The organism is Prevotella sp. oral taxon 306 str. F0472 (assembly GCF_000257925.1).
Classification (GTDB): Bacteria; Bacteroidota; Bacteroidia; order Bacteroidales; family Bacteroidaceae; genus Prevotella; species Prevotella vespertina.
In genome coordinates, this window is record NZ_AJIN01000067.1 from 173,015 (window position 1) to 230,685 (window position 57,671).

General features: G+C 43.8%; 28 protein-coding genes, 4 tRNA genes and 1 pseudogene (2 of these 33 running past the window's edge). 14 read left to right on the forward strand and 19 right to left on the reverse strand.

Annotation, left to right across the window (positions count from 1 at the left end; all coding sequences use genetic code 11):
• The 3 genes and pseudogenes from HMPREF9969_RS10945 to HMPREF9969_RS10960 form a co-directional block, all read right to left on the reverse strand.
• Positions 1 to 2,573 carry the 5' portion of a SusC/RagA family TonB-linked outer membrane protein gene (locus HMPREF9969_RS10945; protein WP_009435882.1) on the reverse strand. 814 nt of this gene lie to the left of the window's left edge, so the window shows 2,573 of its 3,387 coding nt (coding positions 1-2,573); the start codon lies at positions 2,571 to 2,573; its stop codon lies off the left edge, out of view.
• Between the two features lie 42 nt (positions 2,574 to 2,615).
• Positions 2,616 to 5,004: pseudogene (locus HMPREF9969_RS13325) on the reverse strand (TonB-dependent receptor family protein).
• A gap of 374 nt (positions 5,005 to 5,378) precedes the next feature.
• Positions 5,379 to 6,920, reverse strand: coding sequence for a sulfatase-like hydrolase/transferase (locus HMPREF9969_RS10960; protein ID WP_009435932.1), 1,542 nt, complete (start codon positions 6,918 to 6,920; stop codon positions 5,379 to 5,381).
• Between the two features lie 404 nt (positions 6,921 to 7,324).
• Here HMPREF9969_RS10960 and HMPREF9969_RS10965 point away from each other — a divergent pair, with 404 nt between their 5' ends.
• Complete coding sequence (locus tag HMPREF9969_RS10965) at positions 7,325 to 8,053, forward strand: HAD family hydrolase (RefSeq protein ID WP_036895713.1); 729 nt, start codon at positions 7,325 to 7,327, stop codon at positions 8,051 to 8,053.
• A 509-nt stretch (positions 8,054 to 8,562) separates the two neighbouring features.
• Here HMPREF9969_RS10965 and HMPREF9969_RS10970 read toward each other — a convergent pair.
• The 6 genes from HMPREF9969_RS10970 to HMPREF9969_RS10995 all read right to left on the reverse strand — a co-directional run bounded on the left by HMPREF9969_RS10970 (position 8,563) and on the right by HMPREF9969_RS10995 (position 17,492).
• Positions 8,563 to 10,257 carry a putative transporter gene (locus tag HMPREF9969_RS10970; protein ID WP_009435878.1) on the reverse strand — a complete coding sequence of 565 codons (1,695 nt, stop codon included), beginning with the start codon at positions 10,255 to 10,257 and terminating at the stop codon, positions 8,563 to 8,565.
• Positions 10,258 to 10,902: 645 nt separating this feature from the next.
• Positions 10,903 to 12,459 (reverse strand): DUF438 domain-containing protein, encoded by a 1,557-nt coding sequence (locus HMPREF9969_RS10975; RefSeq protein WP_009435858.1) that lies wholly within the window; start codon positions 12,457 to 12,459, stop codon positions 10,903 to 10,905.
• A gap of 170 nt (positions 12,460 to 12,629) precedes the next feature.
• Complete coding sequence (locus HMPREF9969_RS10980; protein WP_009435788.1) at positions 12,630 to 13,235, reverse strand: 5-formyltetrahydrofolate cyclo-ligase; 606 nt, start codon at positions 13,233 to 13,235, stop codon at positions 12,630 to 12,632.
• Positions 13,235 to 14,917 (reverse strand): S41 family peptidase, encoded by a 1,683-nt coding sequence (locus HMPREF9969_RS10985; RefSeq protein WP_009435876.1) that lies wholly within the window; start codon positions 14,915 to 14,917, stop codon positions 13,235 to 13,237. Before HMPREF9969_RS10985 ends, HMPREF9969_RS10980 begins: the two co-directional genes overlap by 1 nt.
• A 44-nt stretch (positions 14,918 to 14,961) precedes the next feature.
• Positions 14,962 to 15,396, reverse strand: a complete 435-nt coding sequence (locus HMPREF9969_RS10990; protein ID WP_009435982.1) for a deoxycytidylate deaminase — start codon at positions 15,394 to 15,396, stop codon at positions 14,962 to 14,964.
• A 2-nt stretch (positions 15,397 to 15,398) separates the two neighbouring features.
• The gene (locus HMPREF9969_RS10995) at positions 15,399 to 17,492 is read right to left on the reverse strand and encodes a M3 family metallopeptidase (RefSeq protein WP_009435901.1); all 2,094 of its coding nucleotides are present in this window, start codon (positions 17,490 to 17,492) and stop codon (positions 15,399 to 15,401) included.
• Between the two features lie 677 nt (positions 17,493 to 18,169).
• Between HMPREF9969_RS10995 and HMPREF9969_RS11000 the strand changes: the two genes are divergently transcribed.
• From HMPREF9969_RS11000 to HMPREF9969_RS11015, 4 genes are read left to right on the forward strand one after another with little or no spacing between them, the layout of a single operon-like run.
• A complete protein-coding gene (locus tag HMPREF9969_RS11000) occupies positions 18,170 to 19,780 on the forward strand; it encodes a CTP synthase (RefSeq protein ID WP_009435964.1) in 1,611 nt (536 codons plus the stop codon).
• Entirely contained in the window at positions 19,781 to 21,706 is a 1,926-nt protein-coding gene (gene yidC, locus HMPREF9969_RS11005; RefSeq protein WP_009435974.1) for a membrane protein insertase YidC, read from the forward strand. It abuts the gene before it with no gap.
• A 2-nt stretch (positions 21,707 to 21,708) separates the two neighbouring features.
• On the forward strand, positions 21,709 to 23,871 hold the full coding sequence (locus tag HMPREF9969_RS11010; protein WP_198005090.1) for an alpha/beta fold hydrolase: 2,163 nt from the start codon (positions 21,709 to 21,711) through the stop codon (positions 23,869 to 23,871).
• A gap of 42 nt (positions 23,872 to 23,913) precedes the next feature.
• Complete coding sequence (locus HMPREF9969_RS11015; RefSeq protein WP_232212675.1) at positions 23,914 to 25,368, forward strand: MFS transporter; 1,455 nt, start codon at positions 23,914 to 23,916, stop codon at positions 25,366 to 25,368.
• A gap of 445 nt (positions 25,369 to 25,813) precedes the next feature.
• On the opposite strand, the gene tilS is transcribed toward HMPREF9969_RS11015, so the two are convergent.
• From tilS to HMPREF9969_RS11030, 3 genes are all read right to left on the reverse strand, one after another.
• A complete protein-coding gene (tilS, locus tag HMPREF9969_RS11020; RefSeq protein ID WP_009435943.1) occupies positions 25,814 to 27,199 on the reverse strand; it encodes a tRNA lysidine(34) synthetase TilS in 1,386 nt (461 codons plus the stop codon).
• Positions 27,189 to 28,391 carry a class I SAM-dependent rRNA methyltransferase gene (locus tag HMPREF9969_RS11025; RefSeq protein ID WP_009435985.1) on the reverse strand — a complete coding sequence of 401 codons (1,203 nt, stop codon included), beginning with the start codon at positions 28,389 to 28,391 and terminating at the stop codon, positions 27,189 to 27,191. The genes tilS and HMPREF9969_RS11025 overlap by 11 nt, the downstream gene beginning before the upstream one ends.
• Positions 28,392 to 28,453: 62 nt before the next feature.
• Positions 28,454 to 29,116 (reverse strand): 3'-5' exonuclease, encoded by a 663-nt coding sequence (locus HMPREF9969_RS11030; RefSeq protein ID WP_036895680.1) that lies wholly within the window; start codon positions 29,114 to 29,116, stop codon positions 28,454 to 28,456.
• 105 nt (positions 29,117 to 29,221) lie between these two features.
• Here HMPREF9969_RS11030 and HMPREF9969_RS11035 point away from each other — a divergent pair, with 105 nt between their 5' ends.
• The 7 genes from HMPREF9969_RS11035 to HMPREF9969_RS11070 all read left to right on the forward strand — a co-directional run bounded on the left by HMPREF9969_RS11035 (position 29,222) and on the right by HMPREF9969_RS11070 (position 37,246).
• On the forward strand, positions 29,222 to 31,690 hold the full coding sequence (locus tag HMPREF9969_RS11035) for an FtsK/SpoIIIE family DNA translocase (protein WP_009435843.1): 2,469 nt from the start codon (positions 29,222 to 29,224) through the stop codon (positions 31,688 to 31,690).
• Between the two features lie 59 nt (positions 31,691 to 31,749).
• Positions 31,750 to 32,361, forward strand: coding sequence for a LolA-like putative outer membrane lipoprotein chaperone (locus HMPREF9969_RS11040; protein ID WP_009435991.1), 612 nt, complete (start codon positions 31,750 to 31,752; stop codon positions 32,359 to 32,361).
• Between the two features lie 81 nt (positions 32,362 to 32,442).
• Complete coding sequence (locus HMPREF9969_RS11045) at positions 32,443 to 33,945, forward strand: DUF5687 family protein (protein WP_009435875.1); 1,503 nt, start codon at positions 32,443 to 32,445, stop codon at positions 33,943 to 33,945.
• Between the two features lie 1,064 nt (positions 33,946 to 35,009).
• Positions 35,010 to 35,082: transfer RNA gene (locus tag HMPREF9969_RS11055), tRNA-Lys, on the forward strand.
• A 39-nt stretch (positions 35,083 to 35,121) separates the two neighbouring features.
• Positions 35,122 to 35,194: transfer RNA gene (locus HMPREF9969_RS11060), tRNA-Lys, on the forward strand.
• 148 nt (positions 35,195 to 35,342) lie between these two features.
• On the forward strand, positions 35,343 to 36,446 hold the full coding sequence (locus HMPREF9969_RS11065) for an AAA family ATPase (protein ID WP_009435924.1): 1,104 nt from the start codon (positions 35,343 to 35,345) through the stop codon (positions 36,444 to 36,446).
• Positions 36,443 to 37,246 (forward strand): hypothetical protein, encoded by an 804-nt coding sequence (locus HMPREF9969_RS11070; RefSeq protein WP_009435842.1) that lies wholly within the window; start codon positions 36,443 to 36,445, stop codon positions 37,244 to 37,246. The genes HMPREF9969_RS11065 and HMPREF9969_RS11070 overlap by 4 nt, the downstream gene beginning before the upstream one ends.
• A gap of 174 nt (positions 37,247 to 37,420) precedes the next feature.
• On the opposite strand, the gene HMPREF9969_RS11075 is transcribed toward HMPREF9969_RS11070, so the two are convergent.
• The 7 genes from HMPREF9969_RS11075 to HMPREF9969_RS11105 all read right to left on the reverse strand — a co-directional run bounded on the left by HMPREF9969_RS11075 (position 37,421) and on the right by HMPREF9969_RS11105 (position 54,225).
• Positions 37,421 to 37,491 (reverse strand) — tRNA-Gly (locus HMPREF9969_RS11075).
• Between the two features lie 2 nt (positions 37,492 to 37,493).
• Positions 37,494 to 37,569 (reverse strand) — tRNA-Thr (locus HMPREF9969_RS11080).
• 300 nt (positions 37,570 to 37,869) lie between these two features.
• Positions 37,870 to 41,640 (reverse strand): endo-beta-N-acetylglucosaminidase, encoded by a 3,771-nt coding sequence (locus HMPREF9969_RS11085; RefSeq protein WP_009435778.1) that lies wholly within the window; start codon positions 41,638 to 41,640, stop codon positions 37,870 to 37,872.
• A gap of 146 nt (positions 41,641 to 41,786) precedes the next feature.
• Entirely contained in the window at positions 41,787 to 45,527 is a 3,741-nt protein-coding gene (locus HMPREF9969_RS11090) for an endo-beta-N-acetylglucosaminidase (protein ID WP_009435864.1), read from the reverse strand.
• Positions 45,528 to 45,705: 178 nt separating this feature from the next.
• Entirely contained in the window at positions 45,706 to 48,735 is a 3,030-nt protein-coding gene (locus HMPREF9969_RS11095; protein WP_009435929.1) for a GEVED domain-containing protein, read from the reverse strand.
• 99 nt (positions 48,736 to 48,834) lie between these two features.
• The gene (locus HMPREF9969_RS11100; RefSeq protein ID WP_009435828.1) at positions 48,835 to 50,667 is read right to left on the reverse strand and encodes a SusD/RagB family nutrient-binding outer membrane lipoprotein; all 1,833 of its coding nucleotides are present in this window, start codon (positions 50,665 to 50,667) and stop codon (positions 48,835 to 48,837) included.
• 174 nt (positions 50,668 to 50,841) lie between these two features.
• The gene (locus HMPREF9969_RS11105; protein ID WP_009435984.1) at positions 50,842 to 54,225 is read right to left on the reverse strand and encodes a SusC/RagA family TonB-linked outer membrane protein; all 3,384 of its coding nucleotides are present in this window, start codon (positions 54,223 to 54,225) and stop codon (positions 50,842 to 50,844) included.
• Between the two features lie 822 nt (positions 54,226 to 55,047).
• Between HMPREF9969_RS11105 and HMPREF9969_RS11115 the strand changes: the two genes are divergently transcribed.
• Together HMPREF9969_RS11115 and HMPREF9969_RS11120 are read left to right on the forward strand one after the other, a co-directional pair.
• On the forward strand, positions 55,048 to 56,124 hold the full coding sequence (locus HMPREF9969_RS11115; RefSeq protein WP_009435916.1) for an efflux RND transporter periplasmic adaptor subunit: 1,077 nt from the start codon (positions 55,048 to 55,050) through the stop codon (positions 56,122 to 56,124).
• Positions 56,125 to 56,128: 4 nt separating this feature from the next.
• Positions 56,129 to 57,671, forward strand: partial view of an efflux RND transporter permease subunit gene (locus tag HMPREF9969_RS11120; RefSeq protein WP_009435939.1) — the beginning only. The gene runs 1,646 nt beyond the window's last position; 1,543 of the gene's 3,189 nt are visible here — the first part of the coding sequence; the start codon lies at positions 56,129 to 56,131; the stop codon falls past the right edge of the window.

Genomic DNA, 57,671 nt, shown 5'->3' on the forward strand with positions numbered 1-57,671 from the left:
AAGTCTTTACTGATAATATTCTTCGTATGCACTCCGAGTTCCACACCTTGCGTACGCATATCACCAAAGTTAGCGTACTTGTAATATTCACCTCCTACTCCCGATGTACGGATGAGATCGATGAGATCGAAGGTATTTCGTTGATATACATCCAGTGTTGTACTTATTCGGTTGTTGAATAAACCTAGTTCCATACCAATGTTCAACTCGTACATCTTCTCCCATGTGAGGTCTCTGTTCTCTAAGTGGAAGATGTTTAGTTTGTTCTCTCTATCGCCGAACTGGAATCGATTCACTATCCCACTTCGATAGACAGCATTAGCATTGATGGCCTCTTCATTCATCTTCGCGGTCAAGCCGTAACTAGCTCTTAGAGCCAAACGAGAGATAGTTTGATTGTTTTTCAACCATTCCTCCTGGTCTAAGTTCCACTTTCCTCCAATGTTCCAAGTGGGTAACCACAAGGCACGAGCACCCTTTCCCGATGTGTTCGAACCCTCGGTATTAACCACAACATTGAATATGTACTTGCCAGCATATCCATAAGTACCATTGAAAGAGAAGGTTATTCCGCGGTCATTCCGCTTATGGTAACTGAAGTAACTACTCCCTTCTTCAATGAGCTTATTGAATATCAAGGGGTTAGTATATACCTGATTGCCTCGGTCGTATTGGATACCATAACCCTCAAAAGGATTGGTTGTGCGAATAGCCGAACGCAACTCTGTGAAGGCAAAAGCCTTTAGGTCATGTTGTCCCAACCGCTTATCAAAGTCGATGGCTATGCGTCCCAAGAAACTCTTTAAGGATGCTTCTGTCTTGTTGAGAATGCCTCCGTGAGTCAGACCTACCCTCGGTTGCAACTGCGGATTGTCCTTATCATGCACCAAATAGATATTCTCCTTGGCAACAAAAGGATTCTCGTTCGCACGAAAGGCCTGTATGAGATTCGATCCTTCAAGTACCTCATGCGTCGTATTGGTATAGGCATGTCTGACTGCAACTAAGCCTTTCAAAGCCAGCTCAGGATTGATTCTGTAGGTTGCTTCGGATTGTATCTTGAAGTCCAAGACATCGATATCCATCTTGTTATTAGCATACTCATTTAAGATGTTGAAAGGTGCCCAGTTGTTGCGATAATACGACAGATTGCCCTCCTCATCATAAGGACTTAAAGTCCTACTCGTACCTAAAGCGTAAGAAAAAGGATTGATATCGAAGTCGCGTTCAAACACTCCTAAGGCGTTATTCTTGCGTTGCGGCATCGTTCCCGGTGCTTTTTGCGAACGGATATTGCCCTGTGCTGTGAGCGTGGCAGTCAGTTTGTCGTTAATGTAAAAAGTGTTTTTTACATTTGCCGTAAAGCGACTTACCTTATCAGCTATCGTCCATCCAGCATCATGATAGAAACCTAATGAAGCGTAAGTAGCAGTGTTCTTGCCACCACCCGACAGTGTTATCATGTGGTTAGTGGTAGGACTCATCGTGAAAAGGAGCTTAAACCAGTCTGTATTGGCATACTCCCTCTTGCGCAGGAAGTCCATCTTTGCATCAGGAGTATTGGGCAGATAGTAAGTACCCGTTGCTGGATTGACGGTACTAACAGCCTTATATAGCTGGTAATAAATGCCACTTCGCCGTCCATATAACGATTTGGTCACACCGAAATAGCCCTTATCATTCATCTCCTGATAGAGTGACATGGTCTCTTGTGAGTTCAGTAAGTCGAAGTCGGAGTACCTCGGTCTGAGGCGAATGGAGTTCTCTGTGGAATAAGTTACACGTAGAGGAGACTCTCTTCTACCCGCTTTTGTGGTGATGACGATTACTCCGTTCAAGGCACGAGCACCATAGACTGATGTTGCAGAAGCGTCTTTCAACACTTGAATATCCTGTATGTCGGCAGGATTCAAACCTGATATTGCTGAGGAGATGAGCGTCACAGCATCACCAGATGCAAGTTGGTCGAGGCTAAGATGCACCAAGTCTTCATACACCGCACCGTCTATGACATACAGAGGTTGCACGTTTCCGATGATTGAGGCACCACCACGAATATTAATACGAGGGGCTGATCCGAAGGTTCCCGATATGCTCTGAATAGATAAACCAGGCACTCGTCCTTCCAACATACGCGATACGTCGGCAATACCTTCCAGCTTAATATCATCCATCTTAACCGATGTTGCCGCTCCTGTATATACTCTATTACGGATGTTCTGATAGCCTGTTACGACGACTTCATCAATCTGTCGCGCATCAGCCTTTAGTGTGATGGTAAGGTTCTGACCGCTCACTTTTACCTTCCGAGGTGTCATTCCGATGTAACTCACCTGTAAGGTCTGTCCTTGCGAAGCCTTTATAGTGAAGTGACCATCCATGTCGCTCACTGCTTTCTGCTTAGTTTCTACAACCTGCACAAAGGCTCCGATGAGTGTTTCGCCCTGTTCGTTCTTGACCGTTCCACTGATGGTTCCTGTTGTCTGTGCCGTCAGTGTGAGCGTCATAAACAGCAGGATGAGGGTCAGCAGAGCTTTTCGTTTGTTGATAAATCTATTTATCTCTTTTATCATGATTGTTCTTTTTGCTTGTAACTATTGATGGTTTATACACTATCAGAGCTTAAATTGCAATCCTCCATACACTCCCAAAGGGTGACCGGCACGCAATCCTGAAGGATGACGGGACACGAGGTAGCGTTTATTCGTTAGGTTGATAGCATTCAAAGTGAGGGTGAGTCGCTTATTGATACGCCCTTTCAATGAGGCATCTAATATAAGGTGATGTGGAATCTTTTCCCTTTCTGCAATGCGACCTTGCCCTGCCGTTGTGCGCATATCACCATTATATCGTGCTCCAAAGTTGGCTTCCAACCATTTATACTCAAGTCCGATCTGTAGGTTCAAAGCGTGCTTATATATATAAGGTATCTCATCTCCATAGACAACATGTCCCCATGCCGAACTAACGAAATCGTTTTTCATCTTCGTATTGGTATAAGTGTAAGATAGTTGTAAGGGCAGACGGAGGGCGAGATGTTGCGGGATGGGCTGATACTGGAACATGAACTCTAATCCATTGACCAGTGCCTTACCCACATTGAATTGCTCCAGTGTACCTTGCCCACCCTGTGCTGCGAGGTCACTCCCAAGCATATTGGAGTAGTTGTTATTGAATACAATAGCCTCAACTTTCATCTTTGTGGTGGTGTATCGCAAGCCAGCTTCAACGTTAACACTGCTTTCTGCCTTCTGATCTAAGGTAGCACTAGGAGGAGCGAAACCCTTATGAAGACCGCCGAAAGCCGATAGTGTAGGTAGGAGTTTGACGTTTATTCCAATACCAGGCAATAGTGCTCTTGCATGGTTAGAAGTCTCTATGCGCACCATTCCTGTTCGACGAGGATCGGCCTTAGTGTAGTCTCTCTTCAACAGATCAACGTCTTCGTAACGCATGCCGGCAGTAAGAGTGACGATTCCTTTCGACCATTTCGCCAACCAGTAACCAGCCCAAGCATGTGCCGTGGTAATGCGGTTGGCGTTGCTTCCAGGAAGTCCTTTCAGGAAGAGCTGCATACGTCCTCCTTGCATGGAATAGCCGTCGTCTTGCTGAAAACGGTCTTCACTGTCAGCATGATAACGCAATCCAAGCTCGGCAGTGAGGTATCCGTCCCATAGCATTGTGCGGTATTCTCCCTTCGACTGAATACCTCGTGAGTGATAAACACGATGGTTGGCACGCAGCATTAAAGCCTCCCCTACGTAATCGGTCTGCCCCGTCACAATATCAAAGTAGGCTTTATTTGTCTCGGGGTCTGCCAATACTGCATCTATCGAACGGCGTTCATCTTTGGTATTCCCCACCCTTACTTCGTTGAGTTTATACCAGTTACGAAAGAAGTAATTATAGTATAGGTTGGTAGTTATTTTGAGTTTCTTTAGTAATGATAAAAAAATAACTTGGTATTTTTTTCTCTCTCTCCATGAAACCATATAGTTCCATTTCTGGAGTTTTTCATCAATTGAATACACTGCTCAAGACCGATGCCTCGGCTCCGAAAATGTACCAAGTTATTTTTTAATCATTACTTAACGACTCGATGACGTAAGTTGCCACCCATTGGGTATGTCTCGTCTTGAGGTTATCCTTCTGTGCTCCAGCATAACGATAGTACGGGCGGAGGGCAAAATCCTGTTCGGACAATCCGAGATAGGTCTCATCTGAGGTCTCATTGGCAAACCCGAACTTCAGTTCAAACAAATGATTGAGCCCTTCCTCATTATTGGTCTGGGCAGCAAACTTGGCTATGATGTCATTGCGTTTGAATCCTGTTCGTTCGTTCGGGACGTCCTTTCTGAATCCATCCGATTGGTAACGTAGATACTCAATGATGAATCCTGTGTACTTGAAGCGATTACCTACACTGAAGTAAGACTTCAATGTGTTATAGCTACCATAGGATGCGTTCGCCTTCAAACTGAACTTGGAAGGAATGGGGGTAGACACCATATTAATAGCACCACCCGTCGTGAAAGGACCGTACTGCACCTGACTACTACCCTTCAAAACCTCTATGGCGTACATACGACCCGCATTCGGAAAGTAATAAGCGGCTGGAGCTGCATAGGGAGCAGGGGCTGCCAGCACACCATCCTCCATCAAGGTGATGCGCTCACTACGCTCGGCTTTAGTGCCTCGAAGACTGATGTTCGGTCGAAGACCATATCCATCTTCCTCGTAAACATTCACTCCCGGCACACTCTTAAGCATACGGTTAATATCGGTGTAACCGAACTTCACAATCTCAGTGGGAGATATATAATAAGCCGAACCAGTGCGGTTACGAGCTTCAAACTTGCTCCCCAGCATTTGATTGGAGCGTACAATCACTTCGGTCATACGATGAACCGAGTCGGTTAAAGCACTCTTTTGCTCTGTTTGTAGACTGTCTTGTTTCTGTGCACACACGCTCAGTGGAGTCAGAACTAACAGCAGAGACAACATGTATTTTGTATTATAAAGCATAATTTAGATAATCAAACTTATAGCAACCTTGCATTGGGTTGAGAATCCGAAGATTCTTCTTTTATAGCAGCTAATAGTTTAGCATGCCACTGCATGTAGACAAGTTGTTTACTAATTGTTTGTAAATTTTGTGCAAAGGTAGCATGTTGACACGCTTACCACAATACCTATTTGTAAGTATTTTAGATGTTTTTCAAGTTGAATAGATTACTAATTAATAAGTAAACGAGTGTTTATTTCAGGTTGATAAGTAAACGAGTCCACTTGTTAACTCGTTTACTTAATAAATAATTTGCCTACTCTTCAACTCAACCTAACCATAAGTTTGATTTGTAAATTATGATTTTTGAATGTCAACGAGCCCTTTCCTTCCTCAATATCGTCTGCATTTTAAACACTTCTTCGGGCTGTTCGGCAGCGCAGTTGTGCGTTTCGTATTTCTCTGCCTGCATATCATAAAGCTGGGGAAAAGGTGCATTGCCTGTTTCAATCTTTGGCCCCCATTGGATCATCGGAGCACCATCGTTCGGTTCGATATACCGCCATCTGTGGGTGAGAACAGACAGAACATGATTACTGGAAAGCCCAATGACATAATCGCGCCCCTGCTTATTGCGACCGAGCAAGGTTGAGAGATAATCCTTACTATCCGGTGCACTCCCCTTTGGAAGGGTGGCATGAATGAGCGAACCAAGCGATGAAAGGAAATCAATCTGGCTCACCAAGGCACTTGAGACCTCACCTCCTTTCACCTGTTTAGCCCATGACACAATCAGAGGAATAGCCGTTCCTCCCTCGAAAGCACTGTATTTATTCCCACGGAAAGGCCCTGCTGGGCTATGACCATGCAGCAGTTCCTCAGCTCCATCAGCATATCCATCATCCACAACGGGACCGTTGTCGCTCGTAAGAATCACCAAGGTATTCTCGTCAAGGTGCAGTTCTTTGAGCTTGCGGAGCAACTCTCCGACCGTCCAATCAAACTGTTCGATGGCATCGCCACGCACTCCCATGATGTTATGACCCCTGAATCGGGGATGAGGAAAGCGTGGAACGTGTACGTCGTTGGTAGCGAAATACATAAAGAACGGCTCTTTCTGATGTTGTTCTATGAATCGCGTGGCATGCACAAGGATAGAGTCTGCTATGTTCTCATCCTTCCATAACGCCTTACCCCCGCCTTTCATGTAACCGATTCGACCAATTCCATTGACAATAGACATATCATGTCCGTGGCTTGCATGCTGATTGTACAATAGTTCGGGATTGTCTCGTCCTGTTGGTTCTCCGTCGAAGTTCTTTCGATAAGACACCTCTATCGGATGCTCGAGGTCATAGTTTGCCACCTTCCCATTCTCTATGAACACACAAGGAACACGATCCGCAGTGGCTGCCATGATGTAGTGATAATCGAAACCAATGTCGCCTAACGCCTGTGGTAAGGGTGCATTCCAATCCTGCTCACCCGTTTTATCACCCAATCCTAAGTGCCATTTGCCAATAGCGCAGGTAGCATATCCCTGACTCTTAAACATATCTGCCATTGTAAACTGGCTCGGTTTGATAATCATCCCAGCATTACCAGGAGCCACATCCGTACCCTCTCGTCGCCAAGCATACTCCCCCGTAAGGAGCGAGTAACGTGAGGGAGTGCTCGTGGCAGCCACTGCATGACCATTAGTAAAGCGTATGCCCGACTGTGCTAAGCGGTTGACATTCGGCGTGTGAACGTTCTTTGCCCCATAACACTCTAGGTCTCCATAGCCTAAGTCATCGGCTAAGATGATGATAACATTGGGGTTCCCCGCCTGTTTCCCAGTCTTTTGTGCCATCGCAGAAGTGCTTGCCCCTACGGCAGAAGAGAGCAACACCAATGTAAGAAGTTTCTTTTCCATTTGGTTTTTAATTATCTTCTATATGTCATCATGAAGTATCGTGCAAGCAAGACAATCCATGTTCTTCGTTGGATAAAGTTGTACAAAGAAAAGGAAAAAAGTTGAGTTATTCAAATAAAAAGGTGCTTTTTTCTATAATAAAAATAATCTTTTCGAGAGGAGCTGATTATATAAAAAATGTGAAATAACGGCACTTTGTTGGAAAAATACGTGCTTTTATACTTGAATATAGCGATAACCTTGTATCTTTGTATCGAAAGATTGAATAAGAGAGGAGGCTTCTATGAAGGAAAAAAGACAATCAGTCTGAATTCAAACCTTTTATCCATTGTCTCATAGGAAAGTATTTCCTAAATAAGAGACTATTCATGATATACAATTATCAAATTAGTTGGTTTGAGTTTATGAGACAGATTACACTTCTAGCATTCGACGCTGATGACACCTTATGGGGGAGTCAGACGTACTTCGATTCAGTAGAGCAAGTGTACTGTGAGATCCTTGCTTCGTATGCAGAAGCAGATGAGATATCAAGGTCTCTTCGGTCTACTGAGAGAGAGAATAATGTTCTTTATGGTTGTGGAAGTAAGTCTTTCATACTTTCACTAGTAGAGAATGCAGTTTATATAAGCCAAGGAAAGGTTACAGGAGAGGAGATAGAACAGATAATTGGGATAGGGAAAGAGCTGTTGCGATTGCCTGGTAAGCCCTTTGATAGAGTGCGATCGAGCCTAGAACAGCTACGTGCAACGGGGTTATATCGCATGGTTGTGTTCACACGAGGCGAACTTCTCGATCAGGAGAAGAAGATGGAACGATCGGGATTAAGGTCTTTCTTCGATGATGTCATCGTTGTTTCGGACAAGACAGAGGACGCTTATCGCAGATTATGCAAGCGTTTCAACGTCAGAACAGAGCAATTATTGATGGTGGGCAATTCGTTTTCTTCGGATATCGAACCCGTTTTAGACGTTGGAGGATGGGCTGCCTACATCTCTAATTATGGCTCTTGGAAGGATGAAGCAATGGTTCATAATGTTCATCCTAGGCTCATCCGATTGTCAAGGATTACTGATCTTGGACCATGGCTAAGCTCTCCCTCGATGTTTATAGATAAATCGAGACTCTCGTGAATTAGATAATGTATATAATGAGGAAAGGCTCATAAGTTGGATGAATTGTCCTTCTTATGGGCCTTTCTAATTGTGGGGGTGGGAGCCTCCCCAAGCCCCTCCGAAAGGAGGGGATGTGCATAAGAGGCTATAGATGAGAATTGCAAGGATTGAAGCAGACACCTACGTTAATAGGAGAAGAAGCCTCACCCCCAACCATCTACAGCCTCACCCCCAACCCCTCTCCGAATGGAGAGGGGCGTGAATACTACTGTTTGCAAATAAAGAGGGCGTTTCTTTGATGCAAGGAGAGGCTCTTCTCATAGCAACGAAACGCCCTTCTCAAGTGGAGAAGGGCGTTTCCTTTAATTCTAAAATATTATTACCTCTATTCCTGTTTAGCATTACTTTGCAAGCTAATGGCAGTATTCACGCCCCTCTCCATTCGGAGAGGGGACGGGGGTGAGGCTGTAGATGGACGGGGGTGAGGCTTCTTCTTTCCCTACGAATAGGGTTGGGTGGGGTTTTAACTACATCCCGCAGAAGAACAGGACGATGATTTGTGCGGTGAAGATACGCAAGAACATGCTTAAAGGATATACCGTTGAGTAACCAATGGCAGGGGCTTCACCATTACAGATAGAGTTGGCGTAAGCCAGTGCTGGTGGGTCGGTATAGGTTCCAGCAAGCATTCCCATGATAGTAAAATAGTTGAATTTATACTTCATGCGAGCGATAGTTCCAACGATGAGAATAGGAACAATCGTGATGAGGAAACCCGTATATACATACTTCAAACCGTCTCCCTGCACCACAGTATCCCAGAAACCTGCACCCGCCTTAATGCCTACTGAGGCAAGGAACAAGGCTAGTCCGAACTCGCGTAACATCATGTTTGCGGAGGTTGTAGTATATGTTACGAGGTGCATACGATAGCCAAATCGACCAATGAGGATGGCTATAATCAATGGACCACCAGCCAAACCGAGCTTCAAAGGAACGGGCATGTGTGGTATAGTCAATGGTAAGCTACCAAAGAGGATGCCCACGATAATGCCGATAAAGATGGTTGCGATGTTAGGAGTATTTAGACGTTTTTCAGAGTTACCCATTAGTTCGGCAACACGATTAACATTCTCTTCTGGACCCACAACCATAATGCGGTCGCCCACATTAAAGTGGTGGTTACGACTTGCGAAGAGGTCCATTCCCTGACGACTAATGCGCGTTACGTTCACACCATACACCGAGCTGAAGTGCATCTTAGCCAATGTTTTACCATTCATAGCACTGTTGGTGACGATAATACGCTTGCTGACCATCTTCTTGGGTTGGTCTTCTTCGTGCCAATCAACCTCGATCTCTGGACCAATGAAAGCCTGGATAGCCTTTGCATCGCCCTCTGCTGAAACGATAATCACCTCATCGCCCGACTCGAGAATGGTATCTCTATTAGGTACAGATATGTCTCCCTTCTTATTAATACGTGTACAAACTATGTCACGATTGAGGAACCCTGAGATCTCTTGTAGTGTACGTCCTGCAATGTAAGCGTTGGCTACCTTGAGTGACATAATGTGTGGTTTGGCATTCGGGTTCTCACCTTCTTCCTCCATCAACTTGTCGTTCTCCTCTTGAAGATTGACCTTGCAGATGTAGCGAACAGCGATAGTTGCACCGATGATACCCACTACTCCCAATGGATAAGCGCATGCGTAACCATTGGCAATATCGAAGTTCATGTTGTCTTTGAACACACTATGCAAGGCTTCGGTGGCTGCACCAAGACCCGGAGTGTTGGTTACTGCACCATAAAGTGTACCTACCATCATAGGCAGGTTACTGCTGTTTGAGGTGTCAAAGAAGATGTAGTAGCATGCAAACATCATCAAGATGTTCAGCAGAATGGCTACTGAAGAGAGGATATTGAGCTTCAATCCGCCTTTACCGAAGCTCTCAAAGAAACCTGGACCAACCTGTAGACCAATCATAAAGACGAAGAGTATTAGTCCAAAGTCTTGTAGAAAGTTCAATACTGGGCGTGGCCCTGTGAAGTTAATGTGCCCTGCGAGGATGCCAACAAAGAGTACGAAGGTGACGCCGAGGGATATTCCTCCGATCTTAATCTTACCTAAGTAGACACCAAGAGCAATGACGATAGAATACAGTAACACGATGTGTGCTACCGAGTCTTGTGTTTGGAATAAATTTATTAACCAGTCCATAAGTATTAATATATCGCCTACAAAGTTAGACTTAATATTTTACTCCTGCAAATTTAATGCTTAGAAAAGGTAAAAGAGAGGCCTCACCCCCGTCCATCTACAGCCTCACCCCCAACCCCTCTCCGAATGGAACAACCCCTCCCAGCCTCCCCCAAGGGGAGGAGTGCCTAACGGGAGAAAGTTAGAAGAAGCCTCACCCCCAACCCCTCTCCGAATGGAGAGGGGCGTGAATACTATAGTTTGCAAATGAAGGGGGCATCTCTTTGATGTAAGGAGAGGCTCTCTTTGATATGACGAAACGCCCTTCTCCAATCGAGAAGGGCGTTTCTTTAATTCTAGAATATGATAACCTCTATTCCCGTTTAGCATTAACTTGCAAGCTAATAGCAGTCATCACTCCCCTCTCCATTCGGAGAGGGGACGGGGGTGAGGCTTCTTCTCGATTGTAGAAGGGCGTTTCGTCAATTCTAGAATATGATTACCTCTATTCCTGTTTAGCATTACTTTGCAAGCTAATAGCTGTATTCACGCCCCTCTCCATTCGGAGAGGGGACGGGGGTGAGGCTGTTTGTTGAATAAAAGATAGGCTTTTGGGGAAGACATCCCCTCCTTTCGGAGGGGCTTGGGGAGGCTTCTCTTCCTTTCCTATTGCGCAATAATTTCCTTGATCATAGCGATGAGTTTCTCCTCACCTAAGCCCGAACGCTCACCAGCGGAAGCAATCGTTGCCTTCTTAAGGATGAGCTTTCCGAGTGGAGAGTTTAGCATTTTGAAGGGTGTGTAACGTGCTGCAAGTTCCTTTTTCAGTGTTGGATAAGCTGCAAAAAGGTCTTTTAGCTGCGTTTCGGGAGTGATGGCAATAGGTTTCTTTGTCGTCCCTTCTGCAGAATCAGAGTCTTCTTCAGGATTGGTTGGGGTGCTTCCTGTGTTGTTACCAGTGGGAGAGTTTGGTTCCTGATTAGCCCATGTTAATAACGTTTGAGAGCCTGTCAGCGAACGAATATGTGTGCAATCCTGCATCATTTCGAGTACACCTCGGAAATTACCAGCGTCATCATGCACCGCAAAATAGACGATGTAAAGGAACACCTCAGGCTTGTTAATCCAAAATTCAGCCTTCTCCTGCTCCCCATTACGGAACTTCTCAACGATCTCCTTAACGATATGTACGCTCTTACGAGGGTGACAGTTGGATACTTCGCGACCAATGACATTCTTCGAACGAGGGAATATTCGATGGTCAGTGTCCGAATAGAACTTCACCAATTCATGCTCATCTACGAAAGAGATGTCTACTGGTAAGTGCTTATAAATAAGGTTGATTTGTTCCAAGGTGAGCTTTCCTGTGGTTACATCTAACTCCTGATCCTTCCCAACGGAATAGCCATGTTTCTTTAAAAGTGCCTGTAAGTCAGCCGCAAAGGAGCTATCATCAGCGGTGGATGTTGTGGCTGTCTTTGGCGTTTCTTCATGCTTAACATCAAAGAAAGCAAAGCCTATCTCTTGATCACCCGACTTCATATCCTCAAATTCGGCAGGGCTGATTAATGCCAAGGAAGTGGGATAGAGGATACGTTCCTCCTTATCCATAAGGTCGCGTGCAAGCTCTATCATCTCCTTTTGAGCAGCTATGAACTGATCCTCATCACCAGCTTCCAAGAGTTGATAACAGTTCTTGATAGCATCTCGAACGATGTCATCAAAGTTCCACATCGTCGTTGTTGGTCGATCAAAACCTTTCTTTTCCAATAACGGATAGAGCTGGTTTTGCTTGCGATGGTAGTGCTTTGGATATTGACGGAACTGATCGTACAATTCGAGCCATTGGTTTTTAATGACGGGATATTGCACTAGGTCCTCTGCAGCAAGCAATAGTTTGCGCATCTCATCATTCTCTTTATAATAATGTGTAAGCGGATGGTCGGCTGGTAACTCTGGTCGACTCGTGTCCATGAAACCCTCCAGTAGCTCATTCACCTTGCGCATATCCACACGTACACACTCGTCTTCAGCACCATCTTTAAGCGTTTGCTCCATGTAAGCAATGTGATAGGGGCGAATCTTCCCCACCTTTGTTCGCATGATTTCACGTGCTTCCTCGAGTGTTATCTTACCTGTTTCGTAACGCTCCTCAACGTCAAGAAGCGCCTTCATCTTATCCATTTCTATCTCTGGGAGATAGTCTTTCATCTTATTAACCATAGTCTGTTACAGATTAAATATTCGTTTGTTGCAAAGGTACTTACCGATAATGAATATCTTAGATAACATTTGTTACCTGGTGATGTTAAATCCTTTTGGTTTTTAGTTAAATAATCTTTTAAATCCTGGAAGTCGCTACTTCATAATCTGAAAGTAGTGTGTTCGCAAGCTTAAAATACTTCTCCTCTCATGACCTCATCCACTTTTATATCCGTCTTATCGGTTGGGATGTGTGCAAAGAACTGAAAGGAGAAGCAGACAGCGAGCTTATAAGCACGACTTATCAGCGGTAGGAAGCGATCGTAATAGCCTCTTCCACGTCCGAGGCGATTACATTCTGCATCGAAAGCCATGCCTGGAATAAGGGCAAAGTCGATGCTTTCATAATCATCGAAATAGTTACCAGTGGGTTCCATGATTCCATATGAACTGCATTCCATTGCTTCCCACCCCCGAAAGAGACGCAGTTCCATCTCCGTCGGACTCACTACTACGGGTAGCAGTATGCGCTTCCCGTCATCGTAGAGTTGCTGAATAAGCTCGTGTGTGTTGACTTCGTCGGGCATTGAGGTATATAAGAAAATGGTATTAGCAACCCTTAATTGCGGATGAGCCTGCACCTTATTTATAATAAGGTGTGACTGTTCTGTGAGTTCTTCAGCCGTGAACTGCTGTTTGAGCAGTCGTACATAACGGCGCAACTCAGGCTTCGTTTTCCCCTTAAAGTCCTCCTCCCATGTGGGAGAGGAGGGTTTAGGAGACAGGTTGTATGTCATTATCTTCTTAGATTAGGACGGGTTCGTCCGTGTGAAACAGACGTATCCCGTGCATGATTTTGAGGTTTTAGAAGAAGGCTCCGAGGCATCTTGAAGACACTTAAAGCCCGCTTTATAGTTTCGTCCGTGAGGTTAGCATACTCGTAAAGAGCCTGCTCATCAAGGATATTATAGATGATTCTACTGTTGAGGTAATCCTCCAGTAGGGTGTGCGAACGCATGATCATGAGGTTACGACGATGTAGCCCGTTGTGGTCGGCATAGTTAGCAAAGTCGCTGACAAGGTTCTGCTTAGACAGATAAGCAGCCAGTGGGCGCATCTCTGTGTAGGTACTTAACTTCTTACGATACTTATCCGTGTAATTGAAGCAATACTGCATCATCAGTCCACTAAGCACCGCCTCTTTGAAATAAGACGTCACCTTCGATGTGTCCTCAGGCACGAATATATCAGGCGTAATGCCTCCTCCACCATAAACAGTGCGCCCGTTATGGGTGTGATAGGCTGGTCCTTTATGCTTGATACTATCCTGTGAGAAGAATTCCCCATTCTTGTAACGTGTGAGAATGTCGTTCTCATAGTCGATGTTATCGCCTGGCTTGAATGGTTTCTGTATGCATCTGCCCGACGGAGTGTAGTATCTTGCTACTGTAAGACGTATCATGCTACCATCAGGGAACTGTATCTGCTGTTGCACAAGACCCTTTCCAAATGATCTGCGACCCACTATTAAGGCTCTATCATTGTCCTGCATTGCCCCCGCAAAGATCTCTGCTGCAGATGCAGAGTTCTCATTGATGAGTACAACCATTGGTATATGTTGATAGCTTCCACGCCCATCACTACGATAATCTACCCTTGGGCTCTTCCTTCCTTGTGTATATACAATGAGTCTATTCTTCGGTAGGAACTCATTAGCCATTTGTACGGCGGCATCGAGGATACCACCTCCATTGTCTCGAAGGTCGATTACTAACTGTCTAGCTCCTTGTATATTCAAGGATTGCAGAGCGGCAAGCATCTCTGCATAAGTGCGTTCGCCGAAGTTCTTAACACGTATATATCCAGTGGAGTCATTCAACATATAAGCTGCCGAAATACTCTTTACTGAGATGTCACCACGCGTCACTGTGAATATTCTTGGTTGACGATCTCCATAGCGCAAAACGCCTATCTTGACCTTAGAATCTTTAGGTCCTTTGAGCCTGCGCATGGCTTCTTCGTTTGTAGCAGACTTCCCCACGAAAGGCTTACCACCGATACTTACCACCTTATCACCAGCCAGAATGCCAGCCTTATCAGCAGGTCCATCCTTGATAACATTCTGTACTCTCAATGTGTCGTTACGTATGATAAACTCAATACCAACGCCTGAGAAGGAGCCTTTCAAGTCGTCAGTAGCAGCCTGAACATCCTTTGCGCTGATGTAAACAGAGTGTGGATCGAGCTCCGAAAGGATCTCTGGTATAGCCTTCTCAACCAGTTCGTCGATATTGACAGAGTCGACATACTGATCATCAATGATGTGTAGTAAGTTATTCAATCGATTGCTTCCACTATTGATAATATTCAATCGGTTACCAGAGAAGTGATTGGCATAAAAGGTGCCAATGAGGACTCCGATGACTACAGACACAGCCATCAATAGTGGTACGAAACGATTATTTTTATCTTTATTCATAAATGTTCTTACTTATCAGCGGGCATTTCTTACACCTTATTATATTAGTCCTGTCCGCCCTCTAAAGCCTTATATTCAACCTTTACACCAGCCTTTTTCAGCAAGTCAATACCATCTGTTAGACGATACTTCTCGGCATATACAACCCGACGAATCCCCGATTGGATAATCAATTTGGCACATTCTATACAGGGCGAAGCCGTTACGTAGAGCGTTGCCCCATCACTATTATTACTACTTCTAGCCAGTTTCGTGATAGCGTTAGCCTCGGCATGCAAGACGTAAGGAAACGTCGTTCCAGTCTCGTCCTCACAGACATTCTCGAATCCACTTGGCGTACCATTATAACCGTCACTAATAATCATCTTGTCCTTAACTACTAGTGCTCCGACCTGTCGACGACGGCAGTATGAGTTCTCCGCCCATATCCTTGCCATGCGTAGATAACGATAGTCTAGAAGGGATTGTTTGCTGTTCATGCTTAAAGCTCTTTGTTAGTTCTTATTCCATCACGCTCCATCAACGCCTGTATCGTTGGTTCTTTACCACGGAAACGCTTATAGAGTTCCATTGGATGTTCCGTCCCTCCGCGAGAGAGAATATTGTCGCGGAAACGTTGCGCAGTGCTTTGGTTGAAGATACCCTCGTGTTTGAACACACTGAAAGCATCGGCATCCAGTACCTCAGCCCACTTGTAGCTATAGTATCCGGCAGCGTATCCTCCTGCCATGATATGCGAGAATTGCACCGTCATACACGTGTCCTTGCGTTGTTCACCGATAATCGCCTTTGCCCAAGCCTGCTTCTCGAAAGGAATGATATCATCGGTAAACTCATCCTTTTGTGTGTAGTACGCCATATCGAGCAAACCGAATGCAACTTGTCTTAAACAGGCTGTTGCAGCACCGAAGTTACGACTGGCAATAATCTTGTCAATCAGTTCGTCGGGCATTGGTTCACCTGTTTGATAATGGAAGGCAAAGGTTTTTAGGAACTCTTTCTCTACTGCGAAGTTCTCCATGAATTGCGAGGGTAGCTCCACAAAGTCCCACCATACATTGGTACCAGACATGCTTTCGAAGCGCGTGTTAGCGAACATTCCATGTAGAGAATGCCCAAACTCATGCAGGAAAGTCTCGACTTCTCCGAGTCGAAGTAACGCTGGTTTGTCCTCCGTTGGCTTAGATAGATTCATCACTAAAGACGCATGCGGGCGCACGTTCTTGCCGTCTTTATCGATCCACTGACCCTGGAACTCGGTCATCCAAGCACCATCCCTCTTGCCTTTACGAGGGTGGAAATCGACGTAGAGAACCGCTAAGTAGCTGCCGTCCTTGTCGTAGACTTCATAAGGCTTAACGTCAGGATGATAAACAGGAATTGCCTTATTCTCCTTGAAGGTAATACCATAAAGGCGAGTGGCAAGCCCGAATACACCTTTAATGACATTATTTACTTCAAAGTAAGGGCGTAACATCTCAGGGTCAAGATCATACTTCTTCATCTTCAGCTTATGCGTATAATAAGCCGTATCCCATGGCTCCATCTTGAAGTCATCGCCCTCTATTTCCTTTGCTAAAGCCTCTACTTCCGCATGTTCGGATAGTGCAGTAGGCTTGTAAGCAGTTATGAGGTCATTCAGTAGTTTATATACATTCTCCACCGAAGAAGCCATGCGATATTTCATGACATAATCAGCGTATGTATCGTAACCAAGCAACTGTGCCATCTCACGACGTAGGTTCACGAGACGCTTGCAGACCTCAAGATTATTCGTATCATTGTTCTTTATGCACAGAGTATTGCGTGCCATGAATAATTCCTGACGCAAGTCTCTTTGCGTACTGTACATCATGAACGGTCCATAACTGGGTGCATCAAGTGTGAACACCCACCCTTCAAGCTCGCGTTCTTTGGCTGCTTCGCGTGCAGTCTCACGTGCCGTATCAGGTAAACCATCGAGTTGCTGTTCATTAATAATATGTAAGGTGTAAGCCTTATTCTCCTTGAGAAGGTTCTGAGAGAACTGCAATGAGAGCATAGAAGCCTCTTCGGTGAGTTGTCGGAGGCGGTTTTTTCCATCCTCATCGAGCAACGCACCACTACGAACAAAGCCGTCATAGCTATTCTCCAATAGTCTGGCTTCCTCCGGGGTAAGCTCCCGATGGTGTTCATGCACACGTTTAATTCGTTCGAACACCTTAGGATTTAGACTCACATCATTGCTATGCTTCGTGAGAATAGGGCTCATCTTCTGTGCTAAAGCATCCATCTCATCATTCGTTTCCGCACTTAGCATATTAAAGAAAACAGCCTCCACACGATTCAACAAATCGTAGTAATGCTTTCGTCCCTGTACATCATCTTCGGGTATGATAGTATTCTCGAAGGTTGGTTCTTCAGGGTTATTAACGATCTTCTCTATTTGTTCATCCTCACGACGAATGCCCTCCATCATAGCTTCCTCATAGTCTTCTAGGCGGATGCGATCGAATGGCACCGTGTCATGCGGTGTATCGTATGGTAGAAAGAAAGGGTTTTTGTGTGTCCCTTCTGTTGGTGTTTTATCTGTCATATTATATCTCTCAATCTTATCAATGTACAAAGGTAAACAAAAAAAAGGACTTTTCACTTATTTAAGAGAGTTTTTATAGAAAATTAGGCAAGGCTCTTCTTTAATTCAAAATTCAAAGTTCATAATTCAAAATTATGATTAGTTCTGTTTGTAATGAAGGTCTGCTAAGATACTCTGTAGCATATCGTCCAATGTAACGGGGCTGTCCCTGGTTAGCGTGAGTCATGAAGTAGCAAATGAAGAGACGCTCTTCTCGAATTGAGAAGGACGTCTCTTTGCATTAAGGAAGGCGTCTCCTCACATCGAAGAAACGCCCTCTTTGAATTAAAGTAAGCCTCCCCTAATTGGCTCCCGTTAGGCACTCCTCCCCTTGGGGGAGGTTGGGTGGGGTTATTCCATTCGGAGAGGGGTTGGGGGTGAGGCTGGTTGTTGAATCAAAGAAGAGCTTTGGTGGAATACATCCCCTCCTTTCGGAGGGGCTTGGGGAGGCTGTTTGTTTGCACTTTGATTATGCATTTTGAATTCCAGCGAATAGTCTGTATGATGATAAAAGGTACTCGGTTTGCCTAAAAAACCTTATTATAAGCAGTCTAATTCATAGAAAAGTAGTATCTTTGCACATTAGTATGTAATTATAAAACATAGGTAGTTTAGACAACAATTAAACATTCATAATCGTGGCTGAAACAAAGTATATCTTCGTAACGGGCGGCGTTGTTTCCTCTTTAGGGAAAGGTATTATCTCGTCGTCAATCGGTAAGCTCCTGCAAGCAAGGGGTTACAACATCACCATTCAGAAGTTTGATCCGTACATAAACATCGACCCTGGAACGCTAAACCCATACGAGCATGGGGAGTGCTACGTAACTGTTGATGGTATGGAAACCGACCTTGACCTCGGTCACTATGAGCGTTTTACGGGCATACAGACCACTAAGGCCAACTCAAAGACTACTGGTCGTATCTACAAGAGTGTCATTGATAAGGAGCGTCGGGGCGATTATCTCGGTAAGACCATACAAGTTGTTCCACACATAACAGACGAGATTAAGCGTAATATCAAGCTCCTTGGCAAGAAGTATCACTATGACTTTGTGATTACAGAGATTGGTGGTACGATCGGAGATATTGAGTCGGCACCATTCTTGGAGGCTATTCGTCAGATGAAATGGGAACTCGGAAAGCGTGCTATCAACCTCCATTTGACCTATGTGCCATACCTTAAAGCAGCGGGCGAGTTGAAGACTAAGCCAACACAACATAGTGTGAAAGAGTTGCAGAGTGTGGGTATTCAGCCTGATATACTCGTGCTTCGTACAGAGAAACATCTCGATGATGATATTCGCAAGAAGGTGGCTGCTTTCTGTAACGTGGACTTCGACTGCGTTGTACAAAGCGAAGACTTACCTAGCATTTATGATGTTCCTATCAATATGCAAGCACAAGGTTTGGATGCAGCAATATTGCGTAAGTGTGGCGAAGAGGTAGGTCCTGCACCGAGCCTAGGCCCTTGGAAGGAGTTCCTCGATCGTCAACGCAAGGCGAAGAAAGAAGTTCATATCGGTCTTGTGGGCAAGTATGACCTGCAAGATGCATATAAGAGTATTCGTGAAGGATTGCTTCAAGCAGGTGTATATAACGACCATAAGACAGTTATAACATTCATTTCTTCAGAAGAGATAACCGAAGATAACGTTGCAGAAAAGCTAAAAGGACAGGACGGAATAGTGATTTGTCCGGGCTTTGGACAGCGTGGTATCGAAGGGAAAATAGTGGCAGCACATTATACACGAACCCATGACATCCCGACGTTCGGAATCTGTCTTGGTATGCAGATGATGGTTATTGAGTTTGCACGTAACGTCCTCGGATATAAGGATGCGAACTCTCGTGAGATTGACGGAAAGACCCCGCACAACGTTATTGATATCATGGAGGAGCAGAAGAACATAACCAACATGGGTGGAACAATGCGTTTGGGAGCTTACGAGTGTGTACTTCGTCAAGGCTCAAAGACATTTGATATTTATAAACAAGAACATATCCAGGAGCGTCACAGACATCGTTATGAGTTTAATAACGACTATGAGAAGGAATTTGAAAAGCATGGTATGCAGTGCGTCGGACGCAATCCTGAGAGTGAGTTAGTCGAGATTGTAGAGGTATCGGGACTACGTTGGTACATCGGAACTCAGTTCCATCCAGAGTATCAATCGACGGTTCTTCACCCACACCCATTGTTCCTCTCATTCGTAAAAGCATCTATAGACAATCAGAAAAAACAATAAATGGATAAGAAAACTATTACTGGGTTCATCCTTATAGCCCTAGTACTTTTTGGCTTTGCATGGTGGCAACAACCATCTAAAGAGCAGCTTGAACAACAACAAAAAGAGGCTCAACTCGATTCTATCGCAGCGGCTAAGAAGAACGCAAGTCAGAAACTCCTTGCAGCAAAACAAGCACAACAAAAGGCACAGGCTGCCACTGATACGACGGCTCTTTTTCATTCGGCACTGAATGGAAAGGCGCAAGATATCACACTAAAGAATGGTAAGGTGGAGTTGACCTTGTCGACTAAGGGAGGTGTTGTTCGTAAGGCAGTTATCAAGAACTATGTAGGTCATGACATTGATGTAAAGGATGGTTCTAAGGATCAGAAAGACCTTACTTTATTCAGTGGGAACGATCAGAACCTTAACTTCATGCTGTCTGCTAAGACTTCAAACATCGAAACAAAGGATCTTTACTTCACGCCTTCTAACGTCACAGATAGTACTGTTACGCTTACTGCTGAGGCTGGAAAGGGTAAGACCTTGACGCTGAACTATACCCTTGGAAGGGATTATCTCCTTCACATGTCATTGCAGGCTGAGGGCATGAGTGGTATGTTTGCACCTAATTATAACCAAATGGATATCAACTGGGAAGATAGGTGTAGACAGCAAGAACGTGGCTTTATGTTTGAGAACAGATATGCTACTCTGACTTACAAGAAGCACGATGGCAGTACAGACTACCTCAGTGAAACCTCCGAGAAAGAGGAGACTACAGAGGAGCCAATGGACTGGGTGGCATTTAAGAATCAGTTCTTTTCAGCGGTGATGATCGCTAAAGACAACTTTGCAACAGGTGCACAGCTCAAGAGTACACCGCTTGAGAAGGAGACAAAATACCTCAAGCAATATGCTGCCAACATGAAGGCTGGATTCGATCCAACGGGTAAGAAGGCGTCAGAGTTTGAGTTCTACTTCGGTCCGAACGACTTCCGTCTATTGCAATCAGTCGAGAAGGAGAGTCGCTTCGGGAAAGACCTTGATATGCAGAGACTCGTCTATCTCGGGTGGCCACTGTTCCGTATTATCAACCGATGGTTCACTCTTTACGTCTTTGACTGGCTAAGTAAAGTGTTCCCAATGGGCGTTGTTCTCATCCTTATCACCTTATTATTAAAGCTCATAACATTCCCAATGGTGAAGAAGAGTTATATGAGTTCGGCTAAGATGAGGGTGCTGAAACCAAAGCTCGATGAGGCTACTAAGCAGTTTAATAAGCCTGAAGATCAAATGCAGAAGCAGCAAGCTATGATGCAAAAATACGCCGAGTATGGTGTGAGTCCATTATCTGGTTGCTTGCCAATGCTTATCCAAATGCCTATTTGGATTGCGATGTTCAACTTTGTTCCAAACGCCATCCAATTGCGTGGAGAGAGCTTCCTTTGGATGAAGGATCTCAGTACTTACGACCCGATCTGGTCGTGGAATAGCGACTTATGGCTTATCGGTGACCACCTCTCACTGACGTGTATTCTATTCTGTGGAGCCAATCTTCTCTACTCTTGGTTCACAATGCAACAACAGAAAGATCAGATGGTTGGACAGCAAGCAGACCAAATGAAAATGATGCAATACATGATGTTTGCGATGCCACTCTTCTTCTTCTTTATGTTCAATAACTACTCTTCTGGACTCAACTTCTACTACTTTGTGTCCCTCTTCTTCTCGGCTGCTATCATGTGGACATTGCGTAGAACGACCAATGACGAGAAGCTTTTAGCAATCCTCGAAGCGCACCGAAAGGAAAAGAAGAACGATCCGAAGAAGGCGAGCGGACTCTTTGCTCGTATGCAGGCATTGCAAGAGATGCAGCAAAAACAGCAAGAGGAAATGCGTAAGAAACAGGACGAATTAAATAAAAGAAAGAAAGGTCTATAACTATGAACAGGAACTTAACGGTCGCAATGACAGCTGCTTTGATGATGACGGGGACTGTGTCTCAGGCACAGGAAGTCAATATCGGACGTAGCAACATCACGCTAAAAAGCGACCTGATGACGCCTGAAGCTCTTTGGGCTATGGGTAGAATCGGGTCGGCACAAGCCTCTCCTGATGGTAAGAAAATCGTCTATCAAGTAGGCTACTACAGCGTTAAAGAGAACCGAGGACATCAAGTGCTTCGCATTATGGATGCCGATGGTAAGAATGACAAACTACTGACTACCTCTGCTAAAAGTGAGAGTGATGTAGCATGGTTGGACAACCAGACTCTAGCTTTCCTAACCGATGGTCAGCTATGGACAATGTCGACTGATGGCAGTAATAGACATCAACTGACTCACTCTGACATAGCCATCGAAGGCTTCCGATTCTCACCTGACAAGAAGCGCGTGGTATTGGTCAAGAGCATTCCTTATCACGGCACTATCAAGGAGAATCCAGATGATCTTCCAAAGGCAACAGGTATGTTAATCACCGATATGAACTATCGCCATTGGGATCACTACGTAACTTCTAATGCGCACCCATTCGTTGCCAACGTCACAGCTAATGGCGTGGATGCAGGCAAGGACATACTTGAGGGCGAGCCGTATGAGAGTCCGATGGCGCCTTTCGGAGGGATAGAACAGATTGACTGGAGCACTGATTCAAAGTCAGTTGCCTATACTTGTCGTAAGAAGGAGGGCACTCAATATGCCATTTCTACCGATGCCGACATATATATATATAATGTGGAAACGGGTAAGACAACCAACCTCTGCAAGCCAGCCGACTATGTGGAACCAAAGATCGATGCGACAAAGAGTATGCGAGATCAGGCTGTCAACCATCAGTCAGGAGACTTTAATGTAGGCTATGATGTCAACCCTAAGTTCTCACCTGACGGCAAATACATTGCTTGGCAGAGCATGAAACGCAATGGATATGAGAGTGATCGCAATCGACTCTGCGTCTACGAACTGGCAACAGGACGCAAGACTTATGTCACAGAGAGCTTCGACTCGAATGTAGATGACTATACTTGGAGTGCTGACTCTAAGTCTTTATACTTCATCGGAGTATGGCATGCAACCGTTAATGTCTATCAGACCAACCTCAAGGGGGCTGTTCGTCAACTTACAAAGGGTGACCATAACTATGTAAGTATCGCTCTGTTAGGTAATAAACAGCTATTAGGTATCCGTCAGAGCATATCTCAACCGAATGAAATCTACGCTATCACGCCCTCAAAAGGCAATGCGGATAGTCAACAGACACAGCTTACTTTCGAGAATAAACACATCTTCGACCAACTCGCTTTAGGTGAGGTTAAAGATCGTTGGGTTGCTACTTCAGACGGAAAGAAGTTACAGGAATGGGTGATCACACCGCCTCACTTCGATCCTAACAAGCGTTATCCAACTCTCTTGTTCTGCGAGGGTGGACCTCAAAGTCCCGTCTCTCAGTTCTGGAGTTACCGCTGGAATCTACAGATCATGGCGGCTAATGGCTATGTAGTAATAGCCCCGAACCGACGCGGACTACCGGGTTATGGCAGTGAATGGAACGAACAAGTAAGTACCGATTGGACGGGTCAGTGCATGCGTGATTATCTATCGTCTATTGACGACGCAGCGCAGAATTTGCCCTTTGTCGACAAGGATAACTTGGCTGCAGTGGGTGCTTCTTTCGGTGGATTCTCGGTTTACTACCTTGCAGGAATACACAACAAGCGATTCAAGTGTCTGATTGCTCACGATGGAGCATTCAATCTCGAGAGTATGTACACGGACACTGAAGAGGCTTGGTTCAGCAACTGGGAGTATGATGATGCGTATTGGAACAAGGACAAGAGTGCGTCTGCTCAACGCACATATGCCAACTCTCCACATCTAAACGTTGATAAATGGGACACCCCGATACTATGTATCCATGGTGAAAAAGACTATCGTATTAATGCCAACCAAGGCATGGGCGCATTCAATGCCGCTCGATTACGTGGTATCCCAGCAGAGCTCTTGCTCTTCCCAGATGAGAATCACTGGGTGTTGAAACCACAAAATGGTATCCTCTGGCAACGCACCTTCTTTAATTGGCTCGACCGCTGGTTGAAGAACAAGTAAGCACCAGGAGGACTGGTTCTAGGTATCCTAATTGTTTTTAAGATACCTAGAACTTCTAGAAAACCAGCACTCATTAGAAAAACAAAAGACAATAATCAAGAAAAAACAAAACAATCAATTATAATGGTAGAAACAATTCAAAGAAAGCTCAGTGACAGTCCTAAAGCACGTTGGACAGCCCTGATTATAGTTGCATTTACTATGATGATGGGGTACTTCCTCACTGATGTAATGTCGCCATTGGAGGCACTCTTAGAGACTCCAAAGGCTCAGGGCGGTCTCGGATGGACGTCAAGTAACTACGGATTCTTCGCTGGTAGTTATGGACTCATCAATGTCTTCCTACTCATGTTGTTCTTCGGTGGCATCATACTAGACAAGATGGGCATACGATTCACAGGTTTGATGGCATGCTCCTTGATGGTGATTGGTGTTGCAATTAAGTACTTCGGCGTTAGCACCGACTTTGGTGATAGCGTCTTCTCTATCAGTGCTTTCGACTTCAGTTTACCAATGTCTGCAGCCGTAGCATCGCTTGGTTACGCTATATTCGGTGTAGGTTGTGAGATTTGCGGAATCACAGTTTCAAAGGTAATCACTAAGTGGTTCACTGGTCACGAACTTGCTCTTGCGATGGGAATACAGGTAGCTTTGGCTCGTCTTGGTACTGCCGGTGCCATGATGGGTTCGTTACCATTTGCCAAGGCGATGGGTGGTCACGTTAGTGCACCAGTCCTTCTTGGTCTCGTCCTACTCGTTATTGGTTTGCTTGCATTCATTGTTTACACCGTAATGGATAAGAAGCTCGATGCGTCAACAGAGGCAGTTGAGGGACAGAATACGGCAGATAGCGAGGATGAAGGATTCCACTTCTCCGACTTGAAGTTTATCTTCTCCAACCCAGGTTTCTGGTGTATTACAGCTCTATGTCTGCTCTTCTATAGTGGAGTATTCCCATTCTTTAAGTTTGCAACAAAGCTGATGATTACCAATTATAACGTACCCGACACCTTTGCTGGAATGCTTCCTGGGGTGATACCATTCGGTACCATCCTCCTCACCCCATTGTTTGGAACGCTTTACGACCGCATTGGTAAGGGTGCAACCTTAATGCTCATTGGTAGTACAATGCTCACTTGTGTGCACTTCATCTTTATGATTCACATCCTCCCAGTGGGCTGGTTTGCAGTCGTAATCATGCTTGTCTTAGGTGTAGCCTTCTCTTTGGTACCATCTGCCATGTGGCCAAGTGTACCAAAGATTATCCCTATGAAGCTCCTCGGTTCGGCGTATGCAATCATCTTCTACATACAGAATATCGGTTTGAGTCTAGTGCCAATGGCAGTAGGATCATTCAATAAGAACGACCCAAGCTACTTCTCTATGGAAGCGTTCTTCACCTCTTGTGGCGTTGCAGCAATCATTGTTTCGCTTGTACTTATCGTCATTGATAAGAAGAAGAAGTACGGTCTTCAGGAAGCAAATATCAAGAAGTAAGGATGCAGGAGGGAGGTTCTATCCATCAAGGATAGCCTTCTTTAAACTCTATTCTTACACCCAGAAAAGCCTCCCCCAACGCTATTCGTAGGGAAAGAAGAAGCCTCACCCCCGTCCATCTACAGCCTCACCCCCGTCCCCTCTCCGAATGGGAAAGCCTCCCCCAACCCCTCCGAAGGGAGGGGAGTGCCTAACGGGAGCAAGTTAGAAAAAGGCACTCTTAATACAAAGGGGGCGTCTCTTTCATGTAAGGAGAGGCTCTTCTCATAGCAACGAAACGCCCTTCTCCAAGCGAGAAGGGCGTTTCTTTAATTCTAGAATATTATTACCTCTATTCCTGCTAACTATTCTCTTCCATCCTACTAGTAGTAATCACTCCCCTCTCCATTCGGAGAGGGGACGGGGGTGAGGCTGTAGATGGTTGGGAGTGAGGCTTCTTGTTAAATCAAAGAAGAGCCTCCACACGCAAACACTTGGTGGTTTCTTCGGTGAGACGGAAGTGGTGGTTAATACGCTGACCAACAACCCATAAGATTGTCCCCGTGGCATCTTGCAAGACAAGTTGCGTGCGTTTCTCAAAGCGGTTACGCTTCCGATTGGTTAAAAAGTCGCTTACTAATTGCGTACCCTGCATACCCAATGGAGTGAAGCGATCACCTACCTCTGTTCGACGAAGAGTCAAAGGGAAACGGATGGAGGCTGCATCTAAGTCGATGATGTTCGCATCCTTCGAGAAAGAAAGGGGTGTTTGTGGGTTGCGAAAAGACGCCGTTAGTCGGATAGAAATGCGCTCATCATAGACATAACGCCCCGTCTCAGGAATAAGGAGCGGGCGTGGAACATCGTGTTCAAGCGGTAGAACGAGCAGAGAATGACGATCGTGAGTAAGCTCATAAGCCGCAGACTCCCATAGTTGCCCTGTCTTTTCGTTTGCAAGTTCAGCAACTTCTGTAATCTGCGAAGTGGTAAATCCGAGTGGTTTCAACACATAGAAAAGTAGGTAAGAAGGCGCAGGGAATTGCCGAACAACCTGTAAATCAAGAGCAAAAGGAACATTCTCTTCAGAAATGAAAGGACGTTTGAAAGATATTTCCTGACCATTCCTAAGAGGCTTGACAGCCGATTGTAACGCCTGCAATAAAGATTCTTCTACAATCTTATCTACATCCATTAAGTGCCGAGCCGTTGTAAGAATAGCATCGTTAACAGACGGGTTGATGGCTGCTAACTGGGGTAAAATATTCAATCGGAGTTTGTTTCTTACAACGTCATCAACGAGGTTTGTACTATCAGTAACATACGAAATAGCCTGCTGATGGAGGTATTCTTCTATCTCCTTACGGCTCACGCAGAGCAGAGGACGCACAATGTCGCCCTTCTTCGGACGGATTCCAAGCATACCACTAAGCCCCGTTCCACGCACAAGATTGATGAGTATTGTCTCGACGGAATCCTCTTGATGATGCCCAACACATATCGCATCAGCCCCAAGAGCCTCTTTCAACTGAAAGAAGTAACGATAACGCAGTTCACGTGCAGCCATCTCTATGCTCACTTTATGCACCTCGGAATAGGTCAAAGTATCAAAGTGAGCAATGTGAAGAGGTATGTTTAATTGTTTACACAGGCTCTGGCAATACTCCTCATCACGATTGCTTTCATCGCCACGGAGGTGGAAATTGCAATGAACAGCGTCTGTCTCGTAACCTAACTGGCGCATTGTCAACAGCAGGGCGACGCTATCAGCACCGCCCGAAAGGGCTACAAGGCAATGAGCCTTAGGCTTTAAGAGCTGTTCCGAGGCTATGTAACGCTTGATCTTATTCAACATATAGCACCAAGCCCTTCAAGTATTCGCCTTCAGGATGATATATATTGATAGGGTGATCGGCTGGTTGATGAAGCTGATGGAGTATCCGCACCTTTCGACCCGCTTGTGCGGCAGCTGTGAAAACAGCCTGTCTAAAGTTGTCTTTAGTCACTACCTGCGAGCAACTGAACGTAAAGAGAATACCGCCAGAGCGTATCTTTTCAAAGCCTTTCACATTAAGACGTGTATAGCCACGAAGCCCATTCTTCAATGCTTTTCGGTGCTTGGCAAAGGCTGGAGGGTCGAGTATAATAAGGTCATACTTGCCCTCGTTATCATCAAGATACTTAAAGGCATCCTCGCAGAAAGCCGCATGTTTCGTGTCTTCGGGGAAGTTAAGAGCAACGTTCTTATTAGTTAGTTCGATGGCTTTCGCCGAACTATCGACAGAATGAACACACTTTGCTCCACCGCGCATAGCGTACACTGAGAATCCACCCGTGTAACAGAACATATTGAGAACACTGCGTCCTTGGGCATAGTATTCCAATAAACTGCGGTTCTCCCGTTGGTCAATAAAGAAGCCAGTCTTCTGTCCTTTCAACCAATCAATATGGAACTTTAAACCATTCTCTATCGCTATGTTGTTATCCGTCTGACCATAGATAAACCCATTCTCCTGCCCTAGTTCGGCTTTAAAAGGTAAGGTGGTCTCACTCTTGTAATAGATACTATCGAGTTGATTTCCCATCACTTTCACCAGTGCGCGAGCAATGACTTCACGACAGACGTGCATACCAACGGAATGAGCCTGCATAACAGCTGTTGTGCCATATATGTCTATTACAAGTCCTGGAAGGTTGTCGCCCTCACCATGAACGAGGCGGTATGTGGTATTGGGATAGCCCTCCTTGCCTTCACCCGACTGACGAATTACCCCGATGGCATTGCGTACCTGCAAGGCAGCAGAGAGCCTGCTCTCCCAGAACTCATCGTCAATCTTGACATCATGAAATGATAAAACTCGTACGGCAATAGAGCCTATTTGGAAGTGACCAACAGCTATGAAGCGGTTGTCGTGGGTCATCACTCTGACGATATCACCCTCTTCCAATCCTTCATCAATACGATTAATTGCACCTGAGAATATCCATGGATGGAAACGAAGTAAACTCTCTTCTTTTCCTCTATTTAAGTATACTTGCTTATACATAAAGTGTTTTTTCGTTTATTATTCCTTTCATCTTGTTATTATCAAAAGGCTCACACGGGGGCTTACTCGCTCTTGTGTGCAGCCTCAACAGGTGTCGCTAGCTCTGGAGTGGGTACAACAACTAGCTTGTAATCGCCCGTCTCCTTCATTTCGTGCAGCCGTTCATAGAGCTTAATACAAGTCCATGCATCAGTGGAAGCATAGAGTTTCTGCTTGTCATTCAACACCTCATTCTCCCAGTTAGAGAGTTGTTCACGCTTGGCAATACGCTCGTGGAAGACGTTAGCATACAACTTCTGAAGACTCATGTCTTCGATTCCTAACGACTTAACATAGTCCTGTAAGTCAATAAAATAGCCTGGTTTGAAGTTGGCGCGTTGGTGAAGCATGAGCATATCATCGCTTAGTGAGAGTCCAACTTTGGGCACAGTGGTATCCTCAAGAAACCTCTTTATACAATCAGGGATACCTATGTAGTTCAGACGAAAGAGGAAACACACATCGTGATCACATGCTTGTAGGAGCGCAACTTTGCGTCGGTGCCCCTTTTTAAACACTGGTCTTGTCTCCGTGTCGACGCCTATAATATCCCTGGAAAGCAGATAATCGACTGCTTTCTCAGCCTCCGTCTCATTGAGAATGACAACAATTCGACCGGGAAAGGTCACTCTTGGTAATTGAGATATCCTACTTTTATCGAACTTATTATATATTACTTTATTCATTTCCAATACTCAACTGACTTGCAAAAGTATAAAAAAAGTATTAAAACCTGTACTTATGTGGCATGAAATTATTACTTTTGCAAGGATAAAACATTGATAAGATAAATGGCAAAGAAGAAATCCGAACGCAAGAGCAAGACGTTCACTGAGGCACTGGGGCTCAATAATATCATTAATGACAAGACGGGGTTTGTGGTCGGACTCATACTTTTGTGCGTCGCTTTATTCATCTGCATTGCTTTCATTAGTTACTTTTCTACAGGACAGGCAGACCAGAGTTTGGTTGTAGATATGCGTCCCGGAGAGGTTCAGAATGGTGCTCGTGAGTTCCAGAACTACTGTGGTTCTATCGGAGCATTGCTTTCTTACGGTCTTATCTCACGTTGTTTCGGTATTCCCGCATTCCTTATTCCTGCCTTCATAGCGCTTTGTGGCGTTCGAATGATGGGTGCTTACAAGAAGATAAGTCTAACGAAATGGTTTCTCGGGATGGCTCTTGTAATGGTATGGGGGTCTGTCACGTTTGCTAAATTCCTAACTCCTTTGATGGGAGAGCAGGTTTTTAACCCTGGAGGCGACCATGGGGCATTCTGCGTTCAATATATGGAGAATCTTATAGGAGCACCTGGTTTGGTGTCGATACTAGTAATCGTTATGATTGCATACCTTACTTATTTGACTGCAGAAACAATCACTATCGTACGCAAAATACTAAACCCTGTGGGCTACATACGTAGTAAGGTGAAGTTCACCGTGGTGCGTGGTCGACATCAGGGAGATGCTAACAACAATGATGAAGAGGATATTCTCATGCCCAACGAGGAGCCAGAAGACGAGGTTGAACCCATTGACTCAAGCCTTACCGAGCCTATCGACTTACCCACCGAGCCTACTGGTGTAGAGCGTCTACCCGACTCTTTCCCAGAAAAAGCAGTCCTTGCTACACCACAGAAGAACGAGAAGAAGAATGAGAAACCGGGCTTTGATGTGGAAGAGACACATAAGACAGAGGTGGCAAGCGGGAACACTGTTGCTAATGACGAATTACTCTTAACGCCTATAAACCCACGTGAGCCATTCACGAAATGGAAGTTTCCTACACTCGACTTACTCAAACAGTACGATTCAGATAACCGGACTAACTATGTGAGTCAAGAGGAGTTAGAGGCTAACAAAGACCGCATTATAAAGGTACTAAACGACTTCGGCGTACAGATAAGGAGCATACGTGCAACGGTAGGACCCACTATCACGCTCTATGAAATTACTCCCGCACAGGGCATACGCATATCTAAAATAAAGAACCTAGAGGATGATATCGCTCTAAGTCTTGCTGCCATCGGTATAAGAATCATAGCTCCTATGCCAGGAAAGGGCACCATTGGCATTGAAGTTCCTAATGCGAAACCTAACATAGTATCGATGTTCTCGATCCTAAACTCTAAGAAGTTCCAAGAGTCGAAGATGGAGTTACCAATCGCATTAGGCAAGACTATCACTAATGATGTGTACATGGTCGACCTCGCAAAGATCCCTCATCTACTTGTAGCGGGCGCCACTGGACAAGGAAAGTCCGTTGGTTTGAATGCTATCATCACTTCGCTCTTATACAAGAAACACCCGAATGAATTGAAGATAGTGCTTGTTGACCCTAAAAAAGTTGAGTTCAGCGTGTACTCCCCAATAGCTAAACCATTCATGGCAGCCGTTGAGGAGAATGAAGAAGAGCCTATTATCACTGACGTGCAGAAGGTGGTAAAGACGCTGAAAGGACTTTGTGTGCTCATGGATGAGCGTTACGACAAACTCAAGGCAGCCCGTGTTCGTAACATAAAGGAATATAATCAGAAGTATCTGAACCACCACCTCAACCCAGAAGAGGGGCATGAATACATGCCATACATCGTTGTTATCATTGATGAGTTCGGTGACTTGATCCTCACGGCAGGCAAGGAAGTGGAGATGCCTATCACTCGTATCGCCCAACTAGCACGTGCCATTGGTATCCACATGATTATTGCTACACAGCGACCAACGACTTCTATCATCACAGGTAACATCAAGGCGAACTTCCCGGGACGCATTGCTTTCCGTGTGGGAGCGATGATGGACTCTCGAATTATCCTCGATCGACCAGGTGCGCAACAGCTTGTTGGACGTGGTGATATGCTTTATCTCAACGGAGCTGACCCTGTTCGTGTGCAATGCGCATTTGTGGATACACCCGAAGTAGAGAGTATCTCGAAGTTTATCTCTAATCAGTTGGGACCTGTGGCACCATTAGAAATCCCAGAGCCATTGTCTGATGACGATGCTGCTGGCGGTGGTTCGCTCGACACCCACAGCCTGGATCCGCTCTTCGAAGAGGCTGCTCGTGCCATTGTTGTCAATCAACAAGGATCAACGAGTATGATTCAACGCCGCTTCTCTATCGGTTACAACCGTGCAGGAAGGCTCATGGATCAAATGGAGAAAGCTGGTATCGTGGGAGCTGCAAAGGGCTCTAAACCACGTGAAGTATTGCTTAGTGACGAGGTGAGTCTCGATAATCTCTTGGCAAGTCTACGTGGATAACAACCCAAGAACAGCAACTTTTTAATTAAAGAAAATACGTCGATTAAAACAATACGACAATGAAACAAATTAAGTATCTACTATTACTTGTAGCCATCTTGATGGCTAACAGCACCTTTGCACAGAGTGCGGCAAAGGCGAAGGAGTGCCTCGATAAGGCAACAGCAATCGTCTCTAACCAAAGCGGTATCACCGCTCGTTTCACCATTTCAAGCCCTAGCATGGGGCATACCAGTGGTTCTATCTCGGTGAAAGGCTCTAAGTTTGTTGCCACAACACCGCAAGCTACCATTTGGTTTAACGGCAAAACGCAATGGACTTACATGAAGTCTACCAACGAGGTGAACGTTTCTAACCCTACTGAGGCACAGCGAGTAGCCATGAACCCATACGCTTTGATGACCCTATATAGACAAGGTTACGACCTGTCAATGACGTCTCAAGGCGGCTCATACGTCGTTCACATGAAGGCAACAAACGCTAAACGAAGTGTGTCTGAGGCTTATGTAACCGTTAGCAAGGGCTATCAGTTGCAGGGAATCAAGATGAAACAAGGAGGGAAGTGGACTACTATTAAGATTAGTTCTATCCAACGCAAGAGTCTGTCAGACAGCATTTTTAACTTCAATAAGAAGCACTGCCCGAGTGCAGAAGTTGTTGATTTAAGATAATAAACACGCTCTTTTCTTCCTTTATTTATCAATCATCAAGAAAAGAGGAAAGCGATAAGAAAGAAGCAGAAGGAGACAGGGATGACTTATTGGGAGACCTTTCTAACTCTTCGCCAACACTTCTCTCTCGCTGAAAAGCGCATTAAACAAAGGAGAGCCAACCGCATAGCAAGGTATATCTACTATGCGTTGACGCTCTTTGCGTATGCTTATATCGCATGGGGCGGATGGCAACTTGCCAACTTAGCAAGCGAACCTGACTATGGTGGCTATCGTCTCATCTTTATGCTCTTACCCCTCTTTCTCATCGTTGACCATATCTTTCGCTATGGAACAATACGTCAGGAATTCTTCCGATTGCGCCCCTATCTTCTCTTACCATTGCCTCGTTACGCTTGTGTCGACTATCTCATCCTGCGTCAGATAGCGCAACATGGTAATCTCTTCCTACCTCTCATCGCCATTCCCTTTGGTTTGAAAGCCTTATTACCAGCCGTCGGACCAATGGAAATGATGGGCTACACGCTTGGAATATGCCTACTTAGTCTTATCAACGGACAGTTTTTTCAAATCACACGAACACTATCCTCACGCCGACTTGTTTATTACCTCTTACCCATAGTGGTTTATCCACTCCTCTTCATCCCCTTCTTCTTCGTGCCATCTGTAGCTGACCTCTTTCAGCAAGCGGCTCTCTTCGGACAACTAATCATGCGAGGGAACATCGCTTTCTATCTACCAGCTCTGTGCCTACTCATCATCCTCACACTCATAAACAGGCGTGTTCTGTTGAGTCATCTTTATTATGAAGCATACACAGCAGGCGTAGCAAAGACGACAAAAAGGCGTGTTCTATCGCTCAATTTCCTAGAGTATTTCAAAGAGTTAAGCGAATACTTGAAACTAGAAGTGCGTTTCATCCAACGCAATAAACGCTTGCGTCATTCTTTTATCAACAGCACCTGCTTCATTATCTTTTATTCCATAGCGATGATTTGGCAGTCGGAAAGCGGCTCAACCATCACTGATACCATTCTTCTCTATTGTTTTTCAATCTATGGTATAGCCTTTCTTACACCCTTGATGTGCTATGATGGCAACTATTTCGAGTGCCTTGTCATGCTGCCAAAGAGCCTACCTCAACTCTTACTTGCCAAGTATTACTTTTATTCCGTACTCTTGCTCATCCCTTTATTGTGCCTCCTTCCTGCCGTGATAATGGGTAATGTGAGTGTGTGGCTCATCCTCGCATTCTTCCTTTATACCGCTGGATTCACTTATAGAATACTCTTCCAAATGGCTATATATAATAAGGTGTCATACCCTATGAACGCCTCTCACTCGGCGACTCGATCGAACACAAAGATACCATACATGCAATACATCGTACCTTTCATAGTCCTCGGTCTGCCCGTGCCTGTCATCCTTTTAGGGAAAAACTACCATCTAGAAAATCTATCTAACCTTCTTCTTGCTCTCATCGGATTGCCCTTTATTCTTACGCACCAGCACTGGATCAAACAGATCAACCGCCGAATGAGAGTACAACAACACGAACAGATTGCAGGGTTCCGAGGCTGTTAGACGCAGAAAACGCAGACTAGTAAGGTTCTGTGAAGCATTGTTTGGCTGTGCAGATTAGCCATTTCTCTTTCTAGCCTAACCCTCTTCCGTCAAAGAAAGTTCCCTCCCCTATCCCATTGAGAATAAACGAACTACAAGAAAAGAATGTGTTTTGTAGATCACTATGAAGGATGTGTAAAAATGGAGATAAGTCACTTCTGATATTTATTTACAATCTCGTTAGGAGATAAAAACAGGTTTCCTGAATGATTGAAAACCTACAAGCAATAAAAAAAGCGATGGCCTTCTCAGGTGATCGCTTGCAATCTAATAGGTATTAGTTACTTTCTAAAAGGTAAAAGATTGTGTTCAGGATAACGATACAAAGATATGATTTTTTATTGTAACTAGCAAACTTATCCAACATTTTTTCATGACATTCAACGTGTGTACGAACACATATTTAGGTGATTAATGGGCGTGTTTTAGAACCTATCCAGACATCTCAATAGCCTCAACCACAGCCTCACCCCCCGCCCCCTCTCCTACTGGAAAAGCCTCCCCCAACCCCTCCGAAAGGAGGGGAGAGCCTAACGGGAGCAAGTTAAGAAAAGGCATTCTTAAAACAAAGAGGGCGTTACTTCAATGTGAAGGAACGCCCTTTTCATTGCAAGGAAACGCCCTCTTCACATGCAAGGGAGGCTCTTTTAGATAGAAAGAAGCACTTGGGGGAACACATCCCCTCCTTCGGAGGGGCGGGGGTGAGGCTTTTTAGTAGAATTAAGGAAACGCCCTTCTTCAATCGAGAAAGGCGTTTCTTTGCCTCGAAGAGAGCCTCTCCTTGCATCAAACAAATGCCCTTTTTCTTTGCAAACAATGGTTTTCACTCCCCTCTCCATTCGGAGAGGGGGCGGGGGTGAGGCTGTAGATGGCTGGGGGGGAGGCTTGTAGCAGGCTCTCTTATTAAGCCCCTCTCTCTCTTAAATAGATATACCCTACATCAGAGCTGACGTCAAAAAAAAACGCTAAAAAGTTTGGTCAATTCATTAAAAAGCTATACCTTTGCACTCGCAAAAACGATTTGAGCGCCCTTAGCTCAGCTGGTAGAGCAACTGACTCTTAATCAGTGGGTCTAGGGTTCGAGTCCCTAAGGGCGCACAACTAACAGGTTTTTGACCCAAACCAATCGTTTAGCTTGCGCCCTTAGCTCAGCTGGTAGAGCAACTGACTCTTAATCAGTGGGTCTAGGGTTCGAGTCCCTAAGGGCGCACAAAGAGGATTTCTATTTATTAGAAATCCTCTTTTTTTATGCTTGCAAAGTTGGATATGTAAGCTTAATGACGAATTATCCGTAAGATAATTACGGATAATTGGAATTTAAATATTACCTTTGCGAAGAAAACATCAATTATGGTACTATGCTAGTTAAGTTCGCTGTAACTAATTATCGTGGGTTTGCTCAAAGAATAGAATGGGATTTGAGTAAGCCGAGTAATTATTCATTTAATACTTTCGCTATAAAGAATGGCATTATAAAGAATGGTATTCTCTATGGTCCCAATGGTTCAGGGAAGTCGAACTTTGCCTTATCTCTGTTTGATATTGTCAATCACTTATCACAGAGATGGAGACCATCAGATTATTATAATAACTTTGTGTTTGCAGGGAAACCCACTTCTCTGGTAAGTTTCGAATATACATTCCGCTTTGGTCAAGACGAACTTTATTATACGTATAAGAAAGGTTTTACAGGAATAATAAGGAGTGAGAAATTATTAGTAAATGGTAACCTTGTGTTCTCTCGTACGGAAGGAACACAACTGGAACTTAGTTCCGAATATCCCATTGACAGCGCGGTTAGATCGAATCTATCCGATAATGTCAATAACGTTTCCATAGTAAACTTCCTCCTTGCCACATATCCTCTTCCTGCCAACCATTATCTCTTTAGACTACAGGAATTTGTAAACTCCATGTTGTGGTTTCGTTGTTTAGAACAGAGAGAGTTCATTGGTTTAGTCTCAGCACCTATCAATTTGGATGAATACATCATCAAGGAAGGACTTGTAAAAGACTTTTCTAGTTTTCTGCAAAGGGTTAGTGAACAAACATTCAACTTCGTTACCCCAGCAAAGGGAGACCGAGTCTTGCAGTGTATATTCAATAGCAACAAAGTAACATTCGACTCCATAGCCTCTACGGGGACACATTCGTTAATGCTACTCTATTATTGGATCAAACAGATGTCAGGTGCTTCTTTTGTATTTATCGACGAGTTTGATGCCTTTTATCACTATGACCTTTCCTATAAAGTATGTAAGGAGTTGTTCTTACTTGATAACTGTCAGATATTTACCTCTTCGCATAATACTTACCTCATGACCAATGATTTGTTGCGACCAGATTGTAATTTTATCATTAACAACAATAAGATTAAACCATTGACAGATTGTACAGACAAGGAACTACGCTTCGGACATAACATAGAAAAACTATTCCGTGGAAAGGCTTTTACACTATGATCTTATTCATCGTAGAGGGTTCTAAGACTGAACCAAGAGTATATGAGACTATTAAAAGGTTATATTTCAGAGACGAAGAAGATATAATTTGCATCTTTGGGAGTAATATCTATGGACTTTACAATCGTCTGAAGAAGTATAATGCGGACTTTGACGACATTGGCAATGTTGCTAACATTGTCGATGTTATCAGAGAGATGGATCCTAATAATGCAGAGGTATTAAAGAATATAAAGCTCTCTTCTGATATTGATCAGGTTTTTCTGTTCTTTGATTATGACTTTCAACATGCTTACCATGTGCAAGAGCAGCATCCAGAATGTTCATTAGAAGAGATACTAAAGGAGGATGATACAAGACTAAAAGAGTTATTGGACTTCTTTAATGAAGAAACTGATATGGGGAAGTTATACATTAACTATCCTATGATAGAATCACTGAAATATACGAAACAACTTCCTGATGTAGATTTCCACACATACAGAACAACATTAGAGGAGTGCCGTGGTCAATTCAAGAAAGTGGCTGAGGAGTTCTCAGACTATAAGGCTTATAAGGGGATTCTATGGGATAATGCACCTGCAGAGATTGATGAGATAAGGCGTAATTGGGAGCTATTAAAGCAGCAGAATGTTATGAAAGCAAATTACATTTGTACCCTCTCTTATAGTATGCCAACTAGCAAGGAGGATGTGTCACAACAACAAGTATTTGCACACCAAATCAATACATATGATAAGAACAAATCGATTGCTATCTTAAATTCATTCCCCTTGTTCTTGTATGATTACCTTAAATAAGATTCTAAGATAGCAATGGATGAAAGATAATACGTATCTCTTTCATTATAATAAGATGAATGGTAAGCAATGGTGCTAATGCCGAGAAGTAAGTTTATATACACCTATTATTATATAAACTGACAATTAATAAGATTCTTGAGAATTGATGTTTTCCAGTGGAGAAAAGAGTTGAGCGGAATACGGGAATCGAACCCGCCTCTCAGGCTTGGGAAGCCCGTGCACTACCGATATGCTAATTCCGCAATGGAGCCGATACCCGGACTCGAACCGGGGACCTACGCATTACGAATGCGTTGCTCTACCAACTGAGCCATATCGGCGGTCTTGCAGATGCAAAGATACTGCAAAAAAAACAAACAACCAAATTTTACTTCTTTTTTGTGTAGCATTTTCTATTGTGGATGAAGCAATAATAAGAAGATCATCCAGTGTTCTTTGCAAAGATTCCCTATAGACAACCAAGAGAAAACGATATGCACTTGATGGGGCTAAGGGGCGAACTATCAGAAACTAATCTACATAAAAGAGGAACTGATACTATACGAAAAGTGAGCTGAAACAGCACCCACAATTACTTGTAGGAGCTGCCCAACTCACTAACACTTAACAAACCAACCTAATTATTTCTTGATGACTTTCAATGTCTTGTAAGTCTTTCCATTCTTCATTACTTGTACGAAGTAGATACCACGAGCACCACTGATTGCGACATTTACAACCTGTCCTTCTACTGCATCAAACTGGTTGCTCTGTAAGAGTGAACCGGTTGCGCCAAGGATATTTATTGTGTAATGACCATTCTCAGCAAAGCGCATGTTCACACTTTCAACAAATGGATTAGGATAAACACTCAGGCCTGTTTGAGCCTCAACAGTAGAGATTCCGTCTGGAATTGCAGTGATATCAACAATCTCATTCACCGTCTTCTCATCTTCACCCCATCCGTTCTTCAACTTCAAGGTAACGTTCTTCTTACCTGGAGCAGCATAGGTTACAACAGCAGTCTTATCACTTTCTGATGAAATTCTACCATCACCTAATTCCCATGTAGGAGTAGTCTTCACCTCGTATGTACCAACAACACCTGGGAAACCAAGTACATTGTTGTCTGGTTGTTGGTCTACATAAGCAGCAGTAGAAGTGTTTTCACCACCGCTACCTTCCGTAACTACAACAGAACCATCAAAGTCACGACCAGCAGTACCAAGGTTCTTGAACTTCTTACCATCAACCTCTTCAAAGGTAAAGTAAGCCTTCAAGTTAGAAGGTATTGAACCTTCCTTATAACCCTTCATAGCCTCTAGAACTTCTTCCTTAGACAATGGTTTATCCCATACCTGAACCTCATCAATGACACCATTGAAGCCGCTCTTGTAAACACCACCACCACCAATAAAGATGTCAGCTACCTCATAACTGCGGATACGGTTATCGTTTGAATCCTCACGACGGATAGAGTTTGAGAAGCTGTGACTAGCAACTTCACGACCATTGAAATAAATCTTTTGAATGTTACCATCCGTATGGGTTACAACAATGTGATTCCATACTCCAGGAGTAACACTATAACCTGTTGTCATCACATCCTCGTAAGGAATATCATGAGAGGTCCAACCCATCGTATTGAAAGATACTTCATTCGCTGGGTGGAGAGAACGACCTTGCCACTCAGGACGGATTGTTACCCAAAGATCACCCCAGTTGTTATGTGGCCAGCTATCCTTGATTGAGTTCTTATTAATAAGGTTTGTACCCTGCTTATCATGGTTGAAATTATCAGCCTTGAACCACAATGCATAAGAATAAGACTTACCTTTTTGAACATCACCAGGGATGCGGAACATCTTAGGATCGGTGATAACCAAACCATGTGAAGCCATACCCTCACCCAAACGAGCGTCGTAAGTGTAAGAAACAGGCTTTCCTGTTTGCTCTGTTTGCTTATCAGCTGTAAGTGTATTGATGTGAGGAACAGCACCAGTAGCCTCTGGTGTAATCTTCACCTTACCACGTGTTGTGGTTGACTTACCCTCACTATCAACAACAACGAGGTCGTAAGTGCCCTCTTGGTCAACCCTAAATGTAGCACTTGTACCACTTCCTGCGGTTGCTACAGTAGCCCCAGTCACAGCATCATTCAATGACCATGAGGTAGCTGCAGGCACCATCTCATCAAGATACTTGAGTGTGAATTCCTCTCCTGGCTTGATAACTGGACGGTCAGCAACTACATCGCTCAATGGCTGGTTGTATTCAACTCTCTGGTAAGGAGTCCAAACAATCTCAGAACCTTGCTTGCCATCAGGTGCAACGGCACGTACACCAAAGCGACAATCACGCTTATCGTTGCCTGATACCATAGGTGCATCTACAACATAAGCTGCCCATGAGGTAGTAGCTGTAAGGAGCTGTTCTTTCTGCCCTTTCTGCTGGAAGTAGATTTCATAATACCATGTTCCAACCTCGTCATTATAGGTTTTCTCCCAGTCTGACTCATCTTTTGAAGCATATTGCAACTTGAAGTCACAAGCATTGTAACGACCACGGAGCACCTGTACTTGCTTAATGGTTGGAGTTGCAGTATTGAATAATTGAGTCGAATTACGCAATGCCATCTCACCAACATGGAGCTGGTAATCAGCAGGACTATTCTCTACAACAAGTCCCATCATAGCCACCTTATCACCTGCAGCAAGCCCTAAATCGGAAGCCTTAACGGTGAATGTGCTCCATTTACCTGCTGTCTCTGTAGCTGGTAAATCAACTTGTTTGTAGTCAGTGGTGTGATCCTTCAATGCAACAAAGAGTTTTGCATGAGAATCTGTACCCTTCAATGTCTTATAGGTAACCGAGAACTCATAGTCAGGTTGCACCTCAAGCATGGTCTTAAAGAGCTTCACACGAGAGAAGTCAGTCTGTCCAGAGAGTGACAAACAAGAGCCTCCCCAATAAGCATCATCGAAGGTGAGTTCTGCTTTCACTAGTCCGTTGATGTTGCTTCCATTCACTTCATCATTGCTATCAGTGATCCACCAACGCCATGTTGGCATGAAGTCTTGAGTATTGAGGTTATACCACTTATGATCAAAAGCGACCTGTCCATCCTTGCGGAAACTCAATCCATTACCAAGGTTGAAACGTGAGACAAATGGTATCTGCTGTATGGTTGACTTCGCTGTAAGGAAGGTTGCAAGCCCATGGAAGTTCTTCAGGCTAGAGTTAGCCAACGTACAATTTGTGTTGATACCAGGCAGATAACCAGGGTTGTTATTACCTCCACTGAATATCAATTCTTGCTTCTTTAGATAGGCTTTCTGTATTGCGATGTCTGAAGTTCCATCGTCGGTTGCACTCTGATGGATGAGACTTTGCGAGTGAGCACCCCAAAAGCCAATAGAGATGTCATTGTTCAATAATGCACTCCAGTTGTTATTTCGCAACGCACGTCCTTGTATATCGAAACCTGCATAATAGTCGAAGCTACTTCTACCTAATCTATTAGCAGTGCTGACAGAACCGTTTAGATGCCAATTACCCCAGTTGTAATTAGCAAAGAGCATATCAGTAGCAATGTTGTCCTTATCACCAAAGATCTTCTTGTTATGATCACCTAGACCACCATCAAAGTGAATACTACCACGATCATCTGTACCATCATACCAATGTACTTCGAACTTCCAATCAATCTTCTTAGCCTCTTTGTGACATTCAACGAAGAACTCTGTCAACTGCGTCATCACGTCAGCAGAGGTGTGGAACTCCGAGTTGAAGCCAATTCCATTGATACCATAATACTTCATTAAGCGCACAAATGGTGCCGCATAAATGAACTTTCCACCCTTCTTTTGCGTCAACTTATATAATACACGACTATAGGTATCTGGGCGCCAATTATTTAGATAAATATAAGCACCATAACCTATTGACATCACACAACCTACTGAGACACCATTCTTATGGGCTACATCAGTAAGACCAGCAGACGAACGAATCCATGGAGAAGTCCAGTTTCCATGAATATCAATGTATGACCACAAACTGAAATTATCACCTTCGAAGCAATAACGAGGTAATGCTTTCCACTTAGAAGTAGGGTCGTCAAGTGGTGTCCAAAGACACATCTTACGTTCTGGGTTAACACCTTGACGCACCTGATAGTCACCATCTTTAATGCGCTCCAATGGGCGAACACGAGAGATGTAGAACTGGTCGTCAATAGCACTGACACCTTGTGGCTGTTTCATCTCACCTTTCATCCAGGCTTCTAGATAGTTAGGGAGATCTTCAAACTTGGCGTCCTGAATGTCTAACGGATGTGTTGGGGTGCGCTGTGCAGTAGCACTCAAACAACTAGCTAGAGCCAAGGACGCAAAAAGCGTAAACCTTTTCATAATTTAAATGTTTAGTTAATAATTGGTTTAAGAGATTATTATTTTAGGTTTTTAAGGGGAGTTATTTTGAGAAGTGAAAAGAGTTTTGAGAAGTAAAGGGAGTTACTTTCACTTTATCGAACTCCCCTCACTTCTCAAAAAACATCTTATCTGCAGATTAACTTAACGGTACGAAGTGTCTTACCATCCTTCTTTACGTTTACAATGTAAACGCCTTGAGCACCAAGATGGAGGCGAACATTATCGGTACCATTAACAGATAGGCTCTTACCAGCTACAAGCTGACCATTTGTAGAGTAGATCTGAACAAGATAGTTACCCGCTGTTTCAATGTCGAGTAATACATCACGATCAACTGAATAAACCTTCATGTCAGCAGCCTCAGTGCCGTTGATACCTGTTGGATCAGCCTTCACCTTGATTACCTTGAAGGTACGAGTGTCTGAACCATGAGCGTTCTTCAATGTCAAAGTTACTTCATAATCACCTGGTTTAGCATACGTTAGTTTAGCACTACCAGCGAGATCGTTACCCTCATGTGATACAATAGTAGCCTTCTTAGCAGTCCACTCTGCTGTAGTCTTTACTTCGAAGTTACCAGAAACGAATGGGCTACCAGCATCAAAAGTAGGTTCATCTGGAATAAGAGCAGAAACGCCCTCACCTTGTCCAGCGCGTAATTCACCATGAGCCAACTTAGCATCACCTACCTTACTTGCGAAGTAGTAGTCACCATCAGCATTGTTCTCAAAGTCCCAATAAGCCTTCAAACCAGCCTCATTAGGATTGGTTGACATCATTGACGCTGTTGCTTCAGCTTCAGAGAGATACTTATCATAGAACTTAACATCATCAATGGTTGCATTCATAGCAGCTGTTTGATGGCGACCAAGACTAATGCCAAGGATGTTAGAATCCCACCAGCCATTATTAGCAAATCTTTGAGGACAGAGACCTGTACCATCAGTACCATAGCTCCAAGTTGTAGCTTCTGCCTGTTTACCATTAATGTAAAGCATTGGCTTGGTATTTGTACCATTACCATCCATAGCCAAAGTAAAGTGTGTCCAAGCACCTGGCACAAAGTCTACCTTCCAACGCTGCTTGTACTCTGGAGAGCCACCGCCGTTCTTAGCACGGAGTGTCAACTCATAGATACCAGTGTTAGGATCGTATGTAGACCACATTGTACCCCAGTTGTTCTGTGGCCAGCCAATACCCGGACTACGCATATCAATTATCTGAGTACCACCAGAGAAGCTATTGAATTTCACCCAGAAAGCAAGTGACCAAGGCTGGTTATTGTTTGTCAAGCCTAGTTCAGAAACCTTAACACCTACTGGCTTCTCGAGAGTCTTGATACCTCTTGAACCAGAACCATCAGCCTTCTTACCCTCGTACTTCATTGTTACTTGTGTATTGGGAAGAACTTCGATAGAAGTTGTCTGGTCGTCAGCTGTTAGAGAGTTGATATGTGGTACAGCACCGACAGCATCAGAAGTAATCTGAATGTAGTTAGAGAATCTTACTTCCTTATCAGTGCGAAGACCATTTTCATTCACCTTACCTGTAAGTACAAGATCATAGAAACCTGTAGCACTCAAACCATCAACATGGATCTTCTTAGATTGATTGCTAGTTTTAACAACTACACCATTATGCTCAATCTTCCAGTCTCCTACTTCATGGCGTGGGTCTACATAAGCAATAGTAAATTCCTCATTAGGCTTGATGACAGATTTGTCAGCCTTGATTTCATCGCTGTAATCGTATCGATTAAAGATATTATATTGCTCTGTGCCCCATGCTATGTCACTCTCCTGCTTCATATCAAGAGATACGGCAGAGACACCAAATTTAATAGTACCCTCACCCTCGAAATTAACAGGAACAGAGTAATACATACCCGCCCAAGAGGTTGTAACACCCATTAAGATTGGCTTTTCATTACCCTGCTGTGCCCAGAGTTTGAAGAGAGAAGTCTTCACATCAGTATTGTAGCAAGGCTCGCCTGGACCTTTATCATTAGGCATGTTGAAGATAATCTTACCATCAACACCATTCTGTGCAGAGTGTAACAAAGCTGTAGATACAACCTGTGGCATTTCTGGTTTCTCGAATGTTCCACGTACAATAGAGAACTCGCCAAGATAGAGATTAAGGTTGTTTGCATTCTCCATCTTCAATGCAACGAGCGCAAGGTGCTTATTTGCTAAGTTACCATCAACCGTGAAGGTCTTCTCTACCCACTTATCTTCATCTGTCTCATCAGAAGCATTCAACACCTTATAATCATTCTCGGCATTTACGTTATCCTTTGTTAGAAGAACCAAAGAAGCGTCAGACTTACCAGCCTTTACCTTATAACGGAAGGTAATCTTATCGCCTGCCTTCAACTCAAAGTCTGTCTTGAAGAGGTGGAGATACTCCTTAGGAGTGTTACCAAAGATGTGTACAGTAGAACCACCAAGATACGCATCATCCCATACGAACTCAGCATCCAAACCTGTTCCATCATCTGGAACATCAATAGGTTCACGGCCTAACAACTTCTTAGCAAACCACCAACGCCATGTTGGCAAGTAGTCCTGAACACCTACGTTAGCCCAAGGACGATCGTTCTTACGCTCACCATCATAGTTGAAGAACTTACCATTACCCAAGTTGAAATAGCTGATGAATGGTTCTTCGGCTAGATTCCATGACATGGAACTACGTGCCGTCATCATGGAAGACATACCTGCAAAGTCAAAGTTATCAGCATTGTAATTCAAGCTATTATCAATCTCAAGGTTGTTAACAGGGTTGCGGGAACCGCTTGAGAACCAACGCTCTGTACGCAACATATAGGTACGCTGCTTGGTTTCAGGGTCACTTCCCTTCTCACCACGGCTCTCAAAGAACATGTTCTGAGAGTGAGCTCCCCACAAACCAATAGAGATTGGATAGTTCTTCAACAAAGTCCAACGAGGAGTTGAGTGTGGCTCACCACCTTGCATATTGATACCTGCATAGAGATACAATGGGTCACGATGGATTTCTTTAGCCTTCTCTACAGACTGGCTCAATAACCATTGACGATTCCAGTTATAGTTGAAGAACAATGAAGCAGCCTCACTTCCCCCTTCTCCAAACACATTCTTATTATAATCTGTCAATCCTTGATCGAAGTAACGACTACCATTTTCTTGCGTACCATCATACCAGACATTCTCGAAAATAGGATTAAGCGACTTCATTGCTCTATTCAGATTAACATGGAAATCCTTAATTGCTTTCGTCACTCTACCACGAGTATAAATCTCTGTGTACTCTGAGTTATAACCAAAACCGTCATAACCATAGTAATTCATGTAGGCTGCAGCCTTGTCAATTTCAACTTTTGAGAGGGTCTCTAAAGCGGATCTCCAGCCACCATCTAGATTACCATAAGGAATACCAGCAACCGATGTTACAGGCACACCATTCTTATGTGCTACGTCCAACAGCGCTGCAGGAATACGACCTAAGCCACAATTCCAGTCTCCCCAGTGTGTAACGTAAGACCACATTGAGAACACCTCAGAATCGAAGACACCATCAGGGAGAGCATTCTTGCTAGGCACGTTCCATGGTAACCAAGCGATAAGACGCTTGTCATTCTCTGCTGTAATGTTTGTTCTTACCTGTGTTTCAGGGTTGCGGAAACGCACCTTTGGTTTCACACGAGAGATAAAGAAGTTATCGTCCTCGTTAATCTTTGGATTTGTTTTTGACCAATTCCTTAATCTATTAGGGAACTCTTGTGACTCAAATCCCCACTTGATGTAGCCTTCCTTCAGTTCCTGCGCCATAAGCGTAGAAGGAGCCAAGAAACAGCCCAAAAGGAGTAGATTTAATTTCTTCATAAATAACTTAAGTTTTGATTTTATTAATTAGGTTTTCTTTAAATCACTTGTCTTTTATGTCCCAACCATTTATTTCTTAATTATAAGAAAGGTGTGGACTTCTTTGTTTTGTATCATGACATGAAACAAGGTAAACCAACTTGTAGTATCCAAGTTGGATAACCTTATTTCGTTTCTATTACTTGATTGCTATCTTTTGTGTGCGAATAACATTCTTATTCAACATCTTAACGAGATAAACACCAGGTACTAACTCATTTGTATTAAATGCCTTAGGTTGAATCATACTCTTGATAGTCTGACCATCAGCAGAGAATACCCATGCACGTTCAACATTGTTGAAAACAACCTTACCATCAGTAACAACGACAGAAGAGGCAGCACTAGCGTTAGCTGTCTGGATGTTAGTTGAACCACCTTCGAGCATCTCTGGCTGTTCAGCTGTACCCTTATCGTGGGTATCAGCCTTACCACCACGAGCAGCATGAGTACCTGTAATGGTTACACCGAAATCGATAGCAAAACCCTTATTGAACTTACCCGTTGGGGTCAAACCGCCCTGGAACCATGCATCACAGAATACAAGACGGAGACGACTCTTACCTGGTTTAGCATCTTCTGGAATGGTAAACTCATATTCATTAAGCTGTTGTACTTGTGCTGGTACACCAGAACGCACCTTACCAAAGAAGACTACACACTCGCCCTCATTGGGGTTAGTTGAAAGATTGTCTGGATTGAATTGCTTGTCACCATCAAAGTCCATCCAAGCCTTACCCATGCAGTAACGAAGGTCGTCATGGCTCTGGTCTCTGCCCTGAGTTGCTTCGTAACCTTGAATCTTCACCTTAATTGTTGTGCCTTGTGCCACTATCAACTCATGATCAGTTGCATCCACATAGTTTGTCTCGTTACCTGCAGGACCATTGGCAGTATAGTTGATATCCTGTGTTCCACCCACTGTCTGGAACTTCTGAACGTAACGAATTCTCTTCGCAACGTCTGCACCAGCTGCAGCATTGTCGAGTTCAACTGTTCCGTAGCCCTCTTCTTTAGCATTAGGAAGATCTGATTGCTGAGCACGTGGAACCTCTATCCATACTGTCTTAGAGTAAGTTTTGAGGTCAGTTCCTACAGAACGAACACCAATAAATGGTCTATCATTTACGTCAGTAAACTGTATGTTTGGAATGAGAGTAGCCCATTGTGATGTACGACCTACTTCAGATACGGCACCATCCGGACCATTCTTATAAAGGATTTCGAAGTGATCAATGTTTGCATCATCGTTGTAGATGGTAGGATTATCACCTGGATCTTTATCAATACCCCATACAGCCTTAACAGAAAGAGAGTTTTTAGTCTCTTCTTTTACCTGGACTGTCAGCCCCTTCACATTGGCTGGTGTAGCTGTCACGTCATCATTGATTTCGAGCTTACCAACAAGTACCTTATAATCTGCATCTGGATTATTTACACGCAAACCAATACGCTCAATCTTCTGACCAGCGGTGATATCACTCAATTCAATACTCTTTTCTGTCCAATTGCTGTTATCTGTATTGCCTACTGGATAAACCTTCCATGCTCCATTTACACGTACAATTAAAGAAAGTTTAGAGTCTGTTGTCCCTTCCTTGCCTGTCTTGATAGCCAGCTTTGCTACAACCTTACCCTTAGAAGGAGTGAGGTTAGTCTTATAGAGGACAACGTCTGTCGCACTTGCATTACTTACACCTTTCAAGCTTAAGCAGGCACCACCTGTATAGGCATCCTCATTGGTCAAAGATGGTTGAACTGCTGTGCTTGCAGTCTCTGTACCTGCATCAACAACCAACCAACGATAAGTTGGAACGACATCTTGACTACTCATGTTGTACCATGACCCTGCTGTTTTCTTACCTTTATAATTATAACGTTCACCATTACCCATATTAAAGTGGGTTGCAAAAGGAAGGTTGCCAGAAATAGCTGTGCGCTCTGGAATCCAAGAAGCAAGACCAGCGAAGGTTCTCAATGGCGGTGTACCACCTTGTGCTTCAACATTATTACCCCTATTGCTAATTGCTGGACGTGATAATGGATTACGATTACCACCAGAGAAAGCACGCTCAAGATACTCTTGATAGTTAGACATACGAGACATTGCGTCACCACCTGTATTATAACTCCAGAAGCGACTTTCTGCATGTTCTCCCCATAGACAGATACCACAACGATTTGCATCTTGGTTGTTAAGACTATTCCAACGCCTGTCCATACTTACTATCCATACACCAGCATAAAGCCCATCAGCAGAGCCCATAGTGCGTTCAGCCTCTTTTACAGACTCTCCCATACTCCAACTGAAGTCGCTGTTGTCGTAATTCAACATTACCTCACAGATACGATTGTCCTTGTCTTGACCCCACATATAACTCGAGTTATAAGAGGTAAGTCTAGAACTCGTTGTATAATACATAATCTTGAAGTCGTTGAAACCTTCAGCCTTCGCAATCTTATAGAGTTCCTTGTGGAAAGCAATATTATCTGCATCCTGATACTTATTTGTACTTTCCCAGTTATAGTTGATACCATCGAAACCAAGGAAGCGCATGCAGTTGATGATAGGATGCGTATAGCGGAAGCTACCATCGCTATTACGAGTCATGATAAAGCTTGCCCAACTGTTAGCAGCTCCACCCGTTGTATGATCGAAGAACTTAATACCAGCGAAGATGCTTGTACCATTGCGGTGAGCAGCATCAGCCCATGAACCTGGTGCTTGGAAAAGTCCGTAGTTCCAGGCACCAAACAGGTTGGTATAGTTCCACATAGAGAAGTTATCGTTCGCAAAAGTATTCGAAGGATAACCACCGAGGTTCTTTCCTGCACCACCAGGGATATTCATAAAGAGGTTACGATTCTCATATGTTCCTGGAAGAAGACGGTCAGCACGAGACTCAATAGCACGTTTCTTCACGTGAGAACGAATAAATTCTACTTCATCTTTAATGCCCCATGCCTCTAAATCAGCGTCTGTTGGATATTTCCTTCCTTGGTCTATGAGCTGTGCAAAATGGTCTAACAAGGTCTGATCACTGAGCTTAGAAAGATCATAAACCTGGGTTGAAGAGGTAGAAGAATAGGTTTGTGCATGAGCTCCTACAGGTGACATCGTCATCATTGCAGCTATAAGCCATGCATTAAGAGTAATTTTTTTATTCATATAATTTAGGTTTTGTTATTAGTGTTCGATAGATTTAGTTCCTGGCAGAGAGTAGGTTAAGACTCTCTGCCAGAATATTATCTCGTAATAACGAGACAATTAGAAGTTAGGAGTTAGTCTATCCCAGAAGAGGCGAGTCGCCATCTTATCAGGACCACCCAATGCAGGAATACCAGTGTTATCAACATCTTGCTTTGTAGCAATGTCGCTTGTGCCAGGGAATGGCAGACGGCGCATGATATCGCCAGGAACTAAACTACCATCAGCCTCATCGATGTTCAATACTGGCAACATACGTGGGAAACCTGTACGACGAAGGTCTACCCATGCTTCGAAACCATTAGGATAAGTAGCGAGATACTTCTGTGTGATTATCTTCTCCAACTTAGTCTCTTGAGAGTCACCATCGTTCCACTTTACACCAACATGAATAGGTGATGCAGCGTCAGGAGTATCACCCGTAGGATCTTTATAAACGTAAGCAACAGGGTTCTCTTGCTCCATGTACTGATGAATCCATGCGTCATACCAGTTCACATTCCCCTGACCATTAGGTCCTTCACCATCCATAGACTTCATTTCTGGGTCTTCACAGTTACCATGGAGAATACCTTCTTCATAGAAGTGTTGTGCTGTTCCTCCCATATTCCAACCACGAAGTGCACCTTCAGCACGTAAGAAGCATACCTCTGCGTACTTCATGAGATAGAGTGGTGCAGCATTGAAGTATTGTTCATTCAACTTACTGAAAGCAATGTATTGATTCTCATCATAACCCTGACCTTCACCAGGATGTGTACCCGTGCGGATACCACAAATACGGCTTTCTGCAGGTGTTGTCTCACCAGTCTTATTGTTCTTGATAACGTTGTCATTCTTCTTGAAGAGATATTTCAACCAAGGATGATTGAAGGTCTTTAAGGTTATCTCCATTGTAGCACTCATTCGGCTATCACCCCAGTTCTCAACTCCTGGTAATGGATTGCTGAATCCCATCACACCTGGACGTATAGAAACACTCTGTGATTCATTCTCAATAACGCCATCAGCAACAGCCTCTTCAGCCAATTTCTGTGCACGAACAGGGTCGCTCTTAACCATGTGCATTGCAATACGTAGCTTTAGAGAGTTTGCATAATGCGCCCACTCTTTCAATGTTCCATCAGCTGCACCACCATCAGACATTACTACAAAACGATCTACGAAAGCCTCTTTGATTTTCTGCTTGTACGCAGCAGGCTTTTGATCGAAGTAATGGAAACATGCGATAGCAGTGTCGAGGTTGGCAATAACATCATTATAAACATCCTCCACCTTATTATATGTATAAGGACCAACTTGCAAGTTTGTCTTCAACTCACGATATGGCATTGGACCATAAACATCAGCTACCTCAACAGCTTGCTGATTGAAGAGTGTAAGATAAGCAGCCTTCAACTCAGGAACAGCGTTTACCTTCTCATTATTCAAGATAGGCACAAGACTTGTCTTCATCTCAGTGAATGAACCCCATGCACCACCATAACACTTTTGATCAATAGCGTAAGATGATGCCAAACGAATCTTTGAATACTGGAAGAAAGTATGTGGGACAACTGAATACTCAGCATAATTATCAACACCGAGAGAATACTGGTATTGATAAGCATGTGGACCTGGGTTCTCACCATTCTTACCACCACGCATAGAGAACTGTCCACCAACTCCTGCATCAAGCAAGTCTTGCATAGCATTCAAAGCAGCATCAGCCGCAGCAGCATCAGTAGCCTGTCGGAAAGGAATGTTGTCTACATCGCCGCGACTCGTCACCTTCTCAACGTTCTTAGTAGTTGAATTAAACTCATCGCCTGGGTTATCATAGTCAAGACATGACTGCAAACCCAATGTTGGCAATGCCATCGCCATGAGTACAATTATATGTTTACTTTTCATTATTTTAATTCTTTAGATTGTTATTTAATAGATTTACTATATTGTGAGAGAGCTGGAGTAAAGGTATTGGAGACTCATGCAAAGGACATCACTCATTACATGAGGTTCTACACATGAGTATTGATTTTTAGTTCAAATCTCCTAATCCCTTTAACTCCATTAACTCCTCAAAAACTAGAAGTTTGCCTTCAAAGAGAAACCGAATGAGCGTGATGATGGCATATTGAAGCTCTCAAATGCTCCGAGACCATTCTGTGTAGAAAGTGATACATCTGGGTCTGTTGGTGCATCCTTATAAAGGAAGAACAAGTTACGAGCAATGAATGAGACTGTCAAATTACGATTCATACCAAAGACATCACGGAAGGTGTAACCCAATGATAGCTCACGGAGACGGAAGTTCGTACCGCTATACAAGTAGCTTGAAGGATTGCTTGAAGCTCCCAATGCTTGATAGTAAGCTTGAATAGGAACAATGCGACCACTACCATCATTCAATGCCATTCCTGGAACATTACCATAATCAGCAGCTACGATATTATTCTTCTCTGCCGCTAGACGTGCATCTGCTGTACGCTGTGAAGCACCAATATAATCAAGATAAGATTCTGTCAAAGAGAATACCTTACCACCAATACGACCATTGATAAGTACCGAGAGTTGGAAGTCTTTATAATTGAAAGTATTGGTCCAACCCATCTGCCACTTAGAATTCATATTACCAAGATAACGATCATTTGAACCTGTCTTGTCAAATGTTGGCTCACCCTTAGCTGTCAAGACGATATGACCATCGGCATCACGCATGAAGTCTCCAGCGTAAATATCACCAATAGAGCCACCCTTCTGGTAAACAACTTTAGCCTCACCTACTGTCTGCTGATATTTACGAGATGTTCCGTCCTTATCATATCCAGTCTCAAGAATCTCGTTATCATTAAATGAGAGGTTGTAAGAAGTACGCCAACGAAGGTCTCTTCCAAACTTGAAATCATAACCAATAGTGGTTTCAAAACCTGTATTACGAACCTTTGCTGAGTTCAACAACTCTGTATTACCACCAAGAGAACCCAACTCCATGTAGAGATGTCTTACCACCGTATTATAGAAGGTGAAGTCAAAACTCAAACGATTATTGAGGAATAATGACTCAATACCTGTCTCGAATGAACCTGTCTCCTCTGGTACTGGAGCAAAGTCAAGCAACTTGTTACCAGAGAGAGCACCTGTCTGAAGGTTACGACTCATTGCGCCATAAGCCTTATTTGGAATAGAGTTACCTACAGAAGAGTAAGAAACACGATATTTCAAGAAATTAATCCAGTCTGGTAACTTCACCAATTGACTTACGATAGCATTGGCACCAACACCGAAGTAACCATAGTTATCGGTATCAATCTTACCCAACTGCTTGAAATAACGGAATGGACGATACCAGTCACGACGATAAGAAGCATCGAAGTAAACTGTTTCTTTCCAACCTAATTGTGCTGTAAAGAGGTAAGAACGATCCCAGTTAGAACTCTTTGAAGTATTTGTCACGCCATAGCCACCTGCACTGGTCTCAAAGTAGTTGACCATTGTTGGGAGCTTACGCATAAGACGATCATAGTATGTTGCTACTGCATCTGTTCCCTTTGTTTCGCCCTTAATAGTATGACCAACAAAACCTGCTGTTGCAGAAACAGAGTAGTCTCCAAAGGTTTTGTTATATGATAAGAGGTAATCAGTGTAGAATTCTGTTGTCTTCTCATCTGAATCCCAGAGGCGACCATAGTCTTCCATAGATGCAGGAAGGAACGTGGTAGCATAACGTGTTGCGTGGTTCTTAAAGCGAAGTTGACTATAGTTAACACGTGCTTGGAATGTCAAACCATCATAGATATCAACATTTGCTTGCAATGTACCAAACAATCTACTTTCATTCTGCTGGCTATTTCCCATGTTCAACAACCAATATGGATTGTTATTAGGGTGTGATAGGAATGCCCATTCCTGCTGTGGACCAGTTAAAGTAGTACGCTGTCCTGCTGCCCATGAGAAGTTTGAGCCATTCAACTTATAGTATGAAGCTGGGTTTGACAACCATTTTCCTTCTGCATTCACGTAATGGTCACGATAATAATTCATATCCAGGTTCTGTGGTGCAGTGTATAGATGATACAATGGGTTACCAACAGTACCACCACCAGGACGGTTTCTTGTCTTCGTCTCTGTGTAGCTCATTGAAGCATCAATATGTAGACGCTTAAAGAAGTTATAGGTCTGACGGAAGCTGATAGAGTTACGATTGTATGAGTTATTACGCATCATACCTGTTGCGTGGCTATTAGCAACTGACACATAGGTACGTGCCGTCTCTGTTCCACCTGATAGTGAGAGAGAGTTATTGGTGGTTACACCTGTACGGAAGAAATTGTCTACATCGTTTACTGTGCGATTACGCAAGTGTACATCATGACGGCGAGCCATGATAGCAGCACCCAAAGCATCTGTTCCTATCTGCTCTGGTTCGTAACCTACCCAACGATCATCTAAAGGAGAACGAACGATGAGGTCGTTATCAGCACGATCTGCGACTTTACCTCCCCAGTTATTCAATGACAATGCACCTGTTGCTGGGTCGTATGTTGAACCATATGTCTTTTGAATCTTTGGTGTCAACAATGGACTATCGAAAGTAATGTTAGATGTAACATTGATATCCACCTTTCCTTCACGACCACGCTTCGTTGTAATCATGACAACACCATTGGCTGCACGCGAACCATATAGCGCAGCAGCATTAGCACCCTTGAGGACGTTGATTGATTCGATATCATCTGGGTTGATCAATGATAATGGGTCAGAGCCTTCGGACATACCTGTTGAACCGAAGCCTTCACCACTCATACCCTGCTGACCACGGATACCATTACTCATTGGCACACCATCAACAACAATCAATGGCGAACTGTTACCAAGGATGGAACGATTACCACGAAGTACAATCTTCGATGCGCCACCAGCACCACCGGCACTTGGTGTAATCGTGATACCAGCAACCTTACCCTCAAGAGAGTTTGCGGCATTAGGATCCTGTACCTTCATAAGATCCTCAGCCTTTACTTGCTGGGTTGCATAAGTAAGTGATTTCTCCTTTCTCATAATACCCATTGCAGTCACAACCACCTCATTCATGGTGTTAGTCTCTTCTTTCATGGATACGTTAAGGGTTGACTTACCAGCCACAGGGATGGTTTGTGCCGTATAACCAACATACGAGAACACTAGCTTTGCATTAGGTGTAGTGTTGAGAACAAAGTTACCATCAATGTCGGTAACAGTTCCATTTGTACTTCCCTCAACCATTACAGTCGCACCAATAAGCGGCTCTCCTGTTGAGTCAACAACTTTACCCGTTACTTTGTGATTACCATTCTGCTGTACAGATTGTACAGAGCTTGCATGATCTCCACCAGGGGTAGCATAAACACTCGTCGCTGATAACGACAATGCGAACGCAAAAGCCGCTGAGAAATACAGGTGCTTTTGCTTTGATTCCTTAAAGATTTTCATCAGGTTTAGGTTTTTAAACATATTATTTTTATACCTTGTTTTAATTGTTCAGATGGAGGATACAAACACTTCTGTAAGACATCTGCAGTTGTGCTCGATGATATTACACCTTATTATATATATGGAATTGATAGGTTTCAAATTCTCAACTTATATTATAGGTACAACACTTTCCAATCTAGGTCTTGTTCGCATCAAGTCTTTCTCAGACTTGTTATCTCTTCTTGTATCCATCTATACTTATGTTGGAAACAGCATCTTCCCTTCATAATAATAGGTTGACTATCAAAGAGATAATAATAACACCATATTGTTTAGATAGGTTTATTTAATCCTCACACGTACAAAATTAACAAAATAATAGTAATTACAACACATAATCTTACCGCTTTTAAGCATTATAAGTATTTTTAACTATTCCATAAGTAACAATGAGGTAAGATTAAAAGAAGGGTCCTCTCCCCTCCTTCCATTAAATGACTAAGGAAGTGGACAGACTTGAAAGGCATGAAAACATTTATTTATAAACCTATACTGGATATATAACACACACGGAAGATACGGAAGATTAGAAGGCAAAGTTCCGTACCACATACATGCCAACAACCCCTACCTCCTATCAACCTTACGTTTTTTTATATAAATTCTGTGAATTTATTGAAGAAGTAGAGATTATTGTTTAACTTTGCAGAGATAATTTATAGCATAAGCAAAGGGCGTATGTTACGACTAAGCATGAGCTGATTCAGATTAAAGACAAGCGAAGTCTTGAAATGAGGTAAATATTAGTTATAGGCATAACGACCTAAAAACATGTGTTTTATGAAGCGGATAACAAATCTTATTCTCCTATTAGCTGTATTGCTATGGGGGTGTCAATCAAAGAAAGCTGAGCAGCAAACGAATGTCGTTTACACGTCTACAACGCCATTAGTTTCTGATGTTAGTCTTCCGCAAAGTTATGTGGCTAACATCCAATCTAAGCGTAACATTGAGGTTCGTTCACAGCAAGAAGGAATCTTACAGCAAGTCTTTGTTAGTGAAGGACAGATGGTTCATGCTGGTCAACCATTGTTTCGTATTGCCATCGTGGGCGAAGATGAGGAGATTGAGAAAGCTCGTTCAGCACAAGAGCAAGCTGAGATTGATTTGCAAAACACAAGTAAACTAACTGACAACAACATTATTTCCCCTAATGCAAAGCGCATGGCAAAAGCAAAGCTGCAGTCTGCCAGTGCAGATTATAAGCTAGCCGTATTGCATAAGAAGTTAGCTCTTATCCGTGCACCCTTTACTGGTGTCTTAGGGAGAATACCACAAAAGGTGGGTAGTTTCATTCAACAAGATGACCTATTGACAACGCTCTCTGACAACTCACAAATGCAAGTCTATTTCAACATCTCAGAGACTGACTACCTAGATTTTCAGCAACACCCCGACCTTTACACACAGTTACCTCTGAAGCTATTGTTGGCTAATGGCAGTACATTCCCAGCCCAAGGACATATCAAGGACATATCTGGACAATTCGACAATGCCACTGGTACCATCTCTGTTCGTTCTCTCTTTGCTAATCCAAAGGGGCTTTTACGTAACGGACAGACAGGAACTGTACAACTACTCGTGCGTAAGAATCATGCAATGATTATCCCTCAAGAGGCTGTCTATGAGTTGCAAGACCGCAAATATGTCTTTGTTATTGATAAAAACAACGTTATTCACCAACGCCAAATACAAATTGCAGCGGAGGCAACAGGCATTTACGTCATTGCATCAGGGCTCAACGCCTCTGATCATTACCTGACAGATGGTATACAGAAGGTCAACGATGGCGATCGTGTTCGCACTCGTTTTGTTAATCCCCGACAAGCAATAAAGTCAAACGAAATCACTATTTAAGTAGATGTTTAAGATATTCATACGCCGTCCGGTTCTATCTATTGTGATAGCACTGGTCATTGCCTTTATTGGTATTCTTTGTCTTTTCAACCTACCCATCACGCAGTTTCCATCTATCTCACCGCCTAAGGTGAACGTAACTGCTGACTATCCGGGTGCTAACAATGAGTTGTTAGTAAAGTCGGTCATCATTCCTTTGGAGCAAGCCCTCAATGGTGTACCTGGCATGAAGTATATTGAAAGTAATGCAGGTAACGATGGTGAGGCAGCATTGAACGTGGTCTTCAAACTTGGAACCGACCCTAACGTTGATGCTGTCAACGTACAGAATCGTGTTTCTGCAGCCACTAACAAATTACCACCAGAGGTCATTCGAGAGGGTGTAAAGATCTCCCGTGAGGAGCCAAACATCCTTATGTACATCAATCTCTATAGTGATGATCCCAGTGTCAATCAAGACTTTCTATACAACTACTTCGATATCAACATCTCACCAGAGCTCTTGCGTGTAGATGGTGTGGGCAACCTTGATATCCTCGGAACCCGTAGCTATGCTATGCGCGTTTGGTTACATCCTGACAAGATGGTTGCTTACGGCTTATCAACGGATGATGTGAGCGATGCCTTGGAAGACCAGAATATAGAAGTATCACCTGGTAAACTCGGTGAGAGTGGAGGTACACGTCCACAGGTTAAGGAGTTTGTCTTGAAATATCCTGGGCGTTACACCACTGCCGAACAATATGGTAATATCATCGTCAAGAGTACTTCTGATGGACAAACTGTGCGCTTGAAGGATATTGCCGACATACATCTTGGTAGTGAGGTATATGATATTTATTCCACACTAAATGGTCGTCCTTCTGCCGCCGTGACGTTGAAACAAGCCTACGGAAGCAATGCCAGCAACGTTATCAAGCAGGTGAAACAAACCATGACACGCCTTCAGAAGGACATGCCAAAGGGTATGCATTATGAGATTAGTTACGATATTAGCCGTTTCCTGAATGCTAGTATCGAGAAGGTAATACACACTCTTTTCGAGGCATTCGTGCTTGTTGCCCTCGTAGTCTTCATCTTCCTTGGCGACTGGCGATCGGCAGTTATTCCTGTACTTGCCGTCCCTGTCTCTCTCTTGGGTAGCTTCATTGCGATGTTAGCATTCAACATCACACTCAACATGATATCCCTCTTTGCGTTGGTGATGGCTATTGGTATCGTCGTCGATGATGCGATAGTTGTGATCGAGGCAGTGAATGTTCAGATTGCACGAAACAAACTCTCACCAGTCGAAGCGACGGAGAAAGCAATGCAGGAGATATCTGGTGCCATCATTGCTATATCTCTTGTCATGGCTTCAGTGTTTATTCCTGTGGCTTTCATGGGCGGTCCTGAGGGTATGTTCTATCGTCAGTTCTCTATCACGATGGCTTCAAGTATCCTCTTCTCTGGCTTTGTTGCCCTCACACTAACGCCTGCTCTTTGTGCGTTGATATTGACGAAAGAACAGGAACATAACGTCAAACTCGGACCTATCGGACGCCTCT

What these genes read in the sequence shown, in the direction of transcription:
- HMPREF9969_RS10960 (WP_009435932.1), bottom strand. Translation starts at nt 6,920, where the DNA reads ATGGAAAAGAAACTTCTTACATTGGTGTTGCTCTCTTCTGCCGTAGGG.
- HMPREF9969_RS10965 (WP_036895713.1), top strand. Translation starts at nt 7,325, where the DNA reads ATGAGACAGATTACACTTCTAGCATTCGACGCTGATGACACCTTATGG.
- HMPREF9969_RS10970 (WP_009435878.1), bottom strand. Translation starts at nt 10,257, where the DNA reads ATGGACTGGTTAATAAATTTATTCCAAACACAAGACTCGGTAGCACAC.
- HMPREF9969_RS10975 (WP_009435858.1), bottom strand. Translation starts at nt 12,459, where the DNA reads ATGGTTAATAAGATGAAAGACTATCTCCCAGAGATAGAAATGGATAAG.
- HMPREF9969_RS10980 (WP_009435788.1), bottom strand. Translation starts at nt 13,235, where the DNA reads ATGACATACAACCTGTCTCCTAAACCCTCCTCTCCCACATGGGAGGAG.
- HMPREF9969_RS10985 (WP_009435876.1), bottom strand. Translation starts at nt 14,917, where the DNA reads ATGAATAAAGATAAAAATAATCGTTTCGTACCACTATTGATGGCTGTG.
- HMPREF9969_RS10990 (WP_009435982.1), bottom strand. Translation starts at nt 15,396, where the DNA reads ATGAACAGCAAACAATCCCTTCTAGACTATCGTTATCTACGCATGGCA.
- HMPREF9969_RS10995 (WP_009435901.1), bottom strand. Translation starts at nt 17,492, where the DNA reads ATGACAGATAAAACACCAACAGAAGGGACACACAAAAACCCTTTCTTT.
- yidC (WP_009435974.1), top strand. Translation starts at nt 19,781, where the DNA reads ATGGATAAGAAAACTATTACTGGGTTCATCCTTATAGCCCTAGTACTT.
- HMPREF9969_RS11010 (WP_198005090.1), top strand. Translation starts at nt 21,709, where the DNA reads ATGAACAGGAACTTAACGGTCGCAATGACAGCTGCTTTGATGATGACG.
- tilS (WP_009435943.1), bottom strand. Translation starts at nt 27,199, where the DNA reads ATGTTGAATAAGATCAAGCGTTACATAGCCTCGGAACAGCTCTTAAAG.
- HMPREF9969_RS11025 (WP_009435985.1), bottom strand. Translation starts at nt 28,391, where the DNA reads ATGTATAAGCAAGTATACTTAAATAGAGGAAAAGAAGAGAGTTTACTT.
- HMPREF9969_RS11030 (WP_036895680.1), bottom strand. Translation starts at nt 29,116, where the DNA reads ATGAATAAAGTAATATATAATAAGTTCGATAAAAGTAGGATATCTCAA.
- HMPREF9969_RS11035 (WP_009435843.1), top strand. Translation starts at nt 29,222, where the DNA reads ATGGCAAAGAAGAAATCCGAACGCAAGAGCAAGACGTTCACTGAGGCA.
- HMPREF9969_RS11040 (WP_009435991.1), top strand. Translation starts at nt 31,750, where the DNA reads ATGAAACAAATTAAGTATCTACTATTACTTGTAGCCATCTTGATGGCT.
- HMPREF9969_RS11045 (WP_009435875.1), top strand. Translation starts at nt 32,443, where the DNA reads ATGACTTATTGGGAGACCTTTCTAACTCTTCGCCAACACTTCTCTCTC.
- HMPREF9969_RS11065 (WP_009435924.1), top strand. Translation starts at nt 35,343, where the DNA reads ATGCTAGTTAAGTTCGCTGTAACTAATTATCGTGGGTTTGCTCAAAGA.
- HMPREF9969_RS11070 (WP_009435842.1), top strand. Translation starts at nt 36,443, where the DNA reads ATGATCTTATTCATCGTAGAGGGTTCTAAGACTGAACCAAGAGTATAT.
- HMPREF9969_RS11085 (WP_009435778.1), bottom strand. Translation starts at nt 41,640, where the DNA reads ATGAAAAGGTTTACGCTTTTTGCGTCCTTGGCTCTAGCTAGTTGTTTG.
- HMPREF9969_RS11090 (WP_009435864.1), bottom strand. Translation starts at nt 45,527, where the DNA reads ATGAAGAAATTAAATCTACTCCTTTTGGGCTGTTTCTTGGCTCCTTCT.
- HMPREF9969_RS11095 (WP_009435929.1), bottom strand. Translation starts at nt 48,735, where the DNA reads ATGAATAAAAAAATTACTCTTAATGCATGGCTTATAGCTGCAATGATG.
- HMPREF9969_RS11100 (WP_009435828.1), bottom strand. Translation starts at nt 50,667, where the DNA reads ATGAAAAGTAAACATATAATTGTACTCATGGCGATGGCATTGCCAACA.
- HMPREF9969_RS11105 (WP_009435984.1), bottom strand. Translation starts at nt 54,225, where the DNA reads ATGAAAATCTTTAAGGAATCAAAGCAAAAGCACCTGTATTTCTCAGCG.
- HMPREF9969_RS11115 (WP_009435916.1), top strand. Translation starts at nt 55,048, where the DNA reads ATGAAGCGGATAACAAATCTTATTCTCCTATTAGCTGTATTGCTATGG.